The sequence below is a fragment of the Streptomyces sp. STAM6 genome, from assembly GCF_054963715.1.
Genome location: NZ_JBUEFZ010000034.1, coordinates 1 through 54,232, shown reverse-complemented (window position 1 = coordinate 54,232; position 54,232 = coordinate 1). Strand labels below are relative to the sequence as shown.

The following is a 54,232-nucleotide window of genomic DNA, read 5'->3' as shown; positions in this document are numbered from 1 at the left end:
GTTCCCGCCAGGGTGTTCACACCGGTGAGGGTGCCCGTTTTCGCGCGGACCAGGCCGGCGCCCGGTGAGCCGTCGCCGTAGCGGCCCTGGAGGGTGCCGGTGAAGCCGCCGACCGGGAGGCCGGTGAGGACGGGCCGCAGTCCGGGCCGTCCGGGTTCCGCCGCGCGGGCGAGCAGCGCGGTCAGGAGGGCGGCGGAGACTCTGTCACGTCGGTCCAGTCCGCTGCCGTCGGCGAAGTTCGCCCCGGCGAGTGGGACGCGCAGTTTCGTGAGCTGGGCCCGGACGGCGGCGGCGGCGCCGGGGAAGCTCGCGGGCCGGCCCGTGGCGAGGGCGGTGCGGCGGGCGAGGGCCTCGGCGAGGTCGTTGTCGCTGTGGGTCAGGGTGCGTTCGACGAGTGCCGACAGTGGCGCGGAGAGGGTCCTGGCGAGGGGGGTGACCTTTTTGGGGGCCCGGCCCGCGGCGGGCGCGGCCGGGACGGTGACGCCGTGCTCGGCGAGCAGGGTGCCGAAGGTGCGGGCGGTGTCCCCGGCGGGGTCGGCGGAGCGCGGGGCGGGCCCGGCGGTCGAGTCGTCGGTGCGGCCCTCGTTCGTCATCAGGGCCGTGACCGGGGCGATGTTGTCGTTGACCCCGATGGGGTGACGCACGGCGCCGGTGTACAGCGAGGTGTCGTAGGTGAGGCCCACGCTGGTGACGCCCCGGTCGCGCAGGGCGCGGGCGGTGTCGGCGGCGAGAACCCGCAGTCGGGCGTGGTCGAGCGTGGGGTCGCCGCCGCCGACGAGGGTGACCCGGCGGGCGTCGGGCGAGGCGACGACCGTGGTGGGAATGCGGTGGCCGGGGCCGAGGGCGGTGAGGGCCGCGACCGCGGTGGCGATCTTGATCGTGGAGGCGGGGGTCATCGGGGTGGTGGCCCCGTTCCCGTACAGCTGCTTGCCGGTCGTGGCGTCGACGACCGAGGCGGTGCGCCGCGGTCCGAGGCCGGGGGCGGCGAGCAGCGGGTCCAGGACGGCGGCGAGGGCGGCGGGCGCCGGCGCGGGGGCCCTGCGCGGGTCCGGTTCGCCGAGCGCGGTGAGCACTCCAGGGGCGCTGGGCGCCGGTGCGGGCGCGTCGGGGCGGGCGGGGCGGTCGGGACCGGCGGCTTCGTGATGTGCGCCACCTGTCCCGGCATGTGCGGCCACCCGGGCGCGCTCGGCCGTACGCTGACCCGAGTCCCAGGGGCCGGCGAGCGCCGCGGCTCCGGCCGCCAGGAGCAGGCCGAGCACGGTGGAGCCCGCGGTGAGCTGCAACACCTTCGGCTCCAGCACGGCTGACCAGCCCCTTTCGCGAGCACTCGGTTGCGTGAGGGACACTTAACCACTGAGCTGTGCCGTGAGCACGGCACCCCCGGTTTGTGTTGATCTTGGAGGAGCCACCCGTGGAGTTCGACGTCACCATCGAGATCCCGAAGGGGTCGCGGAACAAGTACGAGGTGGACCACGAGACCGGTCGCATCCGACTGGACCGTCACCTCTTCACGTCGACCGTCTACCCGGCCGACTACGGGTTCGTCGAGGGCACCCTGGGCGAGGACGGTGACCCGCTGGACGCGCTCGTGCTGCTCGACGAGCCGACCTTCCCCGGTGTGCTGGTGAAGTGCCGCGCCATCGGTATGTTCCGGATGACCGACGAGGCGGGCGGCGACGACAAGCTGCTGTGCGTGCCGGCGTCCGACCCGCGGGTGGAGCACCTGCGCGACATCCACCACGTCTCCGAGTTCGACCGCCTGGAGATCCAGCACTTCTTCGAGGTCTACAAGGACCTGGAGCCCGGCAAGTCCGTCGAGGGTGCCAACTGGGTCGGCCGCGCCGAGGCCGAGGCCGAGATCGAGGCGTCCTACAAGCGCCTGGAGGCGCAGGGCGGCGCCCACTGACCGGGCCCTTCGCCGAACCGCCGCGGGCGGCGCACCCTGTGGGTGCGCCGCCCGCGGTGCGTGGGAGGCCTGGGCCGTGCCCATACTGGGCAGACGCGTCGGATGGGAGTGAGGACGAGCACAGTGGCGGAGCCGGACGGTCCCGGTCCTGAGGACCGGAAGCCCCAGTCGGACGAGGCACGCAGTGCGTTCACACCGCCGCCCGGTGTGGAGCAGCCGCCCGGTCCCCGCGAGGAGGACCAGCCGACGTCGGAGTTCGCCCTTCCGGAGGGGCTGGAGCCCGAGGGGCCCGCGGAGCCGGAGGGGTCGGCGTTCGCGCCGCCCTCCACGTACGCGGCGCGGCAGTCGCCGCCCGCGTTCACACCCGCGCAGGGCATCCCGGCGATAAAGCTGTCGAAGGACGCGCCGTGGCAGGACCGGATGCGCACGATGCTGCGGATGCCGGTGAGCGAGCGGCCGGTGCCGGAGCCGGTGCAGCGGCAGGACGACACGGGGCCGGCCGTACCGCGCGTGCTCGACCTGACGCTGCGCATCGGCGAGCTGCTGCTGGCGGGCGGCGAGGGCGCGGAGGACGTCGAGGCGGCGATGTTCGCGATCTGCCGCTCGTACGGTCTGGACCGCTGCGAGCCCACGGTCACCTTCACGCTGCTGTCGATCACGTACCAGCCGTCGCTGGTGGACGACCCCGTCACGGCGAACCGGACCGTGCGCCGGCGCGGCACCGACTACACGCGCCTGTCCGCGGTCTACGGGCTGGTCGCCGACCTCAACGCCGACGACTACGACGTCTCGCTGGAGGAGGCCTACCGGCGGCTGGCGGAGATCCGGCGCAACCGCCATCCCTATCCGGGCTGGGTACTGACGCTGGCGGCGGGCGTGCTGGCCGGGGCGGCGTCCGTGCTGCTGGGCGGCGGGGTCCCGGTCTTCCTGCTGGCGGCGGCCGGCGCGATGCTGGGCGACCGGCTGGCGTGGCTGTGCGCGGGGCGCGGGCTGCCGGAGTTCTACCAGTTCGTGGTGGCGGCGGTGCCGCCGGCCGCGCTGGGCGTGACGCTGAGCCTCGCGCACTCGGGGCTCCAGCCGTCGGCGGTGATCACCGGTGGGCTGTTCGCGCTGATCCCGGGGCGGGCGCTGGTGGCGGCCGTCCAGGACGGTCTGACCGGCTTCTACATCACGGCGTCGGCCCGGCTGCTGGAGGTGGGGTACTTCTTCGTCGCCATCGTGGTGGGCGTGCTGTCGGTGCTGTACGTGGGCGTGCAGTTCCAGGCGAAGCTCAACCCGGAGGGGGCGCTGGGGACGGTGGAGCGGCCGGTGGTCCAGATCCTGGCGTCGCTGGTGCTGTGCGTGACGTTCGCGATCCTGCTCCAGCAGGAACGTTCCACTGTGCTGTTCGTGGCGCTGAACGGCGCGGTGGCGTGGGTGGTCTATGCCTCGATAGCGCTGACGGCCGGGGGCTCGGCGGTGCTGGCGACGGCGGTCGCGGCCGGTCTGGTCGGCCTCTTCGGCCAGCTGATGGCCCGCTACGAGCACACGTCGTCGCTGCCGTACGTGACGGCGGCGATCGGCCCGCTGCTGCCGGGAAGCGCGATGTACTTCGGTGTGCTGAACATCGCGCAGAACAACATCGACGCGGGCTTCGCCTCACTGGCGCGGGCGGCGGCCCTGGCGCTGGCCATCGCGATCGGGGTGAACCTGGGCGGCGAGATGGCCCGGCTGTTCATCCGTGCCCCGAGGGCCGCGGCGTCCCGCCGCGCGGCCAAGCGGACGCGCGGATTCTGACGCCGGGCCCGCGGCCGCCGGGCGTCAGCGCTTGGCGTGCCGGCCGCGCGGGGCCGGGGGAACGGAGTCAGGACCGGCCTCGGACCCGGCGGCCTTCTTGCTCTGCGAGCGGGCCCGGAGGTACTCGATCACGATCGGGACCACCGAGATCAGCACGATCAGGACGAGGATCTTCTCGATGTGCTGGTGCACGAAGTCGATCTTGCCGAGCGACGCGCCGAGCAGCGTCACGCCGGCGCCCCACAGGACACCGCCGATGATGTTGAAGGTGATGAACGAGCGGTAGTTCATCCGGCTCACACCGGCGATGATCGGCGTGAAGGTGCGCACGATCGGAACGAAGCGGGCCAGGATCAGCGACTTCGGGCCGTGCTTCTCGAAGAACTCATGGGCCTTCTCGACGTTCTCCTGCTTGAAGAGGCGGGAGTCCGGGCGCTTGAACAGGGCCGGGCCGACCTTGCGGCCGAAAAGGTATCCGACCTGGTCACCGATGACCGCGGCCAGCACGATCAGGCCGCACACCGCCCACAGCGGGGTGTCGAGCTTGCCGGTGGTGACCAGCAGGCCGGTGGTGAAGAGGAGGGAGTCACCGGGCAGGAAGAACCCGATGAGCAGACCGGACTCGGCGAAGACAATGACCAGGACGCCAATGAGGCCGAAGGTCTGGATCAGATAGTCCGGGTCCAGCCAGCTCGGTCCGAGCGCAAGCGTATTCACGGGTTCCGGGGCTCCTGGGTCGATGGGCGGGACGGCTGCCCAAAGCTATCAACGCTTCTCCCCGGTTCCCGGTTCCACGGTGCCCCCCGGGGGTCCGGGGGGCACCGCGGGGTGCCGCGGGATCACGCGTGACGTGCGGCGTTGGCGTGGATCGCGTCCCGCAGGTGCTCGGCCAGGCCGGGCCGGATGCCCTCGAAGTGCCGCGTGAAGCGCTCGTCCGCCACATACATGTCCGCCAGACAGCCGTGGATCTCGTACGTGCAGTCGTAGAACCAGCCGACGATGTGCTGCCGGTGCTCCTCGGCCAGGTCCATGGCCCGCTCACCGGTGGCCGGCTCGCCCTCGGCCATCAGGGCCCCGTACCGGGCGCCCCAGTCCGCCGCCTCGTCCTGCATGCGCTGCCAGTCCGCCTTGGTGTAGCGGGCGGCGCGGCGCTGGGACTCCCGGTAGGCCTCGGTGCCGCCCCATCGCTGCTCGGCCTCCTCCGCGTACTGCTCGGGGTCGTTGTCCCCGAAGACCTCGAACCTCTCCTCGGGGGTCAGGTTGATCCCCATCTTCCTCGCCTCCATCGCGTGTTCGACGGCCTGGGCCATCTTCTGGAGCTCGGCGATCCGCGCGGTCAGCAGCTCGTGCCGGCGCCGCAGGTGCTCCCGCGGGTCCGCGTCCGGGTCGTCGAGCAGGGCCGCGACCTCGTCGAGCGCGAAGCCGAGCTGCCGGTAGAACAGGATCTGCTGCAGCCGGTCGAGGTCGGCGTCGTCGTAACGCCGGTGGCCCGCGTGGTTGCGGCCGCTCGGGGAGAGCAGCCCGATCTCGTCGTAGTGGTGCAGCGTGCGCACCGTGATCCGGGCGAAACCGGCGACCTGTCCCACGGAGTAGCCCATCGCTCCCCGCTCCCTTCTGGTCGGTACGCGTCTCAGCCTGAGCCCTCACGCGACGTGAGGTGCAAGCCCGATTCTCCGGGCGCCCCGAGCGGCCGGGCAGGCGCGCCGGGCGGCCGTGCGCCGCGCCGGGGCCGGGGACCTTCGCGGGCGCCGGAGAACGGTCTTCCGCCGGGCGCCGGGGAACGGGACCTCCGCGGGCGCCCGGGCGCCCGCGCGCGGGGATTTCAGCGGCCGGCGCCGCTCAGTGCGCGTCCCCCGGATGGGCCGTCCCCGTCGCGTACGGGTTCTCCTGCCCCTCCGCGAGCACCCCGCGGAACGGCTCGCCCTCGCCCGCGAAGGTGTACGCCCCGCCTTCGATCCGTTCGATCAGACCGCGCGTCCACGCGGCTCCGGCGTCGGCGGAGTGCAGCCACATGTTCATGATCTCGCCGATGTGCCCGAGCTGCTCGGGCCCGTCGGCCGGGGTGTAGTACTCGACGACGCCGGCCCGCCACCGCTCCAGGCCCTCGATCCGCCGCTTCAGGAGTTGGACGGCCTCCGCGCGGGGCAGGTCGACGATGAAGCCGATCGCCGCCGAGAGGCTGTCCGTCTTCTGGTCGTACTCCGTCAGCGCCTCGCGCAGCAGCGCGAAGAACTCCTCGGTGCCCTTGCCGGTGATCTCGTACTCGGTGCGGGGCGGGCCCCCGGCCGGGCTGGGCGCCGTCTCGTAGGCGTGCAGCAGTCCCTGCTTCGCCATCTGCTTGAGCGCGTGGTAGATCGAGCCGGGTTTGGCGTTGGACCACTCGTGCGCGCCCCAGTACTCCAGGTCGTTGCGGACCTGGTAGCCGTGCGCGCGCCCGTGCTGGCGCACGGCCCCGAGGACCAGCAACCGGATCGCCGACATCAGCACCCCTCCCGCACACCTGGTCAATTTTGACCAGGGTACCGGGGGCCGGGCGCCTAGCCGCGTTCCGCAGCGATCAGCTCGAACGAGGTCTTTCCGTCCAGTGACTCCCGGATGATGTCGGCGTGCCCCGCGTGCCGGGCCATCTCCTGGACCAGGTGCATCGCCATCCATCGCATGGACACGCGGCCGTCCTTGGGGAACCAGGGCGCCTCGGGCAGCGGGAAGGTGTCGTCGAGGCCGGGCACCGAGCGGAGGAACTCCTCGGTCTCCTTGGCCACGCCTTCCCAGAAGGCCAGCACGCCCTCGATCGACTCGTCCTCGGTCAGCCGGAAGGCCTCCGCCCAGGTCTCCCGGCTCCGCTGCCGCTCGTTCGGCCTCTGCTGCGCGAGCCTCAGCCAGTTCAGCTCGACCTCGGCGACGTGCTTGAGCAGGCCGGACAGCGACAGCTCGCTGGCGCTGGGCCGCGAGGAGGCCTGCTCCGGGGTCAGCCCGAGTACGGCCCGGCGGAGCGCCTCGCGCTGGGCCTCGATGAACGAGAGCAGCGCTCCGCGCTCGTCGCCGTGCTTCTCCGCCGGAACGAGAGTGACCATGATCCGTCCGCCTTTCGCGGTTCCTGTGCCCTGCCGACATCCACCACGCTACGGACCATTGCGGTCAGCGGCTGTCCTAAAAGGGGAACTGGCTGCGGCCGTGCTGGATCGAGATCCACTTGTGCGTGGTGAAGGCGTCCACGGTCGACTCGCCGTTCAGCCGCCCGAGACCCGAGTGCTTCTCACCGCCGAAGGGCACGATCGGCTCGTCGTGGACCGTGCCGTCGTTGATGTGGATCATGCCGGTGTGGATGCGCTGGGCGATCCGCACACCGCGCTCGACGTCGCCCGTGTGGACGGCACCGCTCAGGCCGTACGGGGTGTCGTTGGCGATCCGCACCGCCTCGTCCTCGCCGTCGAAGGGCACGAGGAGGGCGACCGGACCGAAGATCTCCTGGGTGAGGACCGGCGAGTCGGCCGGCAGACCGGAGAGGACGGTCGGCGCCACGACATTGCCCTGGGTCTCGCCGCGCACGAGGGCCGTCGCACCCGCGGCGACGGTCTGCTCCACCAGGGTCGTGACCGCCTCCGCCTGGGAGGAGTTGATGAGGGGGCCGATGTGGGTGGCCGGGTCGGCCGGGTCGCCCGTTTTGAGGGAGGCCACCTTGGCCACGAACTTCTCCGTGAACTCCTGCTCGATCGAGCGGTCCACGAGCACCCGGTTCGCGGCCATGCAGACCTGCCCCTGGTGCACGAAGCGGCTGAAGACCGCCGCGTCGACCGCGTAGTCGATGTCGGCGTCGTCCAGCACGATGAGCGCGCTGTTGCCACCGAGCTCCAGGACGGCCTTCTTGAAGTTGGCCGCGCACACGGTCGCCACGTGCCTGCCGACCCGGTCGGAGCCGGTGAAGGAGATGACCTTGGGCACCGGGTGCTCGATCAGCGCGTCGCCTATCTCCGCTATGTCGGTGATCACGACGTTCAGCAGACCGGGCGGCAGACCGGCCTCCTCGAAGACCTTGGCGACCAGGCTGCCGCCGAGGATCGGCGTGTTCTGGTGCGGCTTGAGCACCACGGCGTTGCCGAGGGCCAGAGCGGGGGCCACCGACTTGATCGACAGCAGGAAGGGGAAGTTGAAGGGGCTGATGACGCCGACGACGCCGACCGGGACCCGGTAGAGACGGTTCTCCTTGCCGTCCACCGGCGACGGGAGGATCCGTCCCTCGGGACGCAGCGCCAGGTGGAGCGCCTCGCGGAGGAACTCCTTCGCGAGGTGCAGCTCGAAGCCGGCCTTGGTCCGCGTACCGCCGAGTTCGGCGATGATCGCCTCGGCGATCTCCTCCTCGCGGTCCTCGATGATCCGCAGGGCGCGCTCGAAAACAGCGCGGCGCGTGTACGGATTGGTCTCCGCCCACGCGCGCTGGGCCCGCTCGGCCGCCCGGTACGCCTCATCGATCTGGTCGACCGTGGCGATGGTGATGGAGGCGAGCTTCTCCTCGTTGTACGGGTTGAAGTCGATGATGTCCCACGAGCCGCCGCCGGCCCGCCACTCACCGTCTATGTACTGCAGGGCCAGGTCTGTGAAGTAGGACATGCCATCCCTTCCGGAGGCGCAGTCGCACGCACCGCTCATGACGAGACGTCATCGTACTTACGTTTCATGTGAGTTGGAGGAGTCCTCGGAGGAGATCGCGGCTCTCCTCGGCCCCGGGGCTGTCCTGATGCAGCCGATCCATGACCCGCTCGTACTGCGCGACCTCCTCGCGCTTGTCCAGGTACAGCGCGCTGGTCAGCTGCTCCAGGTAGACGATGTCGGAGAGGTCGGACTCCGGGAAGCGGAGCATGGTGAAGGCACCGCTCTCGCCCGCGTGGCCGCCGAAGCTGAAGGGCATCACCTGGAGCGTGACGTTGGGCCGCTCGGAGACCTCGATCAAATGCTTGAGCTGATCGCGCATCACCTCGCGGTCGCCATAGGGGCGGCGCAGGGCCGCTTCGTCGAGAACGGCGTGAAAGTGCGGTGCCCGCTCGGAGACGAGCACCTTCTGGCGCTCCAGGCGCAGGGCCACGCGGCGGTCGATCTCGGCGCGGGAGGCGCCGGGCATGCCGCGCCGGACGACGGCGTGGGCGTAGGCCTCGGTCTGCAGCAGACCGTGCACGAACTGCACTTCGTAGATGCGGATCAGGGAGGCGGCGCCCTCCAGGCCGATGTACGTCTGAAACCACCCGGGCAGCACGTCGCCGTAGCTGTGCCACCAGCCGGCGACGTTGGCCTCTCGGGCGAGGCCGAGGAGTGACTCGCGCTCGGTCTCGTCGGTCACGCCGTAGAGCGTGAGCAGGTCCTCGACATCCCTCGCCTTGAAGCTCACCCTGCCCAACTCCATACGGCTGATCTTGGATTCGGACGCCCGGATCGAGTAGCCGGCGGCCTCACGCGTGATGCCGCGCGACTCGCGCAGCCGCCGCAGCTGTGAACCCAGCAGGATGCGCCGCACCACGGAACCGCTTGATTCGGTTGCGGTCACGTCTCCAACCCTCCCCATCGCTGATGTGTACGACGAGGCACCCCCGAACCCCGAGGTGCCGGATTCTGCCACCAAAACGCTTCAGCCCGTACTCATTCGATTACGGAAAGAGGAAGGCTTGACCCCGAGTGGCGTGCCTTCGCCCCTCGACCCGGAAAGTCTTGGGCGGAAGATATGCCCAGCAATCGGCACGGGGCCGGACAGGCCGGGCACGTGCACGTGCATCTGCCCTTGCATCAGGTGGTCGCATTCGGAACGATGGTCCCCGCGCACCTGCGTACTCGTTCGTGTTGTAGCACCACAGCCGCGAATCCCGGGAGTGCCTCGCATGGGGACGAATGGATCGACCGTGCTCGAGCCGTTAAGGCAGGGGCTGCCGCCGATCGATGCCGCTTCCGTCTCCACGTCCGCCTCCTGCGCGCTGCCCGCCCGCTACGAAGCGGTGCGCGGTGCCCGGCAGTTCACCAGCGCGACCCTCGCCCAGTGGGAGCTGACCGACCGGTTCGACGACGTCGCACTCGTCGTCTCCGAACTCGTCACCAACGCCCTCCGGCACGCGCTGCCCGCCGACACCCCCCGGGACAACCCGCAGGACCCGCCCGTCCGGCTGCATCTGATGCGCTGGGCGAGCCGGCTGGTGTGCGCCGTGCGCGACCCCAGCCCGGACAACCCTTCGGCCCGGGAGGCCGAGGAGGACTTCTCGGCGGAGTCGGGCCGGGGACTGTTCCTGGTGGAGTCCTTCAGCGACAGCTGGGGCTGGCACCCCCTGGCGGGAACACTGCACGGCAAGGTGGTCTGGGCGCTGTTCCGCCTGACGGACGCGCCCTAGCCAGGGCGTGTTTCGACAGTGGCGTCGTCCGCCCGGAGGGCGGGGACGCCCCCGGCCGGACGGGACCTTCGAAACCCGCCCCAGCCGTACGCGGCACGACGAGGACGGAACGACCGAGGCTCCGCACCGCGCGGAGCCTCTTCCATGTGCGGGAGCGGACCAGGGCGTTCCTTTCGGATCGGGCCGGCCCCGGCCCGATCCGGAAGAGCGCCCTAGCCGCCCACCAGATGGTCGAATTCCCCGTCTTTCACACCCAGCAGCAGCGCCTCTATCTCCGCCGGCGTGTAGACCAGCGCGGGCCCGTCGGGGTGCCGCGAATTGCGCACGGCGACATCACCGCCGGGCAGCTTGGCGAACTCCACGCACGAGCCCTGAGAGTTGCTGTGCCTGCTCTTCTGCCAGACGACCCCGTGAAGCTCTGTGGCCGCCATGCCGTTGTACACGTCGTGCACAGGACGCTCCCCGAGATGCATGGTGCATGTGTCAACTATGCCGGATCATAGCTGTGTTCATATGCAGCTGCATGAGCAGATGCACGTGCACGTGGGGTGTTCCCGTGATTACAGCCCCCGTCGACGCATCGTGTCTACGGGTAGAGACGTACGGGACGCCGTTCAGGATCCCGGGAAATGGGAGCGCTTTCCCGGACTCGGCCGGCGAAGCCGTTCAGCGCGCCGCGGAGGAGTACGGCAGCAGGGCCATTTCCCGGGCGTTCTTGATCGCCCGGGCGAGCTGCCGCTGCTGCTGGGCGGAGACCCGCGTCACCCGGCGGCTGCGGATCTTCCCGCGGTCGGAGATGAACTTCCGCAGCAGGTCGGTGTCCTTGTAGTCGATGTACGTGATGCCGTCGCGATCCAGCGGATTCGGGCGGGACTTGGCGGGCTTGCGGTCAGGGGACCGGCGGGGGGACATGGGTTCAGACCTCCAGGAGGGCGTCGAACGCGGGCGGGAGCCTCTTCCAGGCCTCGCGGCCCGCGGCGTACTCCGCGTCGGTGAGCAGGCAGGAGTCGAGGAGCTCGGCGAGCCCCTCGCGGTCCAGCCCGGGTGAGGTGAAGACCAGGTGCTGGCAGCGGTCGCCGTGCTCCGGCTCCCAGTCCAGTGCGGCGGCCGCCCGGCGGACCGGCGGGACCATCTCCCATGCGGCGTCGGGCAGCGAGGCGAGCCACGGTCCGGCGTTCTCCACGCACAGCGCGCCGCCCGCTGCGTCCCAGGCCAGCAGCGTGTCGGGGCGGTCGGCGAGCCAGAATCGGCCGCGGCTGCGGGCGGCGGCGCAGCACAGGTCCTCCAGCGCCGCGTACAGCCGCTCGGGATGGAAGGGACGGCGGCGGTGCCAGACGTACGTACCGACGCCGTGCGCGTCGGCCTCGTGCGGCAGCAGCGCACAGGCCGGGTGCTGGGCGGCCGCGGCCGCCTCCACGTCGAAGCCGGCGAGCGCGGCCCGCGCCAGTCCGTCCCCGTCCAGGGTCACCTGGCGGGCCGTCGGGTGGAGCTGGGCGAGCAGCGCCCGGTCCTCGTCGTCGGCCTCGGGGCTCTCGGCGACGGCGAGCACCGGCGCGTACTCCAGCTGGCGCGCCCAGGTGTCGGCGACGGTCCGCCGGTCGGTGGCGGCGGCCGCGAGGCCCGCGTCCCTCAGGTCGTCGCCGTTGCCCAGGTAGGGCAGCAGCAGCGCCGGGTCGACGGCGGTGATGACCGAGGTGACGGTCAGGCCCGCCGCGGCGACGACCTCGGCCATGGCCTTGGGTTCGACCGAGTCCCACAGCTCGACGATCGCGAGCCGGGTCATTCCGGCGTCCGCCAGCCGCTCCAGCTCGGGCACGAGGTCCTCGCGCAGGGCACAGCACGCGCAGTCGTTGACCAGCGGCGCCTCGCCGGTGGACAGGACGCCGCCGGCGTCCCGCACGGTGCGGACGACCTTGCCGTCCGCGGCGGTCGCCAGGTCGTGGTGGAGCGCCACGCTGCCCGGAACGGTGGTGAGCAGCCGCGCGACGGCGGCGGCGCGGGCCTCCGAGTGGAGCCCGCCCACAAGGGCGACGGACAGCATCAGCGGGCCTCGCGCGTGCCGTAGCGCCGCTCGAACCGCTCCACGCGGCCGGCCGTGTCCAGCACACGGGCCTGGCCCGTGTAGAAGGGGTGGCTCGCGGAGGAGATCTCGACGTCGATGACGGGGTAGGTGTTGCCGTCCTCCCACTCCACCGTCTTGTCGCTGGTGGCGGTGGACCGGGTGAGGAAGGCGAAGCCGCCTGCCTTGTCACGGAAGACGACGGGCTCGTAGGTGGGGTGCGTGCCGGACTTCATCGGGCGCTCAGCGCTCCTCTCGGAAATCGACGTGGCGGCCGACGACCGGGTCGTACTTGCGCAGCGTCATGCGGTCGGGGTCGTTACGACGGTTCTTGCGGGTGACGTAGGTGTAGCCGGTCCCTGCCGTGGACCGGAGCCTGATGATCGGGCGGAGTTCGTCGCGGGCCATGGGGTTAGAGTAAATGGAAATGGTTTCCATTACCAAGACAGCGATCAGAGAGGTAGGTCACCCTTGTCCGCCCACTGCCAGCTGACCGGCACCCAGCCCGGCTTCGGCAACCGCATCTCCCACTCCCACCGGCGCACGTCGCGGCGCTTCGACCCCAACATCCAGCGCAAGCGCTACTGGCTGCCGAGCGAGGGCCGGTACGTCCGGCTCACCCTCAGCACCAAGGCGATCAAGACCGTCGACAGCATCGGCATCGAGGCCGCCGTGGCCAGGATCCGCGCCCGCGGGGTGAAGGTCTGATGGCGAAGAAGAGCAAGATCGCCCGCAATGAGCGGCGCAAGGCCGTCGTCGAGCGGTACGCCGCCCGGCGCGCCGAGCTGAAGGAACTCATCCGCAGGCCGACCACCCCGGAGGCGGAACGGCTCGCCGCCCAGGCGGAGTTGCGCCGCCAGCCGCGGGACGCCAGCGCCACCCGGGTGCGCAACCGCGACAGCGTGGACGGCCGCCCCCGCGGCCATCTGCGGAGGTTCGGCCTGTCACGGGTGAACCTCCGGCAGCAGGCCCACGCCGGATTCCTGCCCGGAGTGACCAAGTCGTCCTGGTGATACCCCGCACTACCGCCTGGTAGCTTGTCGCGCGTCTCGACACCGACGAGGGGACTGGAACGTGCACCAGCGCGTACGGGCCGGGGTCATCGTGGGCGCCGGCCTCGCCGCCGCCCTGGCGTTGACCGGGTGCAGCGGCGACAAGAGCGACGGCGGACCGGGCAAGGACAAGGGGACGGGCGCGGCCGGCGGCGGCAGCGCCGCCCCGTCCCCCGCGGTCTCCCCCACCGCCTCCGCGGCCGGCCCCACGGCCGCGCTCGACGGGTCCTGGGCGGGGCTGACCGGCGGCAAGCCCGTCAGCCTCACCGTCAAGAACGGCCGCGCCCTGGTGATCGCCGAGGCCCGGGTCTGCCAGGGCACGGCGACGGAGGCCGGAGCCGTGACGCTGACCTGCGGCGACGGCGACACCGCCCGCACGAAGGGCTCCGTCGTGTCCAACGACGGCACGACGCTCGTCGTCTCGTGGAGCGGGGGCCTCAAGGACACCCTCACGAAGGCGGCCGCGTCCGACCTCCCGGCCGAGGTGCCGACGGGGCTGCCGACGGGTGCCCCGACGGACGCTCCCACGAGTGGGCCGGCCGGCGGGCCGACGAACGCGCAGACGCCCTGAGGCCTCGGGGCATCCTGAGGCCTCGCGGCGCCGCTACCTCAGTCCTGTTGTGAAGCGGCGCCAGGCGTCACGGGCGAGGGTGAGGACGGGGCCCAGGGGGTCCTTGGAGTCACGGACGAGGACCACGGCGGCTTCGGAGGCACGGCCCCCGGCGTACGCCACCTCGAGGCACTGCCCGCCCTCGCTGCCGCTGTAACTGGACTTGACCCACTTCGGTGCGGTGCTCATCGGTCCTCCAGCAGCCGGTCCAACAGCCCCCGGGTCTCCTCGATGCCGAGGGCCTGCGTCCGCAGCATCGCATACTTCCGGGCGAGGATGGACACCTCTTCCGCGTCGCTGATGAGGTGGCTGCCGCGCTGGGACTCGGTGTAGCCGAGAAGCTGGTGCTCGGGAGTCTCCAGCAGGGTGAAGGGCCCGTCGAGCCCCGCGTGGGCGGCGCGGCCGAAGGGCAGGATCTGGAGGGAGACGCCGGGGAGGTCGGCACACCGGCGCAGATGACGCACCTGCTCCGCGTACACCTCCTCTCCCCCGATGCGGTCCCGCAGCACCGCCTCCCACACCACGAAGCTGATCGTCGGAGGGACCTCCCGGCGCAGGATTTCCTGGCGCTCGACACGGGAGGCCACCTGGATCTCGATGTCGTCCCGGCCGAACGCCGGGACGCGGCTGTGGAAGACCCCACGCGCGTACTCCGGCGTCTGCAGCAGCCCCGGCACGACCAGCGCGTCGTACCAGGACAGCGCGACCGCCTCGCGCTCCAGGTCCATGTACTCCTCGGCCCAGGCCGGGACACGGTCGACCTCAGGCATGTGCTCCACGGCGACCGACAGGGCGCCTCTCGTGCCCAGGCGGTCGTCGAAGCGCTCGGCGAGATCCGCCCTCAGCGGGCGTCGGCCCTGCTCGATGGAGGCGATGGTCTCCTCGGAGAGGCTGAACTCGTCGGCCAGCCGGCGCTGGGTCAGTCCCTCCGCCTCGCGGAAAAGGGCCAGCTGCCGACCCACCATCCGGACCGCAGAGGCGTTCTTGCGGTGTCGTCTCGGGTGCATACCGGACCAACTGCCCGTCAGTGGGCGTACGTTACGCGTCACCGACCCGTACAGATCTTTTGTACGGGTCACCTCTCCAGCTCACCGCCCGGCCGGCCCGTCCGGGCGCGGTCGGCCGCTTCCGTGCCGTGGCGCCAGCCGGCCTCGTCCGTCGCGCCGCGCACCCGGGTCGTGGTCGTCCGGGGGAACATCCGGTCCGCTCGGGCGGTGACCGCGACGTCGCGGGCCGCCAGGACCGGCAGGAGCGTCGGTTCCTCCGCGGTGACCCGGCGGGTCGTGGACGCCAGCCGGTCGCCGATCCGCTGGGCGTACGCCAGCAGGAACGACTGGCGGAACGTCTTGGTGCGCCTGCGGCCGCCCGCCCGCTGCGCCGCCTCCGCCTTCGTCATCGCTCCCGTGCCCTGGACCAGCAGGGAGGTGTAGAGCAGCTCGACCACCTCCAGGTCCGCCTCGAAACCGACCACGGTCGAGAAGCCGAACGCCTCGTTCCACACCGCGCGGCAGCGGTTCGCGCCGGCGACCGCGTCCAGCAGGATGGCCTTGCTCGTCTCGTACGGCGCGTCGACGCCGATGCGTACGGCCGCCGGCTCGTCCGGGCGGTGCGTGCGCGCGGCCAGGGCCGCCTCGTCGAGGCTGTGCCGGGCCATCAGCTCCTGCGCCTTCGCCGAGAGCGCCTCGGCCTCCTCCGGGAATCCGGTCGCCTCCGCCTTGGCCAGCAGCGCCCTGATCCGGGCCAGCATGCGCGGCTCGCCGTGCACCGGGGCCGCGTGCGGGGGCGATCCCGGTGCCGGGCCCACCGGTTCGATCGCGGGGACGCGGGCGAGCAGCCGGTACAGCTCCAGCACGGCGCTGGCGTACGAGAAACGGTCGGCACGCCAGGGGTCGGTGGCGAGCTCCGCGAGCTGGTCCGCCCAGCGGGGCGGCAGCGCCGGGTAGGACCGGGTCTCGGCGGTGATCAGGCCGGCGGCCAGGCGCACATGGTGCTCGTCCAGTTCACGCCGGACCAGCCGGACGACGTCGGCCGGCTGCCAGCCCCGCTGCCAGGCGCGGCGCACCAGCTCCTCGCCGCGCCGGGCCAGTTCGGCGTCGGCCGCCGGGTCGGCGGCGAGCAGCGAGGCGCCGGTGTCCAGGGCGGTGTCGTCCTCGGCGTACAGGGCGGCCGCCAGGGCACGCTCGACGGTGCTCATGCCTTCGACTGTGCCTCGTCGAAGGCGCGGCGCGCCTCGGCGATCACCGCGCGGTGGTCCAGCGACCAGTCGACGAGCGCCTTGATCAGGTGGGTCAGGCTGTGGCCGGTGCCGGTCAGCTCGTACTCGACCTGCGGCGGGATCGTCGGGTGCACGGTCCTGGTGACGAGGCCGTCGCGCTCCAGCCGGCGCAGCGTGAGCGTCAGCATGCGCTGCGAGATACCGGGCACGAGCCGCTGCAGCTCCTTGAAGCGCCGTACGCCCGCGGCGAGTTCGACGACGACGTGCACCGTCCATTTGTCGCCGAGGCGGTCCTGCACGTCCCGGACGCCGCACTCCTCCGCGCAGCTGACCACCGGACCGGTGGTTACCTCCGTGTGCCCCACTGACATGAAAGTGCCTCCTTACGCGGCTGCCCGCACCCGACGACCATGGTCGCAGTCATCGAACGGAGGGACCTCCCATGCTGTTGATCACCGGTGTCTCGGGCGGCCTCGGCGAGCTGATCGCCGCGCGGGCGTCGGGCCGGCCCGACGTGCTGCTGGGCACCCGGGCCGCCGCGGCGGTACCGGGGGCACGCCGGGTCGACTTCGACGACCCCGCCTCGCTGCCGGACGCCTTCGCCGGGGTGGACACCCTGCTCCTGATCTCCGCGGGATACGGCGAGGACGACACCGTCGTCGCCCGTCACGAGGCCGCCCTCTCCGCCGCCGAGGAGGCCGAGGTGTCCCATGTGGTCTACACCAGCCTCTCCGGGGACGGCGACCATCTCCCCTACGCGCTGGCGCACCGCTGGACGGAGCGGCGGCTGAAGGAGTCGTCGCTGGGCTGGACGGTCCTGCGCAACGGCCTGTACGCCGAGTTGCTCGCGCACCTGGCGGCCCCGGACGCCGACGGCAGGATCCATGCCCCGCTGGGTGACGGCCGGCTGGCGGCGGTGGCCCGCGAGGACCTCGCCGAGGTGGCCTTCCGCGTCGCCGTGGACCCGGCCCCGCACGCCGGGAAGGTGTACGAACTGGTCGGTGAACGGCCGCTGGGGGGTGCGGAGCTGGCCGCCGCGGTCTCGGCGGCGTACGAGCCCGGCACGCTGGCCGGGGCCCGGACGGCCCTCGCCGCCTCGGCCGCCGAGCCCTTCCAGGTGCCGATGCTGACCGGGACGTACTCGGCGATCGCGCACGGCTTCATGTCGGGGGAGGACCTGCCGCGCGATCTGCGCGCGCTGCTCGGCCGGGAACCCCGCCCGGCCCTGGAGGTGTACGCGGCGGCGGTACGTGGCTGATCGGTGAAAACCCTGTGGCGGAACGGTGGTTGATCGCTGTTACCCTCGCGCACACATGTACGAGGGGGAGGACCCGAGTTGCGCAGGAGCAGCAGATTCACCACGGCCGCGCTGGTACCGGCCCTGGCGCTGGGGGGCGTCGGACTGGGCACGACCGCGGTGACCGTCCTCGCGACGGCACCGGCCGCGGCCGCCGCGGAGACCGGCCCGTGGAGCGCGCCGAGCGCGCTGACCCCGGCAGGCGAGCACGTGGGCGTCGCCGATGTACGGACCGCCTCGGACGGGCGAGCGGTCGCCCTGTGGTACCGGTACCCCGACACGGGGGCCAGGCCCGAGGTGTGGGCCGCCGTGCGGCCCGCCGGGAGCACGGTGTGGGGCACCGCCCACCGGCTGTCGGCGGCCGCCGAGCACACCGCCCAGGTCGCGGCCTCGCGCGACGGCTCCCTGACCGCGAGCTGGGTGGAGGTCGCCGGCTCCGGCGCCTCGGTCCTGCGCGCCGTGGTGCTCTCGCCGGGCGCCTCGCAGTGGGGCCCGCCCCTGGACATCGCCTCCACGCCCGGGCTGATCCTCGACGCCGACGTGTCCGTGAGTGCGAACGGTCGTGCGGTGGCGGCGTGGCACCAGAAGGCCGGCCGGCAGTCGGAGGTCTACGTCGCCGAGCGGACCGCGGTCGACGTCGCGTGGTCCGATCCCCGGCGGGTCGCCCTCACGGAGGCCGAGACCTTCGCGGTGGGCACCCAGGCCGCGGTCGCCCCCGGCGGCGCGATCGCCGTGGCCTGGCAGGAGAACCGCGCCGGGGGCACCACGGCCAGGAGCACCGTCAGGAACACCGGTTCGGACCAGTGGAGCGCGCCGGCCTCGATCGGCGACCCGGCCGCCTGGTCCGGACGGCCACGGCTCGCGGTCGGCCACGACGGCATGTTCGTGGTGATCTGGGAGCAGGCACCCGACGTGTCGTCCGACCACACCCTGCTCGCCGCGCGGCGCAAGGCGGACGAGGCACAGCCGGGCTGGTTCCTGGCCGAGGCGGTCGCCACCAACGCGCACCACTTCCAGCCGCTCGACCCGCTCGTCGGGCCGAACGGTGACGCCACCCTCGTCTGGCTGGACTACCGGGAGGCCGACGGGCTCGGGGTGCGCACCTCCACCCGCTCGGCGGCCACCGACACCTGGTCCCCGGTCAGGACGCTGTCGACCGGATACGTTCCCGAGCAGTTCGACGCGGCCGTCGGCGACGACGGCACCGTGCGCGCCGGCTGGGCGCAGGACGGCGCCGACGGCAAGCGCGTCTTCGTCACCTCCTCACGCGTGAACGGGGCGTGGGGCAGCCCCAAGACGCTGAGCAAGGCGCCGTCCGCCTACGCCGAGGGCGGTGTGAGCGTCGGTCCGGACGGCAACGCCACCGCCGTATGGGCGCAGGAGACGCAGCTGTGGAGCGCGGGCACCGGCCTGATCGCGCCGCCGGTGCCCGAGCCGGTGCGCCGCGACCACGTCGGGGCCGACGGCTACACCGACCTGTTCAGCCGCACGGCTACCGGTGAACTCGTCGTCCACCGGGGCGATGCGGCGCACAGCGTGTCCACGAAGGTCAGCGGCGGCGCCTGGCCGTCCGCCTCCGTCGTGGTGCCCTTCGGCGACCTCGACCGGGACGGCTGCAACGACGTCCTGGAACGCAACGCCGCGGGCGACCTGCTCCGGTACACCCCGGAGTGCGGCACCGTGGTCACCACGAAGACACCGTCCCTGCGGATCGGGGCAGGGTGGTCCAACTTCAACGCGTTCGTATCCTCCGGCGACATGACCGGCGACGGACGGCCCGATCTGGTGGCCCGTCAGACGTCCACCGGGGACCTCTACCTCTACACGGGCAACGCCACGGGCGGCGTCACGCTCGCCAAGAGGATCGCCACGGGCTGGAAGACCATCACCCCGATCGGGGCCGGCGACCTGAACGGCGACGGCCACGGCGACCTCCTCGGCAAGGACTCCTCCGGCAATCTGTGGCGCCACTACGGCAACGGCGCGGGCGACCTGGGCGCCCCGTTCAAGATCGGCGCGGGCTGGACCGGCCACAACGCCACCGTCGGCATCGGCGACCTCACCAAGGACGGCGTCGACGACCTGGTCTCCCGCACCACCGCCGGTGACCTCTGGCGGTACGAGGGCAACGGCAACGGCGGCTACAAGGCCGGCCCGGTGAAGATCGGCACCGGCTGGGGCACGTACGGCAGCCTGTCCTGACGACGGATCGACACACCCCGGGGTAGGGCCTGCCCCACCCCGGGGACGCCCCCCAGTGGTCGTGATCGGCGGCGCCCGAAACGGTTGGCTCGACCCATGACCACAACCGCCGTACGCCTCACCGCGCTCCGCCGCTCCTACCGCGACGTCCACGCCCTCGACGGGGTCGACCTGGCCTTCGCCGCGGGCTCCTTCACCGCCGTCATGGGCCCCTCCGGTTCCGGCAAGTCCACGTTGCTGCAGTGCGCCGCCGGGCTCGACCGGCCCACGTCCGGACGTGTCGAGATCGACGGCACCGACCTGGGCGGGCTGGGCGAGCGACGGCTGACGCTGCTGCGGCGCGACCGGATCGGATTCGTCTTCCAGGCGTTCAACCTGCTGCCGTCACTGACGGCCGCGCAGAACGTCGCCCTCCCGCTGCGACTGGCGGGCCGGCGCCCCTCGCGCGCCGAGGTGCGGACGGCGCTCGCCCGCGTGGGCCTGGCCGACCGGGCACGGCACCGGCCGGGCGAGATGTCCGGCGGCCAGCAGCAGCGGGTGGCGATCGCCCGGGCGCTGATCACCCGGCCCGCGGTGCTCTTCGGGGACGAGCCGACCGGCGCGCTGGACACCTCCACCAGCCGCGACGTGCTGGTCATGCTGCGGGACCTGGTGGACCGCGAGGGCCAGACGATCATCATGGTCACGCACGACCCGGTGGCCGCCTCGTACGCGGACCGGGTGGTCTTCCTGGTGGACGGGCGGGTGTCCGGAGAGCTCGCCGCCCCCACCGCCGAGCGGGTCGCGGGCCGTATGGCCGGTCTGGAGCGTGCGGCGTGCTGACCCTCGCACTCGGCGGGCTGCGCGGCCGCTGGCCCTCGTTCATCGGCAGCTTCGTCGCGCTCGCCCTCGGGGTGGGGCTGCTCACCACCATGGGGCTGGGTCTCGCGTCCACGCTCGATGCGCCCGTCGCCGCCCCGGGGCCCGGGACCGCGGCCGATACGCTCACCGTGGACGTGCGGCGCGGACCGGCCACCGAGCAGGTGTCCTTCCCGCTGTTCCATCCACAGCCTGTGGACGGAGAATCGTCACAGGCGTCCGAAAGGGCCGAAAGGGAGCGTGCCGAACAGGACGCCGACGCACTCGTCACCGTGAACGCCCTGCTCGGCACGGCCGGCGGGGTCACCACCTTCGTCTCGGTCTTCGTCGTCGCCTCGACGTTCGCCTTCGCGGTGGCGCTGCGCCGCCGGGAGTTCGGCCTGCTGCGCACGGCCGGCGCCACGCCGGGACAGGTGCGGCGGGCGCTGCTCATGGAGGCCACCGGGGTGGGGATCGCCGCCTCGGCGGCCGGGTGCCTCCTCGGCGCCCGGGGCGCTCCCCGGCTCGCGCGCGTGCTGGTGGACGGCGGGATCGCCCCCGAGTGGTTCACGATCCGCGACGCCGTCTGGCCCTTCCACGTCGCGTTCTGGACCGGGCTCGCGGTCGCCGTCGCCGGTGCGTGGGCGGCGGCCCGCCGGGCCGGACGCACCGCACCGGCTCAGGCGCTGCGGGAGGCCGACGTCGACCGCGGGGTCCTGCCGCTCGGCCGGCTGCTGCTGGGAGCGGCCCTGCTGCTCACGGGCGCGGGCCTGCTCGCCTGGGCGCTGCTGAGCGACCCGTCGGACCTGCTGAAGCGCAAGACGTACACCACCCGGCCGATGATCCTGATCACCGGAGTGGCGCTGCTTTCACCGCTGCTGGTCAGGCCGGTGGCGCGCGCCCTGCCCCTGCCCGGCGCGACCGGGATGCTGGTGCGCGAGAACACGGCGGCCGCCCTGCGCCGTACGGCCTCCGTCGCCGCCCCCGTCCTGGTCACCGTCGCGCTCGCCGGCTCGCTGCTCGGTTCGGCGGGGACGATCAACGCCACCAAGGCCGCCGAGGCCCGCGAACAGACCACCGCCCAGCTCGTCGTGGTGGGCGAGGGCCTCACCCCGGTCCGGGTGCCCGGCGCGACCCTCTCCGCGACCGCGTCGACCGGGGTCTACGTACGGGACGGCGAGTCCGCCGTCGTGCCCTACGAGGCGCGGGCGGTCGCCGACCCCGGGGCCTTCGCCGACCTGGCCCGGCTGCCGGTGGTGGCGGGGGACGTACGGGACCTCGACGACGACTCGATCATCGTGAACGAGGAGTGGGAGGAACGGACCGTCGGCGAACGCGTCGACGTCTGGCTGGGCGACGGCCGGCCGAGGTCACTGCGGATCGCCGCCGTCCTCGCGCTCGGGACGGGCGACAACGGTCCGTACGTCACGGCCGCCAACGCCCGTGCGGCCAGGACCGACCGGATCGACGTACGGCTCTCCGGCGGCACCTCCGTCGAGTCGGCCGCGGCCACCCTGCGGGCCACCGGCGGCACGGTCCTGACGGTGGACGAGTGGGCGGCGCCGCGCACCGGCCCGCAAACCCGGCTCGGCCTGTTCGTGGTGGTCGGCATCGCCCTCGTGTACACCGCCATCGGCCTGGCCAACACGCTGGTCATGGCGACCTCCGTGCGCGGCACCGAGCTGCGCGCCCTCCGGCTGGCCGGCGCCACCCGGGGCCGCGTGGCGGCCGTGGTGGCGGGCGAGGCACTGCTCGCGGTGGCGATCGGCGCGGTGCTGGGGGCCGCGGTCGCGGCGATCGACCTCGGCGGCCTGGCCGCGGCCCTGGCGTCGCTGTCCGCGCCGGCCACGGTCGCCGTCCCATGGACGGCGCTGGGCGCGGCGACCGGGGGCTGCGCACTGGTCGCGGTGACCTCCGCACTGCTGGGCCTCCCCCGCACCCGCTGAGCCCAGGATCCGGCCGCCGTCGGGCCCGGCCCGCCCTGGCTCGGGCGCCGCCCCGACTCGGCCCCGCCCGGGTCCGGCCCCGGGGCCGGCCCGGGTCGGCCGCCGTCTCGACTCGGCCCGGGCCGTCGATCCGGCCGGGCCTGCGCCCGGGATTGGCTCCCCGCGCCCGTCTTCGGCCACCGCCCGAACCGGAACCGATTCGGCCGTCGCCCCGGGCCCGGACCCGGCGCCCGCATGCGGACCCCGCCCCGCGCAGGCCCACGTCCCGGGCCCGCCGCCCCCCACTCGGCTCCGCCCCGGCCCCGGGCCCGGCCTGCATGCGAACCCTTTGCGGCCCGGCCGGGCCCCGGCCCCGGGCCCGGCCCGATCCCGGTCGTGACCGGTCGTGGACCCGGTCCACCGGGGCCCGGGGCGGCTCTCAGACCGTGAGCACCAGCTTGCCGCGGGTGTGCCCGGCCTCGCTCAGTTCCTGGGCCTTCGCCGCGTCGGCCAGGGCGAACGTCTCGACGACCGGGATGTTCAGCCGGCCTTCGACGGCGAGCCGGGCCTGCTCGGCAAGACCCGCGCGGACCTGGTCCGAGGGGGTGCCGCCGCTGGAGAACGGCACCCCGTACTCGGCGGCGTCCGTCGCGGCGATGGTGACGATCCGGTCGGCCCGGCCGCCACGCAGCTCGATCGAGACGGGCAGCGTGTCGTGGCCGGCTGCGTCGAAGACCGCGTCCACGCCGTGCGGCGCGGCCGCCCGTACCCGGTCGGCGAGACCGTCGCCGTACGCCACGGGGATCGCGCCCAGCTCACGCAGGAAGTCGTGGTTGGCCGGCGACGCCGTGCCGATCACGGTCGCGCCGAGCGCGACCGCCAGCTGGACGGCCACCTGGCCGACCGCGCCCGCCGCGCCGTGGAGCAGCAGCGTCTCGCCCGCCTTCAGTCCGAGCAGGCCGAGCACCCGCTGGGCGGTCTCCCCCGCCACCGGCAGGGTCGCGGCCCGCTCGAAGGACAGTCCGGCCGGCTTGCGGGCGATGTCACCGGCGATGGCGTATTCCGCGTACGCGCCGGTCCTGGTCAAGCCGAACACCTCGTCGCCCACGGCGAATTCGGTGACGCCTTCGCCGAGCGCGTCGACGACGCCGGCGAACTCCAGACCCGGCACGGCCGGGAACGTCGTCGGGTAGAACTCCTCGACCCAGCCGTTACGGCGCTTGTGGTCCAGCGGGTTGACGCCGACCGTCACGACCCGCACCCGGACCTCGCCCGGGCCGGGGACGGGCTTGTCCGTCTCGCCGAGGGCCAGGACCTCGGGACCGCCGAACTCGGTGTAGATGATCGCCTGCATGTCGTACTCCCCCTGGGATCCGTTGTGTTGACGGCTCCAGCCTCCGTCGGGGAGCCGGCGGGACCGGCCGGTCCTTGGGACAGTCCGACCTGTCCGAAAGGACAGTGGGTGGGCAGGGGTGACTGATTAGGCTTGCGGCATGGAGCTGACCGGAGCCGTACCCGCCCTGACCGCCGCGTACGAAGTGATCCGCCGGCCGCTGGGCCAGATCCTGCCCCGGCTGTCCGAGATCCTCGCGGGTCCGCTTCCGCACCGGGCGGCCGCCGAACTGTCCACGCACTGCGCGCACTCGCCGTTCAAGACGTACGGCGCTCCCGGGATCGCGGACCGGCTCACCACGGCCGACCTCGCCCCACTGCTCGCCTCCGGTGTGCCGGGGCGCCCCTGGCAGGGCACGCTCGTCCTCGCCGGGGCGGAGCGGCCGGTGCTCGCCGTGACGAGCGACGCGACACCGAAGGGCGCGGTCCTGCTGCTGGTGCGGGCCGACGACGACGCCCCGGTCGACGAGTCGGCGGTGGCGCTCGTCCAGGCCCTGTGGGACGTGGTGACCAGCCATTTCGACCGGCTCGCCGCCGAGGCCGTGCCGGGCGCGCTGGCCCGCTCGCGGGCCGCGGCCGGGACGCGTGCCCGGGTCATCGCCGAGTTCGGCGAGGCCCACGCGGCAGCGCTGACGGAGCTGCTCGGCGTGTTGCGGAGCCGGCACCTCGACGACACGGCGGCCCGCGCGACCGCCACCGACCTGGCCGTGTCCGCCCTGGTGGAGCTGCGGGCCCAGGCGGAGCGGGACCAGGAGATCGCCGAGGAGCCGGCGGACCAGGCCTTCGTCCGGCTCGCCGAGTCGCTGCGGCCGCTGGTGCGCCACAGCCCGGTCGAACTGGAGCTGGGGCCTCCTGATTCCACCCGCCCGGTGGCCGCCGATGTGGCGCACACGGCCCGCGCGGTGGTTCGGGCGGTGCTGATGAAGGTGCTGGAGCAGGAGCGGGTGGGCCGCGTCCGTGTCGGCTGGCAGTTCACGGAGGACGACCTGCGGGTGACGGTGCGGGACGACGGGCCCGGCGCGCTGTCCCTGTGCGACCTGGGCCCCGGCCGGATCGCCGAGCGGCTGGACGTGCTCGACGGGCGCCTCGACGTCGACGCGGTGCCCGGCTGGGGGACGACCGTCACCGCCGTGATCCCGTTGCGTGCGGCCAAGGAGCCGGCACCGCACCCGCTGACCGGGCTCGGGGAGCGTGAGCTGGAGGTGCTGACCCGGCTGGCGCTCGGACACCGCAACCGGATGATCGCGCAGGAGCTGCACATCAGCGAGTCGACGGTGAAGTTCCACGTCGCGAACATCCTGACCAAGCTGGGGGTCGGTTCGCGGGGCGAGGCGGCGGCGCTGTTCCACGCCGCGGCCTGAGCACCACCGGCGTGCGCTTCAGGTGCCTGTCAGTGCCGGGTGCCAGACTCGCATGAGTGAGCGAGCGATGGGTGGTGGACGGCACCGAGGGCGGCGGGGCACGGCTCGTCCCCCTCGGCGGTGACGGGCTGCCCGCCGGACCCGTCGTGACCGAGCCCGACCTCGTCCGGGCGGTCCGCTCCCGGCCCGGCGTGGGCCGCTGGGTGTGGCGCTCCACGGCCGACATCTATCCCCGGCTGCTGGCCGCGGGGGTGCGGGTCGAGCGGTGTTACGACATCGAGGACGCCGAGCAGCTGCTGCTCGGGCACGAGGGGCGGCTGGGCGAGCCGCGGTCGGCGGCGGCCGCCTGGGCGCGGCTGCACCACCGCCCCGTGCCGGCGGACCCGCCCCAGAGGGCGGCCGAGCCGGGCTCCCAGTCGTCGCTGTTCGAGCCGCAGGCCGGCCGGGACGTGCCCTTCGAGGGCCTGCTGGAGGTGTATGCCGAGCAGCAGCGAAGACACGCGGCGGCCGAACACCCCGGCCGGATGCGGCTGCTGACCGCCGCCGAGTCGGCGGGGATGCTGGTGGCCGCGGAGATGCACCGTTCCGGGCTGCCGTGGCGGGCCGACGTGCACCGCGCGCTCCTGCACGAGCTGCTGGGCGAGCGGTACGCGGGCGGTGGCGAGCCGCGTCGGCTGGCGGAGCTCGCGGACGAGGTGTCCGCGGCGTTCGGCCGCCGGGTGCGCCCCGACCTGCCCGCGGACGTGATCAAGGCGTTCACGCAGGCCGGCGTCAAGGTGCGGTCGACCCGCCGGTGGGAGCTGGCCGAGATCGACCACCCGGCCGTCGAACCGCTGATCCAGTACAAGAAGCTGTACCGGATCTGGACGGCGCACGGCTGGAGCTGGCTCCAGGACTGGGTGCGCGACGGCCGCTTCCGGCCCGAGTACCTTCCGGGCGGCACCGTCAGTGGCCGCTGGACGACCAACGGCGGGGGTGCGCTGCAGATTCCCAAGGTGATCCGGCGCGCCGTCGTCGCGGACGAGGGCTGGCGGCTGGTCGTCGCGGACGCCGACCAGATGGAGCCCCGGGTGCTGGCGGCGATCTCCCGCGACCCGGGTCTGATGGAGGTGGCGGGCCACCACGACGACCTGTACACCCGGCTGTCGGACCGGGCGTTCTCCGGTGACCGCGACCACGCGAAGCTGGCGCTGCTGGGCGCGATCTACGGGCAGACCAGCGGCGACGGTCTCAAGAACCTCGCGGCGCTGCGCCGCCGTTTCCCCCGGGCGGTGGCCTATGTGGACGACGCGGCGAAGGCCGGCGAGGAGGGCCGGCTGGTGCGCACCTGGCTGGGCCGTACCAGCCCGCGCGCGGCGGGCGCCGGGGAGGCCGACGAGGCGGGCATCCCCCAGGACGGGGCCGAGGAGCCGAGGGTGGACGGCGAGTTCACCCCGGGGTACGCGTCGGTCAACGCCCGGGCGCGGGGCCGGTTCACCCGGAACTTCGTGGTCCAGGGCAGCGCCGCCGACTGGGCGCTGCTGATGCTGGCCGCGCTGCGTCGGGAGACCGCGGGGATGCGGGCGGAGCTGGTGTTCTTCCAGCACGACGAGGTGATCGTGCACTGCCCGGCCGAGGAGGCGCCGGCGGTCGCCGAAGCGATCCGTACGGCCGGTGACACGGCCGGACGGATCGCGTTCGGGGAGACGCCGGTGCGGTTCCCGTTCACGACGGCGACGGTGCGGTGCTACGCGGACGCCAAGTGAGGGGGCTGCGGTCACTTGACGGTCAGCCAGGAATCATCGAGAGCGACGGCCTTGAGCTGCTCCATCGAGGCGGGCGGCGTGGTGCGATTGGCCGGGCGGTGCGGGTATTCGGCGTTGTACGACGTGATGGTGACGCGCAGTCCGGTCGGGCGCAGCGCGTCCACCCGCCACTCCGTGACACCCGGGCCCTCGGCAGGCCGCTGAGAGGTGGCGATCTTCGTCCCGTCGGGGAGTGTCTCGCTCCACCGCGGCTCGCCCTCGCCGGCCGCGCCCTTGGGAGTCAGTGTGGCCCGGAGGTGGCTCATGGTCTTGTTCTTGACGTCGTAGGCGGTGATGTAGCCCGTCGCGTTGTCGCCGCCCAAGCCGCGCGGGGACAGTCCCTTGGGCGCGAGCCGCTGCAAGCGCTCGGTCACCGCAAGGCTGCCCGCCTCCCGGCGGTTCTCGGTGAAGATGCCCGGGTCGGGGATGCCGTACTTGGCCATGGCGGTGCTGAGCGCCTGTGCCAGGTTGAAAGTCTGCATCTCGGTGAACGGCGGATGCGCCCGGGTGTTGCGGTCTTCCGCCGGGATTCCGTTGTAGGTGACCATCTCGGTGAGGAAGCCGTTTCGGCTCAGGGTGACCGTGCGCCATTTCTCCAGGCCCTTGCCGTCCTTCCCGGTGTGGCCCCGGAAGAGGGCGGGGCCCACCGTCACGCGCCGCTCGGGCTGGTCGGGGAACCAGTCCCGGCTCTTACAGCTGGTGACCGGGGGCGTGACCTTCTTGGGGCAGGTGGCCAGCGCCTGGTCGGCGGGGTTCTTGAAGTCGGCCCGTTTGACCGAGAACTCGACCAGGGCGGCACCGAAGCCGTCGTCGTGGACGAGTGAGGCCTTCGCGGTCGCCTTCGGATCACCGAAGTTGCTGGTGCCGCGCTGCTGGGTCATCTTCCCTTCGGGGAGCAGCCGCTCCAGGATCTGGATCATCTGGCCGGCGGAGACCCGGACGTACTGGTCCGGGTCTTTGTCCTGCGGCGTCGCGGGCCGGGTGATGGTCGGCGAAGGGCTTGCGGCGCTGGCGGTGTCCCCCGCTGTGGGGGCGCCGAGCAGCCGGCCCCCGTAAAGCGCGGAGCCGCCCAGGGCGAGCACCGCGGCACCGCCGGCCAGCGCTCGGCGGCGCAGCACCCGGCCACGGCCGCGCCGCAGGCCACCCTCCACGAGGGAGCGGTGGTCCATGGTGAAGGTCTCTCCGGTGCGCCGGACGGCCTCGGCGAGCTTGTCCTCGAAGGGCATGGTGAAACCACCGTTCGTGGGTCGTGGGACGTTCTGTGGAGTGGGGTGGAAAGGCGCCGTCAGGACAGGGCCACGAGCTCGGCAAGGCTGCCGCCGAGCCGCTCCCGCAGCCGCGCCAGGGCGCGGGTCGAGCGGGTGCGTACCGCGGCGGAGCTGACGTTCATGGCTTCGGCCGTCTCCTCGACGCTGCGGTCCTCCCAGTACCGGAGCACCACCACGGCCCGGTCCTTGGGCGCCAGCTGGGCCAGCGCGTCGAGCAGCGCGATCCGCAACGCCGGGTCGTCGCTCCTGCCGGAGGCCGCGTCGGGCAGTTCGGCCAGCGGGCGCTCACCCGCAGAGCGCAGTCGGCGCTGGCTGAGGAAGGTGCGCACCAGCACGGTCTGGGCGTACGCCGCGGGGTTGTCGATCCGGGCGATCCGGCCCCACATCGCGTACATGCGGCCCAGGGTCTCCTGGACGAGGTCCTCGGCGAGATGGGTGTCGCCGCTGGTCAGCAGGCATGCCGACCGGTACAGCTGCCCCGTGCGGCCGGCCGCGAATTCCCTGAACTCGTCCGCGCGGGCCCGTCTCATGCCCTCCCCCTTCGTCCCTGCGTATCGGCTTCCACTTCCTCGACGACGATGGCCCCGGGAAATGTTTCACGCGCGTACACAAAAGGGCACGGGCCCCGCATCCAGGGTTCGGATGCGGGGCCGCCCGGTGCCGCGTACGGCCCTTCGGGGGTTCGCGTCAGTCGACGGCGACCGCGCCGTTCTCGGAGAGGACGTCCTCCAGCAGGTGCGACAGGGCGCTGTCACCCTTGACCGCGGTGGAGTTCTCGGCGCACTGCTGGTTCTGCGTGTCGTTGACGAGGTCCTGAACACCGATGTTGAAGATCGCGATGTTCTGGACGTCGCCCTCGACGGGCAGGCCGATGCAGGGCTTGTTGAGCGTGCCCTGGACGAGGCCGATCTGCGGGCTCTGGTTGCCGCCGGTGACCGTGTTGCCGTAGGCCTGCTTGGAGAAATTGCCGTTCTGGGTGTCGATCCCGCGATCGCCCACGGCGGAGGCCATCGGGGCGGACGCGCCCAGCACGGCCGCAGCGACGCCGGCGGTAGCCAGAACCTTCTTGATCATGGTCCATCCTTCTCGTCGAGAGACCCGGTGCTCGGGTCGTCCTGCCGCGTCCACCGGTCGGGCGCGGCTTCAGTGGGGTGATCGCGGGCGTGCGGACAGCCCGCGGTAGGGCCGGGTGACGGCGGCCCGTACGAAGCTCGGGGTCGTACGGGCCGGTCGCCTCACTTGTGGGTCTCGATCGCGGCCGAGCCGTTCTCGGAGAGGACGTCCTCCAGCAGGTGCGACAGGGCACTGTCACCCTTGACGGCCGTGGAGTTCTCGGCGCACTGCTGGTTCTGCGTGTCGTTGAGGATGTCCTGAACACCGATGTTGGCCAGCGCCAGGATGTTCTGGACGTCGGCCTGGACCGGCAGGCCGACACAGGGCTTGTTGAGCGAGCCCTGGACGAGGCCGATCTGCGGGCTCATGTAGCCGCCGGTGGTGGTGTTGCCGTACACCTGCTTGGCGAAGTTGCCGTTCTGCGTGTCGACTCCGCGGTCACCCACGGCGGAGGCCATCGGGGCAGCGGCGCCCAGGACGACCGCAGCGACGCCGGCGGTGGCCAGAACCTTCTTGATCATGGTCCATCCTTCTCGTCGAGAGACCCGGTGCCCGGGCCGCTCTGCCCAACAGCGCCGCGCTGCTTAGGTTCCGCCAGGTCACCCGAAGAGGCCAATCGGGAAAAGACGGACTCAACGGTTGAATGAATATAGTTCCGCCCAGGACGGGTACACGCCCCGTATGGACTCTCTCTTCACGTACGCCACGGAATACGCCGCCAAGGACCATGTGGTCGGAATCGGGCCCCTCGTCGCGGGAATCCTGCTGGTCGGGTTCCTGATCGGCGCGTTCTGGCTGGGCAAGCGCATCAGGAACCGGGAGCCCGCGCCTCCCAAACCGGACGAGCAGCCGCACCGGCCCGAGGACGCGGGGCTGCCCGGTGAGACCGAGGGCCACCGGCGGCCCGCCGAGCTCACCGAGCGGGAGGATCGGGTGATGCCGTACGAGCTGAGGCACGAGAACACCGAGCCGGACACCTCCCCGCGCTCCGAGAAGGACCACAAGTGGGGCGGAGCCCCCAGTGGAGGGTTCGGCAGCGGCGGCCCGACGACGGGCGGCTGAGCCGCCCGGACGGGCCGCGCGACGGACCGCGCCACCGACCCGGGCCCGGACCTCCGGGCCCGGGTCCGGTCTGCGCACGCACCGCCACGGTCCGGCCACGGGCGGACACCGGCCGGCCGGCCCCGCCGTTTCCTTCCCCTCCGCCGGGGCACCCGGGGGCCATGACCAGTACGGACCGGGCCACCCACACCCCCGCCCAGGCGTCCGCGCGCGACGCCGCCCGACTGGCCGCGCAGGTCATCGCACCCACCCTCGCCGCGGGCGCCGTGATCCGCCGACGCGCCGGGATGGCCCTCGCGGAGCGGTACGCGATCGACCGGCGCGCCACCGCGCTGCTCACCGAGCTGCGCGGCCGCTACGGACCCGGGCCGCTCCGGCTCGATCTGGCCGGACGGCATTTCGCCGTCGTGCTCCGGGCGGACGACGCCGCGCACGTCCTGGACGGCACACCCGAGCCGTTCTCCCCGGCGACCCGCGAGAAGCGGGCGGCGCTGGAGCAGTTCCAGCCGCACGGCGTGCTGATCTCCCGGGGCACGGACCGTGACGAGCGGCGCGCCTTCAACGAGGCGGTGCTGGAGTACGGCAACCAATTGCACAGCCTGGCCCCCCGCTTCGTCCGCACGGTCCGTGAGGAGACCGGCAAACTGCTCGGCCACACCACCGCCGGGGACGGCGAGATCGGCTGGGGCGCCTTCTCGACCGCCTGGGACCGCACCGCCCGCAGGCTCACGCTCGGCGACACGGCCCGCGACGACACCGGGCTCACCTCCCTGCTCGCCCGGCTGCGCGCCGCGGCCAACTGGTCGTCGGCCGCCCCCCGCCGCCCCGCGCTGCGCGACCGCTTCGACACCCGGCTGCGCGCCCACCTCGACCGGGCCGAGACCGGCAGTCTCGCCGCCGCCCTCGCCTCCACTCCGGCCAAACCGGGCACGGACCCGGCCGGGCAGGTGCCGCACTGGCTGTTCGCCTTCGACGCGGCGGGTATCGCGGCCTTCCGGGCCCTGGCGGTGCTCTCCACGCACGAGCCGCAGGAGAACCAGGTACGCAACGAGCTCGCCGTCAACGACCTCACCGAGCCGCGGCTCCTGCCGTACACCCGGGCGTGTGTCCTGGAGTCCCTCCGGCTGTGGCCCACGACGCCGTTCCTGCTGCGGGAGTCGGTGCGGGAGACCGTCTGGGGAGAGGACACGCTGCCGGCCGGCACCGAATTCCTCATCTACGCCCCGCTGTTCCACCGGGACGAGTCCCTGCCGTACTCCGACCGCTTCACGCCCGAGATCTGGCTCGACGGCACCGCGCAGGACACCGAGGCGCTGATGCCGTTCAGCGCCGGCCCCGGCGAGTGCCCCGGCGAGGACCTGGTGCTCCTGGTCACCTCGACCATGCTGGCCGCGCTGCTGGAACGGCACACCTATCTGCCGGAGCGGCCGGCCCGGCTGCGGCCCGACCGCCCACTGCCGCGCACCCTGGACCACTTCGCCCTGCGCTTCGCGGCACTGCCCCACTGACACCGACGATCCCGACGGAAACGGAGGCGGCTTCTCGATGTCGCTGAACTGTCCCGACCATCAGCGGGCGCCCGTCCTCGACGCGCTCGACCGCTACCACGAGACAGGTGAACTGCCCTTCACGCCGCCCGGCCACAAGCAGGCCAGAGGCGCCGACCCCGAGGTGCGCAGGGTGCTGGGCGACTCGGTCTTCCGGGCCGACGTGCTGGCCTCCGGCGGCCTCGACGACCGGCGCTCCCGGGGCGGGGTGCTGGCCGACGCCCAGAGCCTGATGGCCGACGCCGTGCGGGCCGAGCACACCTTCTTCACCACCTGCGGCAGCTCGTTGTCGGTCAAGGCCGCGATGCTCTCGGTGGCGGGCCCGCACGAGGAACTGCTGGTGGGGCGGGACGCCCACAAGTCGGTGGTGGCGGGGCTGATCCTGTCCGGCATCCGGCCGGTGTGGGTGGAACCCCAGTGGGACCCGGAGCGGCGACTGGCACACCCGCCGTCCGCCGCCGCCTTCGAGGAGGCCTTCGAGCGCCACCCGGACGCCCGTGGCGCGCTGGTCACCAGCCCCACGCCGTACGGCACGTGCGCCGATCTGGCGGAGATCGCCCAGGAGTGCCACAGCCGGGACGTGCCGCTGATCGTGGACGAGGCCTGGGGCGCGCACCTGCCGTTCCACCCCGATCTGCCGTCGTGGGCGATGGACGCGGGTGCCGACGTCTGCGTGACCAGCATCCACAAGATGGGCAGCGGGCTGGAGCAGGGCTCGGTCTTCCACCTCCAGGGCGAGCTGATCGACCCTGCGGTGCTGGCGTCCCGCGCCGATCTGCTCGGCACCACGTCCCCGTCGGTCCTCATCTACGCCGGACTCGACGGCTGGCGGCGGCAGATGGTGCTGCGCGGCAAGGAACTGCTGGACGACGCTCTGCGGCTGGCCGCGTCGGTGCGGGAGGACATCGAGCGCATCGACGGTCTGCACGTGTACGACCGGGCCGACCTCACCGGGCCCGGACTGGCCCACGACTTCGATCCGCTGCCGATGGTGATCGACGTCTCGGGCCTGGGCACCACGGGGTACCGCGCGGCCGACTGGCTGCGGGAGCACCGCAGCATCGACGTCCACATCACCGACCACCGGAGGATCGCCGCGCAGCTGACCCACGCGGACTCCCGGGCCACGACCGCCCCGCTGCTGGACGCGCTGCGCGAACTGGCCGAGCACGCGGGAGACTTGGACGAGGCGCGGCGGGTCGAGGTGCCGACACCGCGCGAACTGCGCATGGAGCAGACCTGTCTGCCGCGCGACGCGTTCTTCGGCCGGACCGAGGACGTCCCGGTGAGCGAGGCCGCGGGGCGGATCGCGGCCGAGATGATCACGCCGTATCCGCCGGGCATTCCGGCGGTCCTGCCCGGCGAACGGCTGACGGAACCGGTGCTGCGGTATCTGACGACCGGGGTGGAGGCGGGGATGAATCTGCCGGACGCGGCGGACACGTCCGTGCGGACCGTACGCGTACGCGCCTGACGGCGCGTCAGTTGTGACATGATGCGAGAGCCTCGCCAGAGCCGTGAACGGAAAGGGTTGGCATGGCTCCTCGCGCCGGAAAATGGGAGCGTGTGCCCCTCATTCCCCAGACCAGGCAGGCGCCGGAACCGAAACCATCGCCTGTCTATTCGTCGCTGGTGCGCGAATGGAGAGCGCTGGGGCGCGCTGTTCCGGGAACGCCGGACCGAGAATGGGACGCACTGGTCAGCAGACCCGTCTGGCCCAGTCGTTGAGCCACTCGCACCAATAGCACCTCCGCATTTGGGTGAAACAATGCGGAAAGCATCCGCAATGGTGTCTTTCCGCTTTCGCATTCGTTGTGATTTTCGCAGCGGAAGCCGGGCCTCTTCGTGGGCTCGTTTGCCACGAAATCCGTGGCTTCACTTCCTCTGCGGAAAGGAACCCGAAACATGAAGTTCAAGAAGGCCGCGGTCGCGGTTGCCGGTCTGGCCCTGGCTCTCGGCTCGGCCGCGCCCGCCATGGCGGACGCCGAGGCCGAGGCTGCCGCGGTCCACAGCCCGGGTGTCATCTCGGGCAATGTCGTACAGGTGCCGATCCACATTCCGATCAACGTGTGCGGCAACACCGTCAACATCATCGCTCTGCTGAACCCCGCCTTCGGCAACGTCTGCATCAACGGCGGGGATGACAAGAAGAAGTAACCCGAAAGCACGGCTCCCCCGCCGTGGAGGCCGGTCCCGGAGCGCTCCGGGACCGGCCTTTCGCCTCACTGGGCGGATGCTTCCGCGGCGCGCGCCTTGTCGTCACGCGCCTTGTCGTCACGGGCTTTGTCGTCACGCGCCTTGTCGTCACGGGCTTTGTCGTCACGGGCTTTGCCGTCACGGGCTTTTCCGTCACGCGCTTTGTCGCCACGCGCCTCGGCCGCCCGTGCCTCGGCAACCCCCGCCCTGGTACCCCGCGCCTCGGTACCCCGGGCTGCGGCGTCCGGTGCGCCCGTGTCGTCCGAGGCCCGCTGCTGCGCCACGGTCACGGCCGGCGCCCGCAGCCGCCGCTCGACGCCCCGGACGAGCCGCTGGGCCGTGTAGGCGGCGCCGTACACGAAACGCATCGCCGGGCCGTAGGCCGGCGCCGTCAGCAGCCCCGCCAGGAACAGGCCCGGGTGGGAGGACTCGAAGAGCGGGCTCACCTCCGGGGCCCCGCTCGTGCCGACGGTCGCCAGCTCCTCCCGCAGCTCCTCGCAGAGCACATCGGTCCGCTCCAGCCGCGGCGCGAAGCCGGTCGCGGCGATCACATGGTCCGTGTCGAGGGTGATGTCGGGGCCCGCCGGGCCCGAGACGGTCAGCCGCAGCCGGTCCCCGGCGGGCTCGGCCGCCGTGACGCTCCGGCCGTGCCACACCTCGGGCACCGCGTCGAAGCGGTGCCGCAGCCACCAGGCGCCGGCCGGGCCGAGTGCCGTCGCGTAGTGATGCTCCCGGGTGGCCGGCGCCAGCCGCCGGAACAGCCCGGGAGCCTCGGCGTACAGCCAGTTCCACCACCCGCAGCCCAGGCCGGTGTGCGGAGCGCGGGCGGCCTCCCAGCGGCTGCGGCGCAGCGACGGCGGGACCGTGTTCCAGCGCAGCCGCTCGGCGCGGGCGACGATCCTCGCGTGCGCGCCGGCCTCGGTCAGCAGCACGGCGGTCTCGATGGCCGCCTGGCCCGCCCCGATGACCGTCACGTCCCGGCCCTCGAAGCGGCTCAGGTCCGCGTGGTGGCTGCTGTGCGTGACCTGGTGCGGCATCAGGTGCCGCAGCGCCGCGGGCACGGCGACGAACGGCATGCCGCCCACCGCCAGCGCCACCGTACGGGCGGCCATCCGCTCGCCGTCGGCCGTGCGCACCTCGAAACCGCCCGGGCGGGGCCGCACCTCCTCGACGGTGCGCGGGTCGACCGGGGGTGCCGCCTGCCGGGCGAACCATGCGCCGTAGGAGGCGAAGAAGGAGACCGGCAGCGGCCTGCCGTGGTCCGCCCGCACGCCCTGCTTGGCCGCATAGGCGGCGAGGCTGTAGGCGCCCGCCGGGTCGGACAGGTTCGAGGCCCACGGCTCGGACTTCAGGAACATGCCGGGCGGCATCGCGTTCCAGGAGCCCATCACCTCGCCGAAGACGCGGATCTCCAGACCGCGGGCGGCCGCGTGGGCGGCCACCGACAGGCCGTACGGGCCTGCGCCCACCGTCACCAGGTCGTACATCGTGCCCCTCGCTTTCGTGGTCGGGTCAGTCGGGGAACCGCAGTGACCGCCAGGCCCTGCGGAGGAGGTGCGCCACCCAGGCCCGGGCCATGAGCAGGGCCGGGAGCGGGTCGTCCGCCGCGTACCAGGCCGTCTCGGTGCACCGTGCCGCCGTCCGTGGGCGGCGCGGGCGGCGGTACGGGCGGCGGCGCGGGGAGGCGAGGACGGACAGCGTGGCGTAGTTCTCCACCACGAACCGCCGGCCGTACACCGGGGTTTCGGACGGGACCGCCCGCCCGGTGAGGTCGAGGTGCAGGGCGCGGACCACATCGAGGCCCGTCCCGTCCGCGAAGAGCCGGAACTGCGCGCCGGGCCGCGGATTGAAGTCGAGCAGGTGGTACGCCCCCGTCGCCGGGTCGAGACGGAAGTCGAGGTCGACGACGCCCCGGTAGCCGAGGGCGGCCACCAGGTCGCGGGCGGTCCGGTCGACCTCCCGGTTGGCCGCCCAGGTGCCGACGGCCGTCAGTCCGGCGGCGTCCGGCCAGGACCGCTCCTTGTGACCGGTGGCCGCGGCCCGGCAGTGGCCCGCGCCGTCGACATACGCGTGGAAGAACCAGTCCAGGCCCCGGCCCGGCGGCAGCAGACGCTGCAGCAGCAGCGCGCAGCCGGCCTCCGCACCGCGCCCGTACAGGTCGTGCACCTCCCGCAGGGTCCGCGCCACGGTCGTGCTGCGCAGGCCGCTGCCCGACGGAAGCAGCCAGGGGCGGCTCCACTTGGCGACCACCGGCAGGCCGAGCTGTCCCGCCATGGCGACGGCCTCGTCCGCGTCGGCGGGCGCCAGGGTCCGCGGATGGGGGATGCCGAGGTCCTGGCAGGTGCGGGCGAGACCGGCCTTGTCGGCGACCCGGCCCACCAGTCCCGGCAACTGCGCGGGCAGCAGCAGACCCGGGCCGGCGGACCCGCCCCTACGGGCGCGCGGCACGCGGCTCAGTTCGGGGCCCAGCTCAGCCAGGGCGACCGCGCTGATGTCGTCCATCGGCACGAGGACCGCCGGGCCGGCCAGTTCGCCGGAGACCCGCTCCAGCGCACGGCGGACTCCCTCCTGGCAGGGGTGCCACCGACGTACGTACCGGGACCGGGTGACCGGTCCCGCCACGCCCGTCCCGGTCACCACATGGACGGGGACACCCGCACGTCCCAGGGAGCGAGCGGCGCCCAGAGTGCCGTGGTGAAAGGGATTCCGGTCCAGCCGCAGGAGGACGGCGGCGACACGGGTGTCAAAGAACGGCACGGCATGTCCTTCATTTCGATGCCCCGGACGGGCGATGAAATCCCCTAACGGCCTACCAAAAGGGCGGGCCACCATCCCGGTCGGCCCATTGCGAATACTTTTGAGCCAGGTGAGTGGCGATACCCGGCGCCTCGTGAAGGAGCGGAAATGGTCCACCGGAAATGGCACAGAGCGAGCACCTGGCTGGGCACGCTGACAGCCGGGCTCCTGATCTCGGGGGTGGCCCTGGCGCCCCCGGGCCACACCGCGCAATCCACCGAGGAACCGATACCGGCGCCCACCGGCACGCGGACCACCGCGGTGGGCGCCTATCTGCACTACGGCTCCCGGGGCATATCCCGGATGACGGAGCTGCAGAACTGGCTCGGCGGCACCGAGCTGCGGGTCGGGCACACCTACCTGCCCGGTGACCTGTGGAGCAACATCGAGGGCAGGCCGGCGTTCCTGGAACACTGGGCCGAGTGGCGGCGCGCCCGCCAGGACCGGCTCTTCGTCCTCAACGTGCCCATGCTGGAACGCAACGAGAGCCGTCTTCCGGACCGCGTCGTGCGGCAGATGCTCCGGCTCGGCTCGTTCGGGCAGTTCGACCACCACTTCCGGACGCTGGCCGAACGGCTCGTGCGACTGCGGGTGCCGGACACCGTCATCGTCCTCGGCTGGGAGATGAACGGCACCACGTACACGCACCGGTGCGGCCCCGCCCCGGAGGCGTGGAAGGCCTACTGGCGGCGCATCGTGACCACCATGCGCACGGTGCCGGGCCAGCAGTTCCGGTTCGACTTCGCCCCGAACCGCGGGCGGGACGCCATTCCGTGGACCGAGTGCTATCCCGGTGACGACGTCGTCGACATCGTGGGGATGGATTCATACGACCAGCCCCCGGGGAGAACCTTCGACGAGCAGGCGAACGAGCCGTACGGACTGCGGCACCAGGTGCAATTCGCGGCCGCGCACAAGAAAGCCGTCTCCTATCCCGAGTGGGGCCTGTTCCGGAACGGCGACAATCCCGAGTACATGCGGCGCATGCTGCAATGGCTCGACGAACAGAAGCCGCTGTACCACACGATCTCGGACTACTGCCCGCACGGCGTCTGGCAGTGCGCGCGGAACCCGAAGTCCTCGGCGGTCTTCCGCGCCGTGATGTCCGGCCGCGGCACCGCCCCGAGCCCGACACCGACCCCGGTGCCCCGGCCGGAGGTCACACCCGTACCCGAGCCGAGCACCACGCCCGCGCCCAGTACGACGCCCGAGCCCGGTACCGCACCACAGCCGAGCACCACGCCCGACCCCGGAACACCGCCCGTCGTCGTACCCGACCCCGAGCCGGCCACCACCGAGCCCGGACCCGGCACGACGCCGGACACGCCCGAACCCGGCACGGCCCCCGGGCCCGTGTGCCGGCCGGTGGACCTGGGCGCATGGATCGAGAAGTGGCTCGGCGGCAGGGTGTGCATCCGCCTCGACTGGTGGCAGCGCAGGCCCTGACCGCGCGCCGCGCCGTAGCCTGCGCACCCACGGCCGCCCGCGTGCCCAGTCCGCCGCCCGCCGGCGGCCGCGCGCGTACGCCACCCGCAGCAGCAGCGCCGGCGCCGTCCGGCGGCGGCCCAGCAGCAGCCGGCGGTTGCCGACCACCTCGGGACGCCAGTGGTGCTTGTACGGTTCGGCGCCCCGCAGCAGGCTCAGCGTCTCGCAGCCCTTCGCCTCGCTCCCCCGGGCACTGTTGCGCAGCAGCAGGGTCGACACGTCCAGCTTCGCGGAACGCAGGACCGGGTCCGCCCCGTACAGATAACCGCCGGACAGCCGCGGCGACATCAGCGTGAGATCCACGGCCACCACGTCGCCGTCCAGGTGGAATTCCGTGACCATCGCGTCCCCCGAGCGGACCATGGCCGTCACCGCCCGCCGTAGGTGCTCGGCGAACCGCGGCCGGAGGTGCTCGGGTGTCACCCCCCGGCCCGCCCACTGCCGCCGGTGCAGGTCCAGGAGCCGCAGCAGCGCCCCGGGCACCTCGGCGCCCGTCATCACCCGCGCCTCGACCCCGGTCCGGTCGATCCGGCGCAGATGCGAGCGGGCCCGCTGCGCCCGCGACGAGGGCAACCGCCCCACCAGCTCGTCGATCGGCACGGCGGGCAGCTCCAGACAGACGGAGTCCGGCAGCCGGCAGCGCGGCCCGCGCCACCGGTCGTGGATCCGCTCGGCGGCGGCCCCCGGGCGTACCTCCCGCAGATCGATCACGGCGGTGCGGGCGAGCGCGCGCAGCGCACCGGCCAGCGCGGACTCGGCGCCCGGGCAGGAGTCGTCGACCAGTACGTCGCAGTAGTCGGTGATGGCGCCCCCGAGGTGGGTGAGGGCGGGGACCGGGCCGCCCTTCAGCCACAGGGGCGCCGCCGCGACGAGCGCCCCGTCGCGGCGGCGGTGCACCAGAACGACCCGCAGCCGCCCCGGGGTGCCGTACGACAGCCACCACGAGTGCAGCCAGGCGTGCGACTGGAACGGGGTGGCGGTCGCGCACCGCCGGTACAGCTGCGACCAGTCGGCGGACAGCCCCCCGAAGGTCTCGCCGTCCCGGCACACGGTGACGCCGAAGTCCTCCGCGGCGGCGCCCGCGGCTCCGGCGGCCCGCGTCCGGGGGGAGTGCGCGGTGGTCATACGGCCTCCGGCTGCGGCTCGGCTTCCGCCGGTCCCGGCACACTCGCGTACCGCTCCTCCGGCTCGTCGCGCTTCCGGGGCCGTACGAGCAGCCACAGGCCGCCGAGCAGACCGCCCGCGCAGCCGCCGACGAGAACGGACAGCGGCCCGGAGGGCGAGACCGGCTCGGTGGGACGGGCGGCGCGGGTGAACTGGAGGACCCGCACGCCCATACGGTCCTGGGTGTGCGAGCCCTGCAGCACCAGGGCCCGGGCCACGCTGTCGGCCATGCCGGCCGCGGTCCGCGGGCTGGACGACCGGGCGGTCACGGAGATCATCGGGGCGTCCGGGGAGGTCGCCGCCTGCACGTTCTCCCGCAGGGTGCGCGCGGAGACCCCGGCCCACACCTGGGCGTCGCCGACGACGGCGATGTCCGTGGCGACCCGCCCGTACGCCTGGGCCAGGCCCATCGCGCCGGCCGGGTCGGACCTCTCGGCGGGCACGACGACGACATAGCTGGTGGCGGCGTACTCGGGGGTCTTCAGCAGCCCGTACCCGCCGCCGGCGGCCACACCGACGAGGGCGGCCGCGGGCACCGCCCACCAGCGGCGGGGGCGGAACGGGAGCGAGGACGGTCGGGTGAGCCGGCCGAACACACGGCGGACGGAGAAGGATTGCGGGGTCATCGGAAACTCGCTTCGCGATAGAGGGTGCGGTAGAGGGTCAGCAGCTGCTGGGCGCTGTGGGCGATGTCGTAGCGGTGCGCGGCGGGCGGCACGGGCAGCCGCTCCGGGCCCCGGCGCCGGAGGTCGTCGAGCGCCGCGACGACGTCCGGGACCGTTCCGGCGACGCGCCGCGCGCCGGGCGCGTCCTCCGGCCGCAGGTCGTCCAGGGCGGGGCACGCCACGTAGAGGACCGGCAGTCCGGCGGCGAGCGCCTCCACGATCGCCAGTCCGAACGCCTCGTCCGGGGAGGTGGACACGAACACGTCCATCGCCGACAGCAGGGCGGGCAGGTCGTCCTCGCACGCCCCCGCCCACACCACCCGGTCGGCGGCACCGCACGACCGGGCCACCCGGCCGAGTGAGCGGCGCTGGTCCCCCTCGCCGACCAGGAGCAGCCGGGCGCCGGGCAGCGCCCCGACGGCGCGGATCAGCGTGTCGAACCGCTTCCCGGGGGCGAGCCGCCCGACGCCGCCCACGACGAACTCGTCCCCGGCGAGGCCCAGCCGCTCCCGGGCTGCCACGCGCGCGCCGGCGTCGAAGGCGAACCGGGCGATGTCGATGCCGTTGGGCACCACCCGGATCCGCCCGGGCCGCACGCCCCAGCCGGCCAGGCGCCGGGCGACGGTGTCGGAGACGGCGACCGTCGCCGTGCCGAGCTGCTCGCTGGCGAGGTAGAGGGCGCGGGCCCCCGTGCTCAGTGCCCGGCCCTCGATCTGGGCGGCGCCCAGCGAGTGCTCGGTCGCGATCACCGTCCGGACGCCGGCGAGCCGGGCGGCGAACCGCCCGTACACACAGGCCCGGTAGAGGTGGGTGTGGACGACGTCGAAGCGGCCGCGCCTGATGAACCGGGCCAGCCGCGGCAGGGCCGCCAGGTCCCGGTTGCCGCGCATTCCGAGATGGGCGACCGGCACACCGTCGGCCCGCAGGCCCTCGGCGACCGCGCCGGGGTTGGTGAGGGTGACGACGCTGCTGGTGACGGGCAGATGGCGCAGCAGCAGCCGCAGTTGCTGCTCCGCGCCGCCGATGCCGAGGCCGGTGATGACGTGCAGGACCTTCACGACACCACCGGCGCTCCGGACGGCAGCCCCACGGGGCTCTGGCGGCGCAGGCCGTGCAGCCGGCGCTTGGCGTGCAGGCGCCAGGAGGTGTCGCGCTGCCCGATGTGGACGCGCGGCAGGGCGAAGACGCTGCTGAGCGGGCCGGGGTCGATGGCGCAGCCGTAGCCGTAGCCGGCCTCGCGGACGGCCCGCACGACGCGGGCGTCGAGATCGCCGTACGGGTAGCAGAACCCCTCCGCGGCGGAACCGGTGATCGTACGGATCAGCTCCCGGCTCTCCCGGGTCTCGGCGCGCAGGGTGCGGTCGTCGGCGGACGTCAGGGAGACGTGCCGCAGGCCGTGCGAGGCGACCTCCATGCCGGCGGCGACGCAGCGGCGGAGGTCGGGCTCGGTCAGGAGCGGTTTGCGGGGGCCGCGTTCGTCCCACGCGTTGTCGCCGCCGAGCCGGCCGGGCAGCACGAAGACGGTGGCGGTGCAGTCGTGGCGGCGGAGGAGCGGAACGGCCTCACCGAGGAAGTCGGCGTACCCGTCGTCGAAGGTCAGGCCGACCAGGCCGCGGCCGCGGCCGCGGGCCCGGGCGCGCAGGAGTTCGCCCATGCCGACGCCGCGCAGGCCGCGGGCCCGCAGCCAGCGCAGCTGCCGGTCCAGACGGCCGGGCGTGACGGTCACCCGGTACGGGTCATCCCGGTTCTCGTCGACCGAGTGGTACATCGCCACCCACAGGGGCTGTTTCCGGGGTTTCCGACGGAGCATGGACCGGCCTTCGTGCGACGGAGCGGATGAGGGAGCGGAGCACCGGCGCCCGCAGGGCGCAGGCGACGGCGAGGAACACGGCGGTGGCCGTGGTGAGGGCGAGCAGCGCCGCGAGGAGCGGCGGCCCGGCCGCGCACAGGTACCCGGCGAGGGTGGCCGCGGCGGCAGCGGCGGTGAGCCGGGCGAGTACGGCCGCCAGCCGGCGGATGTCGAGGGGGATGCTCTGGCGGTGGGCGCCGAGGAGCAGCAGTCCCGCGGTGAGGGTGATGCCGAGCGCGTTGGCCGCGGCGATCCCGGGGGCGCCGAACGGGCCGACCCAGACGAGGCCCGCGACGGCGGTGGCGGCGACGCCGGCGGCCATGACGGCGGCCGGGTACCAGAGCGGGCGGGCGGCGGAGAAGTAGCAGCGAGCGAGGGCGCCGACGAGGGTCTGGCCGAGCAGCCCGAGCGCGTAGACCCGCATCACGGCGGCGGTCGCGGCCGTGTCGGCCCGGTCGAAGGCGCCGCGCTGGAAGAGCAGTTCGACGAGCTGGGGAGCGGCGGCCACCACGGTCGCGGCACCGATGAGGACCATCATGGCGGCGAGGACCAGGTCGCGCTCGGCCCGGGCGCGGGCGGCGCGGATGTCTCCCGCGGCGGCCGCGCGCGCGACGACGGGGAAGCTGACGGTGCACAGCATCAGCGAGAGCACCATCGGCAGCTGGGCGACCTTCTGGGCGTAGTTGAGGTGCGAGATGGCCCCGGCGGGGAGCGGCGCGGCGAGGAACCGCTCGACGAGGACCTGCGACTGGCGGCTCACCGCGAAGACCAGGACGGGGGCGAGCACGGCCCAGACGATCAGCGGCGGGCCCGTCCGGCGCGTGTGGGTGGCGGTCTTCTCGTGGGACGTCAGCTGCCGCCACAGCGGGGGCAGTTGGAGCAGCACCATGAGCAGACCACCTGCGGCGACCCCGGCGGCCGCGGCCCGCACGCCCCACCCGGGGCCGAACAGGACGACCGTCGCGATGATGCCTGCGTTGTACGCGATGTAGATGGCGGCCGGGGCGGTGAACCGGCCGTGGGCGCGCAGGGCCGCGCTGCAGTAGCCGGCGAGCGCGAAGGACAGCACGCAGGTGGCGGTCAGCCGGGTGCAGTCGACGGCGAGCTGTTGCTGCGGCAGCCCGGGCGCCAGGACCGGTACGAGCCAGGGGGCGGTGACGACGAGCAGTCCCGCGGCCGCGCCCGTCCCGAGGGCCGCCTTCGGCAGGGTGTCCCGGACGAGGGCGCGCACCGGGTCGGGCCGCGCCCCGGCCGCCCGGCGGGCCAGGGCGGCGCTGAACGCGGGGACGAGGACGAGCGCCATGGCGTCCTCGATGAGGAGCGTCGCGGCGAACTCGGGGACCGTCCAGGCGACGAGGAACGCGTCGGTCCCGCCGCCCGCGCCGAAGTCGTGGGCCAGCAGCTGGTCCCGCACCAGCCCCAGCAGCGCGCCGAGCGCGGTGAGGGCGGCGGTGAGCAGCGCGGCGCGGGCGAGGAACCGGCTGGAGGGCGCCCACGCGGGTGTGGCGGGCCCGGCCCGCTCGGCGAGCGCGACACCACCGCCCGCTCCCGCGTCGGCCGGCCCGTGCGGGGTCCGGCCGCGGCCCGGCGTTCCTTCGGCGCCGTCCGCGGCTTCGCGCAGGGGGCCGGTCATCTTGGTGCCCCCGGGTTGCGCGGCGCCAGGGCGAACCAGGCCGCGAGGCCCAGGACCACCGCGGTCAGCACCGTGGTGGGGCCGCCGATGTCGGCGTACGCGAAGTCGACCAGCAGCCAGGTCAGCAGGCCGGTCGCGACGATCGCGCATTCGGCGCCCGTGCGGGAGCGGCGGGCGGCCGGGAGCCGGCGCAGGGCGCAGACCAGCAGCGCGACCCAGCTGCCCGCGGTGGCGACGAGCCCCAGCAGGCCCTGTTCGCTCAGCAGCAACAGATACATGTTGTGCGGCGACAGCAGCGGGAGGCGGCGGAAGGCCTGGCCCGCGCCGCCGGTTTCGCTGCCGGAGGAGAGTGCCAGTGAGGCGTGGCTGTCGCGGTAGAGGGGGAAGCCCTTGGGGCCGACGCCGGTGAGGGGTTCGGCGCGCCACATCGCGGCCGCCGCGGCCCACATGGTGTACCGGTCGGTGACCGACCGGTCGGGGGCGGCGGTGACCTGCGAGATGCTCGCCACCCTTTCCTTCACCATCTGCGAGCCGATGCCGAACCCGGCGACCAGGACGACCCCGAGCGCCCCGGCGGTGAGCGCGACGCGCAGGGCACGGCGCACACCGGACAGCGCCAGTTGCACCACACACGCCGCGAGCGTCGCGATCCAGGCGCCCCGGCTGAACGAGAGCACCAGCGGGACGGTCAGCAGCCCGGCGCAGACCAGGGCGGCGGCCCGGCTCCGGCCGGTGGACGTGAGCACGAGACCGACGGCCGCCAGCAGGCCGTAGGAGACGGCGGTCGCCATGGCCATCACATCGGCGGGGCCGAAGGTCCCGACGGCGCGGACGTCCTCGCCCATGTACGAGGCGCCGGTTCCGGTGGCGTACTGGACGACCCCGATCCCGCCCTCGACCAGCGCGAGGGCGATCAGCGACCACGCCACCAGCGTGAAGTCGCGCCGGTCGCGCAGCAGCAGGACGACGGCGGCCGGGACCAGCACGAAGACCTGGAGGTGGCGGACCAGGCCGGGCAGGCCGGCGACCGGGTCGTTGGAGGCGACGGCGGCGACGCAGACGCCGAGCACCGGCAGGCCCAGCACGACGCCGGCGGTCCGGGTGAGCGGGTGGACCCGGGCGCGCACCACCCGCAGCAGGCAGAAGACGACGAGCACGGCGGACGCCGCGTCCGCCGCGGTCCCGGTGCCGTTCCCGGTGGGCGACGGGTCGCCGGCGGGCGGTACGACGAGCAGCGCGACGACCGCCAGCAGGGGCAGCAGGTGTGCCCTGCGGGCCAGGGACGTCGGCACGGGCGACGTGGAAAGGACGGTGTGGGCGGTCATCAGCTGCCTGCCGGACGGATGAGGGAGGCCGCCGTGCGCAGCAGGATGCACACGTCCTGCCAGAGCGACCAGTGGTCGATGTAGTGGTTGTCGAAGCGGCACCGGTCCTCGATGGAGGTGTCGCCGCGCAGACCGTGCACCTGGGCGAGTCCGGTCAGCCCGACGGGCATCCGGTGCCGTGCCCCGTAGCCCGGGTGGGCGTGAGTGAACTTGGCGACGAAGAAGGGGCGTTCGGGCCGGGGGCCGACAAGGCTCATGTCGCCGCGCAGCACGTTCCACAGTTGCGGCAGCTCGTCCAGCGACGAGCGGCGCAGGAAGCCGCCGACCGCGCTCAGGCGCTCGTCGTGGGCGACGCTCCACCGGGTCGCCGCCTCCTCGTCGCTCGACGGGCGCAGGGTACGGAACTTCAGCAGCGTGAACAGCCGGCCGTCCTTGCCCACGCGCTCCTGCCGGAAGAGCACCCCCGGCCCGTCCGACAGCCGGATCGCGGCCGCGCAGAGCAGCAGCAGCGGGGAGAGGAGCGTGAGCATCAGGCCCGCGACGGTGACGTCGAGGATCCGTTTGGGCAGTCGCGCGCCGGGGACGGGCGAGGTGCTCAGCGGACGGCACTCGAAGCCCCAGAGGTGCCGGCTCATCGCCGTGCGCGCCGGCTTCTCCGCGGCGCCGGGGTCGCCCGGGACCAGGCCGACCAGCCGGCTCGCGCAGCCGTGGTGGCCGAACAGCCCGAGCAGGTCGTGCCGCCGCTCGTCGTCGTCGCCCGCGGGCGGTCCGGCGACGAACAGGGCTTCCTGGACGCTGTTCTGGGTGATGGCCCGCTGGATCTCCTCGATGGTCGTCAGCACCGGCAGCGCGGGCTTGTCGCGGGCCGGCTGCGGGATGTCCTGGGGTGCGCCGACGATGCCGACCGGCCGGATGCCGTATTCGGGGTGCTCGGCCAGCACGGCCGCGATCCGCCGGGCGGCCGGGGCGGGCCCCACGACGAGGGCGGACCGGGGCTGGGCGCGGGCGGCCCTGCGCCGCCGGTGGTGCAGAACGCCCCGGCAGGCGCTCACCCACACCAGGTGTGCGGCGTACGCGGCGGCCAGGGCGCCCAGCGGGACGGCGCGGGTGGGGGTCTGTGCGGCGAGCAGCGCGGCGGCGGCGCACCACGCGATGGCGGCCCGCGAGGCGAGGGCGGGCAGTTCGTCGAGGAGGAAGGGGAGGTGGCCGGGCCGGTACAGCCCGGCGTACGCGTTGAGCACCGCCACGCAGAAGGTCAGCTGGAGCAGGAGGGCGGCGTCCCGCTGCTGCTCGCCCAGCAGGGCCGAGCCCACCAGCACGGCGACGCAGTCGGCCGCGACGAGGGCGGAGGCGGAGGGCGGGGCGGGGGTGGTGCGGCGTGGCAGGACCGCCACCCGGTCGGCGGACCCGCGCGGCGGCGCGACGGAAGCGACCGACGTGACGGCGCTGCCGGAGGCGGTGGAGGTGCTGGTGCTTTCCGTGGTCACTGGGAGACCGGCTCTCTGAACTCGCGGCGGCGTGGTGCGGCGACCTCGCGGTACACGTCCGCGAGGGCCGCGCTCGCGCGCCGTACGTCGAATCGCTGGAGTACGTGCTGGTGGGCCTGGCGGCCCAGGGCCTGCCGCAGGATCGGCCGCTGCAGCAGCCGGACGAGGGCGGCGCCCAGCGCCTCCGGGTCGTCCGGCGGCACCAGGCAGTGGGACTCCTGCCCCGGCGGCAGGCTCTCGCGGGCGCCGTCCACGTCGGTGAGGAGGACGGGCCGCCCGCCGGCCATGGCCTCCAGGGGGGCGAGCGCCATGCCTTCCCAGCGGGAGGGCAGGACGACCAGGTCGGCGGCCCGGTACCAGGGGGCCGCGTCGTCGACGGCCCCCGCGAAGACGACCGACGCGGGTGCGGAGGCGCGCAGGGCCTCGGCCCACGGCCCGTCACCGACGAGCACCAGCCGGGCCTGCGGCAACCGCTCCACGACCCCCGGCCAGGCCCGGAGCAGGATGTCCTGGCCCTTCTGCCGGCACAGCCGCCCCACGCACACCACGACGGGCACACCGGGGGGCAGCGTCACGGTCCCGGCCAGCGCGGCCCGGGAGGAGGCCCGGTCGGTCCCGACGGCGAACCGGGCGACGTCCACCCCGTTGTGGACGACCGTCCAGGCGGCCCGGACGCCGGCCCGCTCGCCCCTCAGCCGTTCGGCCTCGCTGACGCAGACGATCCGGTCGGTCCACCGGGCGGCCCAGCGCTCCCAGCTCCGGGCGAGCACGGCGGTGGCGCCGCCGACGGCCTCGAACGACCAGGCGTGCGGCTGGTACACGGTCGGGATGCGGCCGCGCACAGCGAGCCGGGCGGCCAGGCCGGCCTTGGCGCTGTGGGCGTGGACCAGCCGGGGACGGACCAGGTCGACGATCTCGGTGAGGCGCCTGGTCTCCCCCACGAGCCCGGGGCCCGGGTCGCGGCCGGCCCGCCAGGGGTGCACCTCGGCGCCCTCGGCACGGGCCGCGGCGGCCAGCGGCGACCCCGGGGGGCAGGCGACGGCCACCCGCAGCCCCCGTGCCACCTGCGCGCCGACCACGTCGGTGACCACCCGGGCCACGCCGCCGTCACCGGGCTGGACAACATGCAGTGCGGTCATCTCAGGACGCACGCGTGACCCTTTCTACGAAGCCTGCTGCGAACGTGGGCAGTGAGGCGTCGGCGCTTCGGGCGCGGTGAGGTTCAGGGGCGGGCGTCCGCCGTGAGGAACAGCGCGCCGAGCCAGACGGTGTCCGGCCGGGAGTCGATCCGGACCGCGATCCTGTCGGCCCCGCCGCGGAAGGCGCTGCGCAGGTTGAAGACGTCGGAGTCGTACCCGAGCGTGTTCAGGTGGGCCGGGAAGCGGCCGGTCCGGCCGGTGCCGAAGTCGGTGATGCCGGAGTTCAGCACGTCCTTGACGGAGTTGGCCGCATCGCTGAGCGGGGTGCGGCCGGCGCGCGTCTCGACGGTCAGGGAGTCCCCCTGGGTGCCGCGGTCTCCGTCGTAGGCGACGATCCCGAGGCGCCCGGGCGCGTCCACCGGGACGGACAGCCTGCCGAAGTCGACGCGCAGTGCGCTCCGGTCGGCGCCGAGCGTCTCGAAGCCGTCCCACAGGGCCAGATGGCGCAGTGGTTCGTCCTTCTTCTCGTAGGCGACGACCATGGTCCAGCCGCCCCACGCGCCGGCCGCCGACCGGCCCATCGCGGCGTTGACCTGGGCCACGGTGTACAGGCCGGGCCCGGAGTCCCGGACGAGCCGGGTCACGTCGGCCGTGGCCTGGAAGGCGTCCGCGCCGTCCGCGGTGCGATGACCGACGACGGAGTCCGCGAGCAGTTCCTTGTACTCCCCGCCGGGCTCGGCGATCAGCACCCGCCCGTTGTCCTCGGGCGGCTTCTGCTCGTCCACGCGCAGGTTCCCGCCCCAGTACAGCCGGGCGTAGGTGACCTTCGCGTCCTGCGGCAGCCGGACCTCTCCACGACTGGAGTTGTAGGTGTTCCGGTCGTCGTCCACGTCCACGTAGAACATGTCGTACGCGTCATTGGCGGACGCCCCTCCGCGGCGTGCGGAAGCACACGGAACGGCGGAACGCACGACGGGCCGGTCGGGGTCGGGCACCGTACGGCAACTGATCGCCGAATTCGCCGCGCGGACCATTCCGCCGTGCTGCAGGGCGTAGTGGCGCTGGGCGAACGGAATACGGGTGGCCTCCTCCTTTCCGGACGGTGCCGCGGCGGCCGGGAGCGCCGCCGACAATGCCGTGCACGAGAGGAGAAAAAGCAGTCCACGACGCACCGCAAGAACCACTGAATTCCGCATACAGGTTCTCCGCTTTGCTGAGTGAGGGGAACACCGCGAAGAGGCATGAGAGGGTGACGGGCGCGCGCGGCAGCGCGAGAGGATTCCCGCCCGGACGGACCGGAAGCAACGAGCAGCTGACGAGCACGAACGTTATAACCGAACGACCACAACACGAAGCATTTGAAACACGGTCTGAGCAAATTCCTTTTCGCCCTGATCGATTCACGGAGGCGGTGGGAGCGTCCCGTCGCGCGACGGTTCACCCGTTCGGTGGCGCAACCGGGGAAAACGTGCGGCGTTCTTCACGTAGCCGGCCAAGTCGGCGCGCAGTACCTCATCAACCTAGGAGCTCTTCACCATGTCCCGTATCGCGAAGGCCGTAGTCCTGACCTCCGCCGTCGCCGCCTCGGTCGTCGGCGCCTCCGGAGCCGCAGTTGCCGATTCCGACGCCAAGGGTGCGGCCGTGGGTTCCCCCGGTGTCGTGTCCGGCAACGTCATCCAGGTCCCGATCCACATCCCGATCAACATCTGCGGCAACACCGTCGACGTCATCGGTGTCCTCAACCCGGCCTTCGGCAACGTCTGCATCAACGACTGACGTCGCGGCCCCGGCCGTCAGGCCGGTCGGCACCACGGCAACACCCGGTGCGCCATCCCTCGGGGTGGCGCACCGCGCTGTGCCGGGGCCCGCGTCCTCCGACAGGGCGGCCCGCCACCCTGTCGGCGGCGGTCGGAGGGGGCATCCGGGAGTCCGGCGCCGCGCGCCTTCCCGGCAGGTCAGCCGGGCCGAATCACCCATGGAGCGCAGTGACGCTCCGTCACGCAAGCGTTTGCGGCCCGCGAGGGGCGGACTCACGGTGATGTCACGTTCCCGACGCACCCCCGGAAGGACAACGCATGCGCCACCTGACATCTCGTCGTGTCGCGGCCACGGCGATCTGCGCCGCTCTCGCCCTCGGCACGGCGGGCCCCGCCGTCGCGCTCACCCACGAGGGCCCGCGAGCGGCCGCGAAGCCGGCCGCCTCCGCCACGCTCCGGACCGACGTCATCGACGATCTCCTCGCCCTGGTGACCCAGCTGGTCGGCACCGGCACCGGTACCGGCACCGGCGGCAACGCCGCCGTCTCACAGTCCGTGATCGACAGCTCGATCAACCAGGGGGACACCGAGCTCACGGAGGCCGAGGCCAAGCAGGTCGCGTCGGTCCTCGAAGCGGTCCTGGGCACGATCGCCACCATCGTCCCGTCGGCCTCCATGTCCTCCGCGCTGCCCACCGGCGTGACCCAGGAGCTGATCGTGCCGCCCGCGGACGCCCCGGCCGCCACGGTCCCCGCACCCGCGGACGAGACCACGATCGACACCGCGGCGGACGCCGCCACCGACGCCGAGGCCGCGGCGATGACCGCGCTCGACCAGGCGATCGACGAGCTGGTCGCCGCCGCCGAGAAGGGCGACTCGGGCTCCGCCGTGCTGAAGGTGAACGCGGCCGCGAAGCAGCTCGTCGACGCGCTCACGGCGGCGTACGGCACGGGCACGACGGCCCCGTCGGCCCCGGCCCTCCCCGCGACGACCCTCCCCGCGACGACGCTGCCCGCCTCGGCGGCTCCGGCCGCCGTGCCCATGAGCGTCCGGTTCTGATCCCGCCCCTCGGGTCGCTCATCGGAGAATAAGACCGATTCGCCTCATTCGGGTGCAGTGCCGAGAATTCCTCCCTTCCAGAGTTTCCCCCGCACGGAGGGCTCGTTACAGAAGACAGAGCGCCACACGGGTGATCTTCACATCACCGTGCCGGTGTGTCAGTTGTGACGAAGAGACGCCATACGACGCCTTTCAAAGGAAGGACCTCTCCCGATGAAGCCCACGAAGGTTGCCGCAGCCGTTGCCGGTTCCGTGATGGCTCTGGGTGTGGCGACCCCGGCCTTCGCCGCCGACAGCAGCCTGACCCCATCGAACCTGAACCAAGCGGTCGACACCGTGGGCAAGCACGCCCTCGCCGAGGCGGTCCCCGCGAACGCAGTGAACAAGGCGGCCGACAGCAAGGTCGTCGGCAAGGTCAAGAAGACCGCGGGCAAGCTGAACCCCAGCAAGACCGGCGCGCTGCTGGGCGGACTTCCGGTCGGCACGAAGTAGCGCCGGCACGGCCGAAACGCTCGGGCCGGCGGGAACGAATCCGTTCCCGCCGGCCCTTTTTTCGTATCCGGCGGATCCATGTGGGGGACGGGCCTTTGCTGCAACCAGGCGAATTCTGAGGCGTTGACCGGGGCGCGCTCGTTCTTCGAGTCAGCAACGCACTCACAAGCCACTCTCAAGCCCGGGAAGGCGTACACAGGAATGAACCTGAAATCTCAGGCCGGTATCGGGATCTTCGTCACGTGTCTTGCCTCGGCGGCCATGGTGTCCCCCGCCGCCGCCGTGCCGGAGGCTCCCGTGGTCCTGCCGCTGCAGGGCCTGGGCACGGTGCTCCCCGTGGAGCCCCCCACCGTGCGGACCGGCGTGCCGATCCCGATGCCCGGGACCCCGATGGGCCTGGGCGCCCGCGGGAAGGGCGGGATCCAGAAGGTACTCGTGCCGCAGGTACCGGTGTCGAGCGGACTGCCGAAGACCGAGATCGCCGCCCCGGTGCCGGATGTCGTCGGCTCCGCGCCGATCGCCCAGGCACTGCTCACCGCCCCGGGCTCGGACCTCGAGGCGATCACCCCCGGTGCCGCGGTGGGCGCGCCGCTCACGCTGCCGCGTCCCGAGAAGGGCGGCCGGCCCGACGTCGTCATGCCGGAGGTCGGTGTCGCCGCGCCGAGCGTGGTCGGCGCCCTGCAGTCGGAGCTGGGGCTGTCCACGGCCGGGTGACCGGAGACCCGACCACGCCCGAAAGAGCGACAACCCATGCCATATGCACGGTTGATACCGGTCTGACCGTTACTCAGAGCTCACGGGGGCGTTGTACGGGGGGTAACGACCGCAGGCCCGCGGTCCGATTTTCCATGTACAAGGAGAGCTTGATGTCTCGCATCGCGAAGGCTGCCGCCGTCCTCGTCGGCACGGGTGCCGTCGCCCTGAGCGGAACCGGCATGGCCGTCGCCGACGCCGAGGCGGAGGGTGCCGCCACGCACTCCCCCGGCGTTCTGTCCGGCAACCTGGGCCAGGTGCCCGTCCACGTGCCGATCAACGTGTGTGGCAACACCGTCGACATCATCGGCGCGCTGAACCCGGCGTTCGGCAACACCTGCCTCAACCTCGACGGCCACGACGACAAGCACGAGGCCGGCTACGGCGGCTGATCACCGGCTGACGCACCGAGCGGTCCCCCGGCCACCGGCCGGGGGACCGTTTTCGTGTCCCGCCCTCAGGCGTAGCGGTAGATGTGGCTGTGATCGGCCGTCGAGGCGGGCGTGACGCCCCAGGGCGGCATCGGTTCGTCCCGCGCGACGACCCGCCGGTACTGGGCCGACCCCCGCGGCGGCGGGGTCGCGGGCAGGTACGCCGCCTGCGGGTTCCTGCTCTGCCAGCGCGACCAGACCAGGTCGATGAAGGAGTGGTGGAGCCAGAAGACCGGGTCGTTGACGGACGCTCCGCCGAGCATCAGGCCGCCCACCCACCGGTGGACCCGGTTGTGGTTGCGCCACCGGGCGCTGCCCCTGGCCGGCGCCCACCCCTCGATCCTGTTGCGGAAGCCCGTGCGGCTGGTGGAGTTCCAGGGCGCCGAGTCGTAGACCGTCTCGGCGGTCGCCCGGTCCAGCTCCCGCCTCGTCGGCAACTCGATGGGGTTGGACGGGCGGCCGAAGTCACGCGTCAGGAAGGGCCGGTCGGTGACGCCGACCTTGATGGGCCAGTTCCCCCTGGCGTAGGCGAAGGGCCCCGTCATGACCTGGAGGTCCTGGCGGCGCCCGTTGCCGCCCATGAAGTCCTCGCTCCACAGGGAGGCGGCGGGCGTGTTGTCCTGCGTCCAGTCCCAGTACGGCACGGTCACCGTCGGGTCGATGCGCCTGAGGGCACGCTCGAACTCCAGCAGGTACTGGCGGTGCCAGGGCAGAAAAGTGGGCGCCATGTGCGCGACGCGGAGTCCCGCGTCACCGTCCGCGCTGTAGTAGTTGATGTGGGTGCGGACGAAGTCGTCGTACCGGCCACTCCGCTTCAGTTCGAGTACGGCGCCGACGAACTTCTTCCGTTCGGCGCCGGTCAGGTCGCGCTGGTTCTTACGGGTGTAGACCATGCTCTCCTCGCAGTCGGGCTCCGTGGGCGCCGGCGGCGGGGGCCAGCCGGGCGGTGCCGAGTTCGTCCACGGCCGCACGAGTGGCCTCAAGCGGCGTCGGATAGGACCGGTAGTGGTCCAGTGGGCTCAGGTAGCCGCCGTCCGCGCACCGCATGAGGTGCAGGGGCCGCCCGTCCACCCGGACGTCGAGCACGGGGGCGGGCGGCGGGGAGACGTGCGCCGCCGGGACGTGTTCCACCGGGACGGGCCGGCCCTGGATACGCCGGCCCCGGTAGACCTCGTCGAAGCCGTGGCCGCCGGGGGTCTGCGGCTCGCGCACGGCGGAGGTCCGGGCCACATGGGCGAGCGTGCCTCCGGTGAACGCGGCGACGGCGACCGTGAACAGAGTCCGCAGGACTCCGCGGCGGGTGGGTGTCATCGGCGAACTCCCTGCTCGGACGGACGGTGGGGACGGCCTCCCGGCGGCGTGGTACGACGGCTTGCCACCGGCACTCGCCGGGCACAACGACTTTGTGCGAAAACCGTTCCGGAGGGTGACGCCGAACCGGGGTACCCGGCCAGGTGAATTGCGCCGACCGGCCCTGGGCCGAACGGGTGGAAATTCGCGGGGGCACGCCGGTCGCGCCACTACTGTCCGGCCGTATGACCTCTTCCCCCGCTGTAACTCCCGGTCAGCAAGCCTCCGTTCTGGGTTCCCTCATCGTCATCCCGTGGGCCAGCGAGCCTTCCGCCGACTCTCCGGGGACACCGTTTCTGATGGTGTACTCGCTCGGGGACGGATGCGACGGACCCGAGGCCGGTGAGCAGGCGATGCGGGAAGAGCTGGAGAAGCACGGCCTGGCGATCGGCGCGCTGATCGACCTGGGGCGCGAGCCCCGTAGTCCGGTCACCCTGCTGGTCGAGGCCGAACAGGCCGTTCTTTCCATGCCCTTCATGAAGGTGCAGTGCCCGGTGCCGCGGGAGTGGGAGAAGGCCGCCCACGAGGCCGGGCAGGTCTATCTGATCTGCGCGACCCGGCCGTGGCCGGAAGCGGTGCCGGGGCGGCCGGTCGACGCGGACCGGCTGCGGGCGTTCGTGGGTGACGAGGAACTGCATGAGGCCAGCGCCCACTGCCTGCTCCCGGTCCGCCGGGTCCGGGCCTGACGTGTGTCCCCACTCCCCCATGCTGATGAAGAAAATCGCATAAACCCCGACATGTGGCGGCGGCGTGTAGCGTCGCCGCCATGACGATGACAGGCCTGAAGAAAGGGGCGTCCGTCGACCGGTCCGACCGGGGGCGGCACGCCACCGGCGGCGCGCGGGAATCCGGAGCCGGTGGCGAAGGAACCGGACCGGGG

Annotated in this window: 56 protein-coding genes and 1 pseudogene (1 of these 57 cut by a window edge); 23 read left to right on the top strand and 34 right to left on the bottom strand. The window is 73.1% G+C overall.

Annotated features, from left to right (window positions below; genetic code table 11):
• Positions 1-1,301 carry the 5' portion of a D-alanyl-D-alanine carboxypeptidase/D-alanyl-D-alanine endopeptidase gene (gene dacB / locus ACY34K_RS28350; RefSeq protein WP_462752097.1) on the bottom strand. It extends 145 nt beyond the left edge of the window, so the window shows 1,301 of its 1,446 coding nt (coding positions 1-1,301); its start codon is at positions 1,299-1,301; its stop codon lies beyond the left edge, outside the window.
• A 110-nt stretch (positions 1,302-1,411) separates the two neighbouring features.
• On the opposite strand from dacB, the gene ACY34K_RS28345 reads away from it, so the two are divergent.
• Together ACY34K_RS28345 and ACY34K_RS28340 are read left to right on the top strand one after the other, a co-directional pair.
• Positions 1,412-1,906 carry an inorganic diphosphatase gene (locus tag ACY34K_RS28345; protein WP_462752095.1) on the top strand — a complete coding sequence of 165 codons (495 nt, stop codon included), beginning with the start codon at positions 1,412-1,414 and terminating at the stop codon, positions 1,904-1,906.
• Between the two features lie 102 nt (positions 1,907-2,008).
• Positions 2,009-3,682, top strand: coding sequence for a threonine/serine exporter family protein (locus tag ACY34K_RS28340; RefSeq protein ID WP_462752093.1), 1,674 nt, complete (start codon positions 2,009-2,011; stop codon positions 3,680-3,682).
• A 24-nt stretch (positions 3,683-3,706) separates the two neighbouring features.
• Here the strand turns inward: ACY34K_RS28340 and ACY34K_RS28335 are convergent, their stop codons facing one another.
• From ACY34K_RS28335 to ACY34K_RS28310, 6 genes are all read right to left on the bottom strand, one after another.
• On the bottom strand, positions 3,707-4,399 hold the full coding sequence (locus tag ACY34K_RS28335; RefSeq protein ID WP_462752091.1) for a DedA family protein: 693 nt from the start codon (positions 4,397-4,399) through the stop codon (positions 3,707-3,709).
• A 122-nt stretch (positions 4,400-4,521) separates the two neighbouring features.
• The gene (locus ACY34K_RS28330; RefSeq protein ID WP_462752089.1) at positions 4,522-5,280 is read right to left on the bottom strand and encodes a MerR family transcriptional regulator; all 759 of its coding nucleotides are present in this window, start codon (positions 5,278-5,280) and stop codon (positions 4,522-4,524) included.
• Between the two features lie 241 nt (positions 5,281-5,521).
• Complete coding sequence (locus tag ACY34K_RS28325; protein ID WP_462752117.1) at positions 5,522-6,163, bottom strand: PadR family transcriptional regulator; 642 nt, start codon at positions 6,161-6,163, stop codon at positions 5,522-5,524.
• A 56-nt stretch (positions 6,164-6,219) separates the two neighbouring features.
• Positions 6,220-6,756 carry a DinB family protein gene (locus ACY34K_RS28320; RefSeq protein WP_462752087.1) on the bottom strand — a complete coding sequence of 179 codons (537 nt, stop codon included), beginning with the start codon at positions 6,754-6,756 and terminating at the stop codon, positions 6,220-6,222.
• Positions 6,757-6,832: 76 nt separating this feature from the next.
• On the bottom strand, positions 6,833-8,290 hold the full coding sequence (locus tag ACY34K_RS28315; protein WP_462752085.1) for an aldehyde dehydrogenase family protein: 1,458 nt from the start codon (positions 8,288-8,290) through the stop codon (positions 6,833-6,835).
• Between the two features lie 64 nt (positions 8,291-8,354).
• Entirely contained in the window at positions 8,355-9,236 is an 882-nt protein-coding gene (locus tag ACY34K_RS28310; RefSeq protein WP_462752083.1) for a helix-turn-helix domain-containing protein, read from the bottom strand.
• Positions 9,237-9,546: 310 nt separating this feature from the next.
• On the opposite strand from ACY34K_RS28310, the gene ACY34K_RS28305 reads away from it, so the two are divergent.
• The gene (locus ACY34K_RS28305) at positions 9,547-10,047 is read left to right on the top strand and encodes an ATP-binding protein (protein WP_462752081.1); all 501 of its coding nucleotides are present in this window, start codon (positions 9,547-9,549) and stop codon (positions 10,045-10,047) included.
• Positions 10,048-10,259: 212 nt separating this feature from the next.
• On the opposite strand, the gene ACY34K_RS28300 is transcribed toward ACY34K_RS28305, so the two are convergent.
• The 5 genes from ACY34K_RS28300 to rpmG form a co-directional block, all read right to left on the bottom strand.
• On the bottom strand, positions 10,260-10,499 hold the full coding sequence (locus ACY34K_RS28300) for a DUF397 domain-containing protein (RefSeq protein WP_462752079.1): 240 nt from the start codon (positions 10,497-10,499) through the stop codon (positions 10,260-10,262).
• 214 nt (positions 10,500-10,713) lie between these two features.
• Complete coding sequence (rpsR, locus tag ACY34K_RS28295; protein WP_462752077.1) at positions 10,714-10,959, bottom strand: 30S ribosomal protein S18; 246 nt, start codon at positions 10,957-10,959, stop codon at positions 10,714-10,716.
• Positions 10,960-10,963: 4 nt separating this feature from the next.
• The gene (locus ACY34K_RS28290) at positions 10,964-12,088 is read right to left on the bottom strand and encodes a CobW family GTP-binding protein (protein ID WP_462752075.1); all 1,125 of its coding nucleotides are present in this window, start codon (positions 12,086-12,088) and stop codon (positions 10,964-10,966) included.
• Entirely contained in the window at positions 12,088-12,342 is a 255-nt protein-coding gene (locus tag ACY34K_RS28285) for a type B 50S ribosomal protein L31 (RefSeq protein WP_462752073.1), read from the bottom strand. Before ACY34K_RS28285 ends, ACY34K_RS28290 begins: the two co-directional genes overlap by 1 nt.
• A 7-nt stretch (positions 12,343-12,349) precedes the next feature.
• Positions 12,350-12,514, bottom strand: a complete 165-nt coding sequence (rpmG, locus tag ACY34K_RS28280; RefSeq protein ID WP_462752071.1) for a 50S ribosomal protein L33 — start codon at positions 12,512-12,514, stop codon at positions 12,350-12,352.
• A 63-nt stretch (positions 12,515-12,577) separates the two neighbouring features.
• Here rpmG and rpmB point away from each other — a divergent pair, with 63 nt between their 5' ends.
• From rpmB to ACY34K_RS28265, 3 genes are all read left to right on the top strand, one after another.
• Entirely contained in the window at positions 12,578-12,814 is a 237-nt protein-coding gene (rpmB, locus tag ACY34K_RS28275; protein ID WP_462752069.1) for a 50S ribosomal protein L28, read from the top strand.
• A complete protein-coding gene (gene rpsN / locus ACY34K_RS28270) occupies positions 12,814-13,119 on the top strand; it encodes a 30S ribosomal protein S14 (RefSeq protein ID WP_462752067.1) in 306 nt (101 codons plus the stop codon). The genes rpmB and rpsN overlap by 1 nt, the downstream gene beginning before the upstream one ends.
• A gap of 61 nt (positions 13,120-13,180) precedes the next feature.
• Positions 13,181-13,729 carry a hypothetical protein gene (locus tag ACY34K_RS28265; RefSeq protein ID WP_462752065.1) on the top strand — a complete coding sequence of 183 codons (549 nt, stop codon included), beginning with the start codon at positions 13,181-13,183 and terminating at the stop codon, positions 13,727-13,729.
• A gap of 33 nt (positions 13,730-13,762) precedes the next feature.
• Here ACY34K_RS28265 and ACY34K_RS28260 read toward each other — a convergent pair whose 3' ends face one another.
• The 4 genes from ACY34K_RS28260 to ACY34K_RS28245 form a co-directional block, all read right to left on the bottom strand.
• Entirely contained in the window at positions 13,763-13,957 is a 195-nt protein-coding gene (locus tag ACY34K_RS28260; protein WP_462752063.1) for a DUF397 domain-containing protein, read from the bottom strand.
• The gene (locus tag ACY34K_RS28255) at positions 13,954-14,775 is read right to left on the bottom strand and encodes a helix-turn-helix domain-containing protein (RefSeq protein WP_462752061.1); all 822 of its coding nucleotides are present in this window, start codon (positions 14,773-14,775) and stop codon (positions 13,954-13,956) included. Before ACY34K_RS28255 ends, ACY34K_RS28260 begins: the two co-directional genes overlap by 4 nt.
• Positions 14,776-14,843: 68 nt before the next feature.
• A complete protein-coding gene (locus ACY34K_RS28250) occupies positions 14,844-15,962 on the bottom strand; it encodes a DUF2786 domain-containing protein (protein ID WP_462752060.1) in 1,119 nt (372 codons plus the stop codon).
• Positions 15,959-16,354 carry a winged helix-turn-helix transcriptional regulator gene (locus tag ACY34K_RS28245; RefSeq protein ID WP_462752058.1) on the bottom strand — a complete coding sequence of 132 codons (396 nt, stop codon included), beginning with the start codon at positions 16,352-16,354 and terminating at the stop codon, positions 15,959-15,961. Before ACY34K_RS28245 ends, ACY34K_RS28250 begins: the two co-directional genes overlap by 4 nt.
• Before the next feature lie 71 nt (positions 16,355-16,425).
• Between ACY34K_RS28245 and ACY34K_RS28240 the strand changes: the two genes are divergently transcribed.
• The 4 genes from ACY34K_RS28240 to ACY34K_RS28225 all read left to right on the top strand — a co-directional run bounded on the left by ACY34K_RS28240 (position 16,426) and on the right by ACY34K_RS28225 (position 22,265).
• Positions 16,426-17,241, top strand: coding sequence for an NAD(P)H-binding protein (locus tag ACY34K_RS28240; protein ID WP_462752056.1), 816 nt, complete (start codon positions 16,426-16,428; stop codon positions 17,239-17,241).
• A gap of 78 nt (positions 17,242-17,319) precedes the next feature.
• Positions 17,320-19,482 (top strand): FG-GAP repeat domain-containing protein, encoded by a 2,163-nt coding sequence (locus ACY34K_RS28235; protein WP_462752054.1) that lies wholly within the window; start codon positions 17,320-17,322, stop codon positions 19,480-19,482.
• A gap of 96 nt (positions 19,483-19,578) precedes the next feature.
• Complete coding sequence (locus ACY34K_RS28230; protein WP_462752052.1) at positions 19,579-20,304, top strand: ABC transporter ATP-binding protein; 726 nt, start codon at positions 19,579-19,581, stop codon at positions 20,302-20,304.
• Entirely contained in the window at positions 20,298-22,265 is a 1,968-nt protein-coding gene (locus ACY34K_RS28225; protein WP_462752050.1) for an FtsX-like permease family protein, read from the top strand. The genes ACY34K_RS28230 and ACY34K_RS28225 overlap by 7 nt, the downstream gene beginning before the upstream one ends.
• A gap of 418 nt (positions 22,266-22,683) precedes the next feature.
• Here ACY34K_RS28225 and ACY34K_RS28220 read toward each other — a convergent pair whose 3' ends face one another.
• Entirely contained in the window at positions 22,684-23,598 is a 915-nt protein-coding gene (locus ACY34K_RS28220) for an NADP-dependent oxidoreductase (RefSeq protein WP_462752048.1), read from the bottom strand.
• 139 nt (positions 23,599-23,737) lie between these two features.
• Here ACY34K_RS28220 and ACY34K_RS28215 point away from each other — a divergent pair, with 139 nt between their 5' ends.
• Positions 23,738-24,997, top strand: a complete 1,260-nt coding sequence (locus tag ACY34K_RS28215) for a LuxR C-terminal-related transcriptional regulator (RefSeq protein WP_462752046.1) — start codon at positions 23,738-23,740, stop codon at positions 24,995-24,997.
• 56 nt (positions 24,998-25,053) lie between these two features.
• Positions 25,054-26,742 (top strand): bifunctional 3'-5' exonuclease/DNA polymerase, encoded by a 1,689-nt coding sequence (locus tag ACY34K_RS28210; protein WP_462752044.1) that lies wholly within the window; start codon positions 25,054-25,056, stop codon positions 26,740-26,742.
• An 11-nt stretch (positions 26,743-26,753) separates the two neighbouring features.
• On the opposite strand, the gene ACY34K_RS28205 is transcribed toward ACY34K_RS28210, so the two are convergent.
• The 4 genes from ACY34K_RS28205 to ACY34K_RS28190 all read right to left on the bottom strand — a co-directional run bounded on the left by ACY34K_RS28205 (position 26,754) and on the right by ACY34K_RS28190 (position 29,683).
• Entirely contained in the window at positions 26,754-28,007 is a 1,254-nt protein-coding gene (locus tag ACY34K_RS28205) for a hypothetical protein (protein WP_462752043.1), read from the bottom strand.
• 59 nt (positions 28,008-28,066) lie between these two features.
• Complete coding sequence (locus ACY34K_RS28200; protein WP_462752041.1) at positions 28,067-28,579, bottom strand: SigE family RNA polymerase sigma factor; 513 nt, start codon at positions 28,577-28,579, stop codon at positions 28,067-28,069.
• Positions 28,580-28,736: 157 nt separating this feature from the next.
• Complete coding sequence (locus ACY34K_RS28195; RefSeq protein ID WP_462752039.1) at positions 28,737-29,123, bottom strand: rodlin; 387 nt, start codon at positions 29,121-29,123, stop codon at positions 28,737-28,739.
• A gap of 161 nt (positions 29,124-29,284) precedes the next feature.
• Positions 29,285-29,683, bottom strand: a complete 399-nt coding sequence (locus ACY34K_RS28190) for a rodlin (RefSeq protein ID WP_462752037.1) — start codon at positions 29,681-29,683, stop codon at positions 29,285-29,287.
• A gap of 160 nt (positions 29,684-29,843) precedes the next feature.
• Between ACY34K_RS28190 and ACY34K_RS28185 the strand changes: the two genes are divergently transcribed.
• From ACY34K_RS28185 to ACY34K_RS28170, 4 genes are all read left to right on the top strand, one after another.
• Positions 29,844-30,224, top strand: a complete 381-nt coding sequence (locus tag ACY34K_RS28185; protein ID WP_462752035.1) for a DUF6479 family protein — start codon at positions 29,844-29,846, stop codon at positions 30,222-30,224.
• A 161-nt stretch (positions 30,225-30,385) separates the two neighbouring features.
• Positions 30,386-31,732: a cytochrome P450 gene (locus ACY34K_RS28180; RefSeq protein WP_462752033.1), complete on the top strand. Its 1,347-nt coding sequence runs from the start codon at positions 30,386-30,388 to the stop codon at positions 31,730-31,732.
• Between the two features lie 37 nt (positions 31,733-31,769).
• A complete protein-coding gene (locus ACY34K_RS28175; protein WP_462752031.1) occupies positions 31,770-33,245 on the top strand; it encodes an aminotransferase class I/II-fold pyridoxal phosphate-dependent enzyme in 1,476 nt (491 codons plus the stop codon).
• 431 nt (positions 33,246-33,676) lie between these two features.
• The gene (locus tag ACY34K_RS28170) at positions 33,677-33,928 is read left to right on the top strand and encodes a chaplin (protein WP_462752030.1); all 252 of its coding nucleotides are present in this window, start codon (positions 33,677-33,679) and stop codon (positions 33,926-33,928) included.
• Between the two features lie 65 nt (positions 33,929-33,993).
• On the opposite strand, the gene ACY34K_RS28165 is transcribed toward ACY34K_RS28170, so the two are convergent.
• Both ACY34K_RS28165 and ACY34K_RS28160 read right to left on the bottom strand, forming a co-directional pair.
• Positions 33,994-35,454, bottom strand: a complete 1,461-nt coding sequence (locus ACY34K_RS28165) for an NAD(P)-binding domain-containing protein (RefSeq protein ID WP_462752028.1) — start codon at positions 35,452-35,454, stop codon at positions 33,994-33,996.
• Between the two features lie 25 nt (positions 35,455-35,479).
• Positions 35,480-36,724, bottom strand: coding sequence for a carboxylate--amine ligase (locus ACY34K_RS28160; protein WP_462752026.1), 1,245 nt, complete (start codon positions 36,722-36,724; stop codon positions 35,480-35,482).
• Positions 36,725-36,871: 147 nt separating this feature from the next.
• Here ACY34K_RS28160 and ACY34K_RS28155 point away from each other — a divergent pair, with 147 nt between their 5' ends.
• Positions 36,872-38,209 carry a glycosyl hydrolase gene (locus tag ACY34K_RS28155; protein WP_462752024.1) on the top strand — a complete coding sequence of 446 codons (1,338 nt, stop codon included), beginning with the start codon at positions 36,872-36,874 and terminating at the stop codon, positions 38,207-38,209.
• A gap of 6 nt (positions 38,210-38,215) precedes the next feature.
• Here the strand turns inward: ACY34K_RS28155 and ACY34K_RS28150 are convergent.
• From ACY34K_RS28150 to ACY34K_RS28110, 9 genes and pseudogenes are all read right to left on the bottom strand, one after another.
• Positions 38,216-39,373, bottom strand: a pseudogene (locus ACY34K_RS28150) (GNAT family N-acetyltransferase); the annotation flags it as partial.
• On the bottom strand, positions 39,370-40,038 hold the full coding sequence (locus tag ACY34K_RS28145) for a YveK family protein (protein WP_462752022.1): 669 nt from the start codon (positions 40,036-40,038) through the stop codon (positions 39,370-39,372). The pseudogene ACY34K_RS28150 and the gene ACY34K_RS28145, both read right to left, overlap by 4 nt.
• A complete protein-coding gene (locus tag ACY34K_RS28140) occupies positions 40,035-41,135 on the bottom strand; it encodes a glycosyltransferase (RefSeq protein WP_462752020.1) in 1,101 nt (366 codons plus the stop codon). The genes ACY34K_RS28145 and ACY34K_RS28140 overlap by 4 nt, the downstream gene beginning before the upstream one ends.
• Positions 41,132-41,887, bottom strand: coding sequence for a polysaccharide deacetylase family protein (locus ACY34K_RS28135; RefSeq protein ID WP_462752018.1), 756 nt, complete (start codon positions 41,885-41,887; stop codon positions 41,132-41,134). Before ACY34K_RS28135 ends, ACY34K_RS28140 begins: the two co-directional genes overlap by 4 nt.
• On the bottom strand, positions 41,814-43,559 hold the full coding sequence (locus ACY34K_RS28130; RefSeq protein WP_462752016.1) for a lipid II flippase MurJ: 1,746 nt from the start codon (positions 43,557-43,559) through the stop codon (positions 41,814-41,816). Before ACY34K_RS28130 ends, ACY34K_RS28135 begins: the two co-directional genes overlap by 74 nt.
• Positions 43,556-44,884, bottom strand: a complete 1,329-nt coding sequence (locus tag ACY34K_RS28125; RefSeq protein ID WP_462752014.1) for an O-antigen ligase family protein — start codon at positions 44,882-44,884, stop codon at positions 43,556-43,558. The genes ACY34K_RS28130 and ACY34K_RS28125 overlap by 4 nt, the downstream gene beginning before the upstream one ends.
• Complete coding sequence (locus ACY34K_RS28120) at positions 44,884-46,371, bottom strand: exopolysaccharide biosynthesis polyprenyl glycosylphosphotransferase (RefSeq protein WP_462752012.1); 1,488 nt, start codon at positions 46,369-46,371, stop codon at positions 44,884-44,886. The genes ACY34K_RS28125 and ACY34K_RS28120 overlap by 1 nt, the downstream gene beginning before the upstream one ends.
• Positions 46,368-47,510, bottom strand: a complete 1,143-nt coding sequence (locus ACY34K_RS28115) for a glycosyltransferase (protein WP_462752010.1) — start codon at positions 47,508-47,510, stop codon at positions 46,368-46,370. Before ACY34K_RS28115 ends, ACY34K_RS28120 begins: the two co-directional genes overlap by 4 nt.
• Before the next feature lie 83 nt (positions 47,511-47,593).
• Positions 47,594-48,706, bottom strand: coding sequence for a DUF3344 domain-containing protein (locus tag ACY34K_RS28110; protein ID WP_462752008.1), 1,113 nt, complete (start codon positions 48,704-48,706; stop codon positions 47,594-47,596).
• A 340-nt stretch (positions 48,707-49,046) separates the two neighbouring features.
• Here ACY34K_RS28110 and ACY34K_RS28105 point away from each other — a divergent pair, with 340 nt between their 5' ends.
• From ACY34K_RS28105 to ACY34K_RS28085, 5 genes are all read left to right on the top strand, one after another.
• Positions 49,047-49,286, top strand: coding sequence for a chaplin (locus tag ACY34K_RS28105; RefSeq protein WP_462752006.1), 240 nt, complete (start codon positions 49,047-49,049; stop codon positions 49,284-49,286).
• 299 nt (positions 49,287-49,585) lie between these two features.
• Positions 49,586-50,326, top strand: coding sequence for a hypothetical protein (locus ACY34K_RS28100; protein ID WP_462752004.1), 741 nt, complete (start codon positions 49,586-49,588; stop codon positions 50,324-50,326).
• A gap of 213 nt (positions 50,327-50,539) precedes the next feature.
• Positions 50,540-50,818: a hypothetical protein gene (locus ACY34K_RS28095; RefSeq protein WP_462752002.1), complete on the top strand. Its 279-nt coding sequence runs from the start codon at positions 50,540-50,542 to the stop codon at positions 50,816-50,818.
• Positions 50,819-51,019: 201 nt separating this feature from the next.
• Positions 51,020-51,532: a hypothetical protein gene (locus tag ACY34K_RS28090; RefSeq protein ID WP_462752000.1), complete on the top strand. Its 513-nt coding sequence runs from the start codon at positions 51,020-51,022 to the stop codon at positions 51,530-51,532.
• A 152-nt stretch (positions 51,533-51,684) separates the two neighbouring features.
• Positions 51,685-51,963 carry a chaplin gene (locus ACY34K_RS28085; protein WP_462751999.1) on the top strand — a complete coding sequence of 93 codons (279 nt, stop codon included), beginning with the start codon at positions 51,685-51,687 and terminating at the stop codon, positions 51,961-51,963.
• Positions 51,964-52,028: 65 nt separating this feature from the next.
• On the opposite strand, the gene ACY34K_RS28080 is transcribed toward ACY34K_RS28085, so the two are convergent.
• Both ACY34K_RS28080 and ACY34K_RS28075 read right to left on the bottom strand, forming a co-directional pair.
• Positions 52,029-52,895 (bottom strand): tyrosinase family protein, encoded by an 867-nt coding sequence (locus tag ACY34K_RS28080; RefSeq protein ID WP_462751997.1) that lies wholly within the window; start codon positions 52,893-52,895, stop codon positions 52,029-52,031.
• Complete coding sequence (locus ACY34K_RS28075) at positions 52,879-53,313, bottom strand: tyrosinase family oxidase copper chaperone (RefSeq protein WP_462751996.1); 435 nt, start codon at positions 53,311-53,313, stop codon at positions 52,879-52,881. The genes ACY34K_RS28080 and ACY34K_RS28075 overlap by 17 nt, the downstream gene beginning before the upstream one ends.
• Before the next feature lie 224 nt (positions 53,314-53,537).
• On the opposite strand from ACY34K_RS28075, the gene ACY34K_RS28070 reads away from it, so the two are divergent.
• Positions 53,538-54,038 (top strand): DUF5949 family protein, encoded by a 501-nt coding sequence (locus ACY34K_RS28070; protein ID WP_462751994.1) that lies wholly within the window; start codon positions 53,538-53,540, stop codon positions 54,036-54,038.
• Positions 54,039-54,232 lie beyond the last annotated feature (194 nt).

Coding starts and splice junctions, on each gene's coding strand:
- ACY34K_RS28340 (WP_462752093.1), top strand. CDS start 2,009: ATGGGAGTGAGGACGAGCACAGTGGCGGAGCCGGACGGTCCCGGTCCT.
- ACY34K_RS28330 (WP_462752089.1), bottom strand. CDS start 5,280: ATGGGCTACTCCGTGGGACAGGTCGCCGGTTTCGCCCGGATCACGGTG.
- ACY34K_RS28325 (WP_462752117.1), bottom strand. CDS start 6,163: ATGTCGGCGATCCGGTTGCTGGTCCTCGGGGCCGTGCGCCAGCACGGG.
- ACY34K_RS28320 (WP_462752087.1), bottom strand. CDS start 6,756: ATGGTCACTCTCGTTCCGGCGGAGAAGCACGGCGACGAGCGCGGAGCG.
- ACY34K_RS28315 (WP_462752085.1), bottom strand. CDS start 8,290: ATGTCCTACTTCACAGACCTGGCCCTGCAGTACATAGACGGTGAGTGG.
- ACY34K_RS28310 (WP_462752083.1), bottom strand. CDS start 9,236: ATGGGGAGGGTTGGAGACGTGACCGCAACCGAATCAAGCGGTTCCGTG.
- ACY34K_RS28305 (WP_462752081.1), top strand. CDS start 9,547: ATGGGGACGAATGGATCGACCGTGCTCGAGCCGTTAAGGCAGGGGCTG.
- rpsR (WP_462752077.1), bottom strand. CDS start 10,959: ATGTCCCCCCGCCGGTCCCCTGACCGCAAGCCCGCCAAGTCCCGCCCG.
- ACY34K_RS28290 (WP_462752075.1), bottom strand. CDS start 12,088: ATGCTGTCCGTCGCCCTTGTGGGCGGGCTCCACTCGGAGGCCCGCGCC.
- ACY34K_RS28285 (WP_462752073.1), bottom strand. CDS start 12,342: ATGAAGTCCGGCACGCACCCCACCTACGAGCCCGTCGTCTTCCGTGAC.
- rpmG (WP_462752071.1), bottom strand. CDS start 12,514: ATGGCCCGCGACGAACTCCGCCCGATCATCAGGCTCCGGTCCACGGCA.
- rpsN (WP_462752067.1), top strand. CDS start 12,814: ATGGCGAAGAAGAGCAAGATCGCCCGCAATGAGCGGCGCAAGGCCGTC.
- ACY34K_RS28260 (WP_462752063.1), bottom strand. CDS start 13,957: ATGAGCACCGCACCGAAGTGGGTCAAGTCCAGTTACAGCGGCAGCGAG.
- ACY34K_RS28255 (WP_462752061.1), bottom strand. CDS start 14,775: ATGCACCCGAGACGACACCGCAAGAACGCCTCTGCGGTCCGGATGGTG.
- ACY34K_RS28250 (WP_462752060.1), bottom strand. CDS start 15,962: ATGAGCACCGTCGAGCGTGCCCTGGCGGCCGCCCTGTACGCCGAGGAC.
- ACY34K_RS28245 (WP_462752058.1), bottom strand. CDS start 16,354: ATGTCAGTGGGGCACACGGAGGTAACCACCGGTCCGGTGGTCAGCTGC.
- ACY34K_RS28240 (WP_462752056.1), top strand. CDS start 16,426: ATGCTGTTGATCACCGGTGTCTCGGGCGGCCTCGGCGAGCTGATCGCC.
- ACY34K_RS28230 (WP_462752052.1), top strand. CDS start 19,579: ATGACCACAACCGCCGTACGCCTCACCGCGCTCCGCCGCTCCTACCGC.
- ACY34K_RS28220 (WP_462752048.1), bottom strand. CDS start 23,598: ATGCAGGCGATCATCTACACCGAGTTCGGCGGTCCCGAGGTCCTGGCC.
- ACY34K_RS28215 (WP_462752046.1), top strand. CDS start 23,738: ATGGAGCTGACCGGAGCCGTACCCGCCCTGACCGCCGCGTACGAAGTG.
- ACY34K_RS28205 (WP_462752043.1), bottom strand. CDS start 28,007: ATGCCCTTCGAGGACAAGCTCGCCGAGGCCGTCCGGCGCACCGGAGAG.
- ACY34K_RS28200 (WP_462752041.1), bottom strand. CDS start 28,579: ATGAGACGGGCCCGCGCGGACGAGTTCAGGGAATTCGCGGCCGGCCGC.
- ACY34K_RS28195 (WP_462752039.1), bottom strand. CDS start 29,123: ATGATCAAGAAGGTTCTGGCTACCGCCGGCGTCGCTGCGGCCGTGCTG.
- ACY34K_RS28190 (WP_462752037.1), bottom strand. CDS start 29,683: ATGATCAAGAAGGTTCTGGCCACCGCCGGCGTCGCTGCGGTCGTCCTG.
- ACY34K_RS28185 (WP_462752035.1), top strand. CDS start 29,844: ATGGACTCTCTCTTCACGTACGCCACGGAATACGCCGCCAAGGACCAT.
- ACY34K_RS28180 (WP_462752033.1), top strand. CDS start 30,386: ATGACCAGTACGGACCGGGCCACCCACACCCCCGCCCAGGCGTCCGCG.
- ACY34K_RS28175 (WP_462752031.1), top strand. CDS start 31,770: ATGTCGCTGAACTGTCCCGACCATCAGCGGGCGCCCGTCCTCGACGCG.
- ACY34K_RS28170 (WP_462752030.1), top strand. CDS start 33,677: ATGAAGTTCAAGAAGGCCGCGGTCGCGGTTGCCGGTCTGGCCCTGGCT.
- ACY34K_RS28165 (WP_462752028.1), bottom strand. CDS start 35,454: ATGTACGACCTGGTGACGGTGGGCGCAGGCCCGTACGGCCTGTCGGTG.
- ACY34K_RS28155 (WP_462752024.1), top strand. CDS start 36,872: ATGGTCCACCGGAAATGGCACAGAGCGAGCACCTGGCTGGGCACGCTG.
- ACY34K_RS28145 (WP_462752022.1), bottom strand. CDS start 40,038: ATGACCCCGCAATCCTTCTCCGTCCGCCGTGTGTTCGGCCGGCTCACC.
- ACY34K_RS28135 (WP_462752018.1), bottom strand. CDS start 41,887: ATGCTCCGTCGGAAACCCCGGAAACAGCCCCTGTGGGTGGCGATGTAC.
- ACY34K_RS28130 (WP_462752016.1), bottom strand. CDS start 43,559: ATGACCGGCCCCCTGCGCGAAGCCGCGGACGGCGCCGAAGGAACGCCG.
- ACY34K_RS28125 (WP_462752014.1), bottom strand. CDS start 44,884: ATGACCGCCCACACCGTCCTTTCCACGTCGCCCGTGCCGACGTCCCTG.
- ACY34K_RS28115 (WP_462752010.1), bottom strand. CDS start 47,510: ATGACCGCACTGCATGTTGTCCAGCCCGGTGACGGCGGCGTGGCCCGG.
- ACY34K_RS28110 (WP_462752008.1), bottom strand. CDS start 48,706: ATGCGGAATTCAGTGGTTCTTGCGGTGCGTCGTGGACTGCTTTTTCTC.
- ACY34K_RS28105 (WP_462752006.1), top strand. CDS start 49,047: ATGTCCCGTATCGCGAAGGCCGTAGTCCTGACCTCCGCCGTCGCCGCC.
- ACY34K_RS28100 (WP_462752004.1), top strand. CDS start 49,586: ATGCGCCACCTGACATCTCGTCGTGTCGCGGCCACGGCGATCTGCGCC.
- ACY34K_RS28095 (WP_462752002.1), top strand. CDS start 50,540: ATGAAGCCCACGAAGGTTGCCGCAGCCGTTGCCGGTTCCGTGATGGCT.
- ACY34K_RS28090 (WP_462752000.1), top strand. CDS start 51,020: ATGAACCTGAAATCTCAGGCCGGTATCGGGATCTTCGTCACGTGTCTT.
- ACY34K_RS28085 (WP_462751999.1), top strand. CDS start 51,685: ATGTCTCGCATCGCGAAGGCTGCCGCCGTCCTCGTCGGCACGGGTGCC.
- ACY34K_RS28080 (WP_462751997.1), bottom strand. CDS start 52,895: ATGGTCTACACCCGTAAGAACCAGCGCGACCTGACCGGCGCCGAACGG.
- ACY34K_RS28075 (WP_462751996.1), bottom strand. CDS start 53,313: ATGACACCCACCCGCCGCGGAGTCCTGCGGACTCTGTTCACGGTCGCC.
- ACY34K_RS28070 (WP_462751994.1), top strand. CDS start 53,538: ATGACCTCTTCCCCCGCTGTAACTCCCGGTCAGCAAGCCTCCGTTCTG.